The organism is Streptomyces sp. WM6372 (genome assembly GCF_001279655.1).
Taxonomy (GTDB): Bacteria; Actinomycetota; Actinomycetes; order Streptomycetales; family Streptomycetaceae; genus Streptomyces.
Genome location: NZ_LGDB01000191.1, coordinates 1 through 57,671, shown reverse-complemented (window position 1 = coordinate 57,671; position 57,671 = coordinate 1). Strand labels below are relative to the sequence as shown.

General features: G+C 71.0%; 42 protein-coding genes (1 of these 42 running past the window's edge). 26 read left to right on the top strand and 16 right to left on the bottom strand.

All coding sequences use genetic code 11. The features are described from left to right. From ADK52_RS44555 to ADK52_RS21195, 6 genes are all read left to right on the top strand, one after another. Nucleotides 1-477: the 3' portion of an NAD(P)/FAD-dependent oxidoreductase gene (locus tag ADK52_RS44555; RefSeq protein WP_053691414.1), read on the top strand. The gene continues 927 nt to the left of window position 1, outside the view; the window shows 477 of its 1,404 coding nt (coding positions 928-1,404); its start codon lies off the left edge, out of view; the stop codon is at nt 475-477. A gap of 75 nt (nt 478-552) precedes the next feature. Further along, complete coding sequence (locus ADK52_RS21215; protein WP_053691413.1) at nt 553-1,485, top strand: dihydrodipicolinate synthase family protein; 933 nt, start codon at nt 553-555, stop codon at nt 1,483-1,485. Between the two features lie 29 nt (nt 1,486-1,514). Beyond that, entirely contained in the window at nt 1,515-2,519 is a 1,005-nt protein-coding gene (locus ADK52_RS21210) for a proline racemase family protein (protein ID WP_053691412.1), read from the top strand. Further along, nucleotides 2,516-3,550, top strand: coding sequence for a proline racemase family protein (locus ADK52_RS21205; protein WP_053691411.1), 1,035 nt, complete (start codon nt 2,516-2,518; stop codon nt 3,548-3,550). The genes ADK52_RS21210 and ADK52_RS21205 overlap by 4 nt, the downstream gene beginning before the upstream one ends. Then, nucleotides 3,547-4,494: an ornithine cyclodeaminase family protein gene (locus ADK52_RS21200; protein ID WP_234344115.1), complete on the top strand. Its 948-nt coding sequence runs from the start codon at nt 3,547-3,549 to the stop codon at nt 4,492-4,494. Before ADK52_RS21205 ends, ADK52_RS21200 begins: the two co-directional genes overlap by 4 nt. A 71-nt stretch (nt 4,495-4,565) precedes the next feature. Continuing rightward, nucleotides 4,566-5,276 carry a GntR family transcriptional regulator gene (locus ADK52_RS21195; RefSeq protein WP_053691410.1) on the top strand — a complete coding sequence of 237 codons (711 nt, stop codon included), beginning with the start codon at nt 4,566-4,568 and terminating at the stop codon, nt 5,274-5,276. A gap of 87 nt (nt 5,277-5,363) precedes the next feature. On the opposite strand, the gene ADK52_RS21190 is transcribed toward ADK52_RS21195, so the two are convergent. Further along, nucleotides 5,364-6,311, bottom strand: a complete 948-nt coding sequence (locus ADK52_RS21190; protein WP_053691409.1) for an SMP-30/gluconolactonase/LRE family protein — start codon at nt 6,309-6,311, stop codon at nt 5,364-5,366. A gap of 157 nt (nt 6,312-6,468) precedes the next feature. Here ADK52_RS21190 and ADK52_RS21185 point away from each other — a divergent pair, with 157 nt between their 5' ends. The 7 genes from ADK52_RS21185 to ADK52_RS21155 all read left to right on the top strand — a co-directional run bounded on the left by ADK52_RS21185 (nt 6,469) and on the right by ADK52_RS21155 (nt 13,984). Continuing rightward, nucleotides 6,469-7,128 carry an HAD family hydrolase gene (locus ADK52_RS21185; protein ID WP_053691408.1) on the top strand — a complete coding sequence of 220 codons (660 nt, stop codon included), beginning with the start codon at nt 6,469-6,471 and terminating at the stop codon, nt 7,126-7,128. 137 nt (nt 7,129-7,265) lie between these two features. Further along, the gene (locus ADK52_RS21180; protein WP_053691407.1) at nt 7,266-9,008 is read left to right on the top strand and encodes an ABC transporter substrate-binding protein; all 1,743 of its coding nucleotides are present in this window, start codon (nt 7,266-7,268) and stop codon (nt 9,006-9,008) included. A 22-nt stretch (nt 9,009-9,030) separates the two neighbouring features. Beyond that, entirely contained in the window at nt 9,031-9,984 is a 954-nt protein-coding gene (locus tag ADK52_RS21175) for an ABC transporter permease (protein ID WP_053691406.1), read from the top strand. Further along, entirely contained in the window at nt 9,981-10,967 is a 987-nt protein-coding gene (locus ADK52_RS21170; RefSeq protein WP_053691405.1) for an ABC transporter permease, read from the top strand. The genes ADK52_RS21175 and ADK52_RS21170 overlap by 4 nt, the downstream gene beginning before the upstream one ends. Continuing rightward, complete coding sequence (locus ADK52_RS21165) at nt 10,967-12,142, top strand: ABC transporter ATP-binding protein (RefSeq protein ID WP_078988500.1); 1,176 nt, start codon at nt 10,967-10,969, stop codon at nt 12,140-12,142. The genes ADK52_RS21170 and ADK52_RS21165 overlap by 1 nt, the downstream gene beginning before the upstream one ends. Before the next feature lie 98 nt (nt 12,143-12,240). Beyond that, nucleotides 12,241-13,176, top strand: a complete 936-nt coding sequence (locus ADK52_RS21160; protein ID WP_234344120.1) for an ABC transporter ATP-binding protein — start codon at nt 12,241-12,243, stop codon at nt 13,174-13,176. 148 nt (nt 13,177-13,324) lie between these two features. Then, on the top strand, nt 13,325-13,984 hold the full coding sequence (locus ADK52_RS21155; RefSeq protein WP_053691403.1) for an HAD family hydrolase: 660 nt from the start codon (nt 13,325-13,327) through the stop codon (nt 13,982-13,984). Here the strand turns inward: ADK52_RS21155 and ADK52_RS21150 are convergent. Then, nucleotides 13,981-16,050 (bottom strand): S9 family peptidase, encoded by a 2,070-nt coding sequence (locus ADK52_RS21150; protein ID WP_053691402.1) that lies wholly within the window; start codon nt 16,048-16,050, stop codon nt 13,981-13,983. The genes ADK52_RS21155 and ADK52_RS21150 overlap by 4 nt on opposite strands. 98 nt (nt 16,051-16,148) lie before the next feature. On the opposite strand from ADK52_RS21150, the gene ADK52_RS21145 reads away from it, so the two are divergent. After that, nucleotides 16,149-17,696, top strand: coding sequence for an MFS transporter (locus ADK52_RS21145; protein ID WP_053691401.1), 1,548 nt, complete (start codon nt 16,149-16,151; stop codon nt 17,694-17,696). A gap of 12 nt (nt 17,697-17,708) precedes the next feature. On the opposite strand, the gene ADK52_RS21140 is transcribed toward ADK52_RS21145, so the two are convergent. From ADK52_RS21140 to ADK52_RS21130, 3 genes are all read right to left on the bottom strand, one after another. After that, nucleotides 17,709-19,097 carry a cytochrome P450 gene (locus ADK52_RS21140; protein WP_053691400.1) on the bottom strand — a complete coding sequence of 463 codons (1,389 nt, stop codon included), beginning with the start codon at nt 19,095-19,097 and terminating at the stop codon, nt 17,709-17,711. Nucleotides 19,098-19,408: 311 nt separating this feature from the next. After that, complete coding sequence (locus ADK52_RS21135; RefSeq protein ID WP_030863101.1) at nt 19,409-20,938, bottom strand: helix-turn-helix domain-containing protein; 1,530 nt, start codon at nt 20,936-20,938, stop codon at nt 19,409-19,411. A 128-nt stretch (nt 20,939-21,066) separates the two neighbouring features. Continuing rightward, nucleotides 21,067-23,001: an amidohydrolase gene (locus tag ADK52_RS21130; protein ID WP_199828529.1), complete on the bottom strand. Its 1,935-nt coding sequence runs from the start codon at nt 22,999-23,001 to the stop codon at nt 21,067-21,069. Nucleotides 23,002-23,105: 104 nt separating this feature from the next. On the opposite strand from ADK52_RS21130, the gene ADK52_RS21125 reads away from it, so the two are divergent. The 5 genes from ADK52_RS21125 (at nt 23,106) to ADK52_RS21105 (ending at nt 30,692) form a co-directional block, all read left to right on the top strand. Further along, nucleotides 23,106-24,134, top strand: a complete 1,029-nt coding sequence (locus ADK52_RS21125) for a LacI family DNA-binding transcriptional regulator (RefSeq protein WP_053691399.1) — start codon at nt 23,106-23,108, stop codon at nt 24,132-24,134. 184 nt (nt 24,135-24,318) lie between these two features. After that, on the top strand, nt 24,319-27,048 hold the full coding sequence (gene acnA / locus ADK52_RS21120; protein ID WP_053691398.1) for an aconitate hydratase AcnA: 2,730 nt from the start codon (nt 24,319-24,321) through the stop codon (nt 27,046-27,048). A gap of 303 nt (nt 27,049-27,351) precedes the next feature. Further along, complete coding sequence (ngcE, locus tag ADK52_RS21115; protein WP_053691397.1) at nt 27,352-28,776, top strand: N-acetylglucosamine/diacetylchitobiose ABC transporter substrate-binding protein; 1,425 nt, start codon at nt 27,352-27,354, stop codon at nt 28,774-28,776. A 22-nt stretch (nt 28,777-28,798) separates the two neighbouring features. Then, nucleotides 28,799-29,743 carry a carbohydrate ABC transporter permease gene (locus ADK52_RS21110; protein ID WP_030154508.1) on the top strand — a complete coding sequence of 315 codons (945 nt, stop codon included), beginning with the start codon at nt 28,799-28,801 and terminating at the stop codon, nt 29,741-29,743. A gap of 13 nt (nt 29,744-29,756) precedes the next feature. Continuing rightward, complete coding sequence (locus ADK52_RS21105; protein WP_053691396.1) at nt 29,757-30,692, top strand: carbohydrate ABC transporter permease; 936 nt, start codon at nt 29,757-29,759, stop codon at nt 30,690-30,692. Here the strand turns inward: ADK52_RS21105 and ADK52_RS21100 are convergent. Both ADK52_RS21100 and mgtA read right to left on the bottom strand, forming a co-directional pair. Further along, nucleotides 30,685-31,419, bottom strand: a complete 735-nt coding sequence (locus ADK52_RS21100; protein ID WP_053691395.1) for an MgtC/SapB family protein — start codon at nt 31,417-31,419, stop codon at nt 30,685-30,687. The genes ADK52_RS21105 and ADK52_RS21100 overlap by 8 nt on opposite strands. A 37-nt stretch (nt 31,420-31,456) precedes the next feature. Further along, nucleotides 31,457-34,201, bottom strand: a complete 2,745-nt coding sequence (mgtA, locus tag ADK52_RS21095; RefSeq protein WP_107090133.1) for a magnesium-translocating P-type ATPase — start codon at nt 34,199-34,201, stop codon at nt 31,457-31,459. Nucleotides 34,202-34,815: 614 nt separating this feature from the next. On the opposite strand from mgtA, the gene ADK52_RS21090 reads away from it, so the two are divergent. The 6 genes from ADK52_RS21090 (at nt 34,816) to ADK52_RS21065 (ending at nt 43,316) form a co-directional block, all read left to right on the top strand. Then, nucleotides 34,816-36,018, top strand: coding sequence for an ROK family transcriptional regulator (locus tag ADK52_RS21090; protein ID WP_030154513.1), 1,203 nt, complete (start codon nt 34,816-34,818; stop codon nt 36,016-36,018). 117 nt (nt 36,019-36,135) lie between these two features. Continuing rightward, nucleotides 36,136-37,251, top strand: coding sequence for a substrate-binding domain-containing protein (locus ADK52_RS21085; protein ID WP_053691394.1), 1,116 nt, complete (start codon nt 36,136-36,138; stop codon nt 37,249-37,251). Nucleotides 37,252-37,480: 229 nt separating this feature from the next. After that, nucleotides 37,481-38,269 (top strand): ATP-binding cassette domain-containing protein, encoded by a 789-nt coding sequence (locus ADK52_RS21080; RefSeq protein WP_053691510.1) that lies wholly within the window; start codon nt 37,481-37,483, stop codon nt 38,267-38,269. 29 nt (nt 38,270-38,298) lie between these two features. Continuing rightward, complete coding sequence (locus ADK52_RS21075) at nt 38,299-39,558, top strand: sugar ABC transporter permease (RefSeq protein WP_053691509.1); 1,260 nt, start codon at nt 38,299-38,301, stop codon at nt 39,556-39,558. A 241-nt stretch (nt 39,559-39,799) separates the two neighbouring features. Next, complete coding sequence (gene dxs / locus ADK52_RS21070) at nt 39,800-41,716, top strand: 1-deoxy-D-xylulose-5-phosphate synthase (protein WP_107090132.1); 1,917 nt, start codon at nt 39,800-39,802, stop codon at nt 41,714-41,716. 103 nt (nt 41,717-41,819) lie between these two features. Next, complete coding sequence (locus ADK52_RS21065; protein ID WP_053691393.1) at nt 41,820-43,316, top strand: amino acid permease; 1,497 nt, start codon at nt 41,820-41,822, stop codon at nt 43,314-43,316. Nucleotides 43,317-43,439: 123 nt separating this feature from the next. Here the strand turns inward: ADK52_RS21065 and ADK52_RS21060 are convergent, their stop codons facing one another. Continuing rightward, nucleotides 43,440-44,504, bottom strand: coding sequence for an LCP family protein (locus tag ADK52_RS21060; protein WP_053691392.1), 1,065 nt, complete (start codon nt 44,502-44,504; stop codon nt 43,440-43,442). 293 nt (nt 44,505-44,797) lie between these two features. Here ADK52_RS21060 and ADK52_RS21055 point away from each other — a divergent pair, with 293 nt between their 5' ends. Further along, nucleotides 44,798-45,775 carry a hypothetical protein gene (locus tag ADK52_RS21055; RefSeq protein ID WP_053691391.1) on the top strand — a complete coding sequence of 326 codons (978 nt, stop codon included), beginning with the start codon at nt 44,798-44,800 and terminating at the stop codon, nt 45,773-45,775. A 134-nt stretch (nt 45,776-45,909) separates the two neighbouring features. Here the strand turns inward: ADK52_RS21055 and ADK52_RS21050 are convergent, their stop codons facing one another. From ADK52_RS21050 to ADK52_RS21015, 8 genes are all read right to left on the bottom strand, one after another. Continuing rightward, on the bottom strand, nt 45,910-47,505 hold the full coding sequence (locus ADK52_RS21050; RefSeq protein WP_053691390.1) for a glycosyltransferase family 2 protein: 1,596 nt from the start codon (nt 47,503-47,505) through the stop codon (nt 45,910-45,912). Between the two features lie 16 nt (nt 47,506-47,521). Beyond that, nucleotides 47,522-48,322 (bottom strand): Ig-like domain-containing protein, encoded by an 801-nt coding sequence (locus ADK52_RS21045; protein ID WP_053691389.1) that lies wholly within the window; start codon nt 48,320-48,322, stop codon nt 47,522-47,524. Further along, complete coding sequence (locus tag ADK52_RS21040; protein WP_053691388.1) at nt 48,319-49,092, bottom strand: rhamnogalacturonan acetylesterase; 774 nt, start codon at nt 49,090-49,092, stop codon at nt 48,319-48,321. Before ADK52_RS21040 ends, ADK52_RS21045 begins: the two co-directional genes overlap by 4 nt. Nucleotides 49,093-49,145: 53 nt before the next feature. Continuing rightward, a complete protein-coding gene (locus ADK52_RS21035) occupies nt 49,146-50,651 on the bottom strand; it encodes a bifunctional cytidylyltransferase/SDR family oxidoreductase (RefSeq protein WP_053691387.1) in 1,506 nt (501 codons plus the stop codon). 97 nt (nt 50,652-50,748) lie between these two features. Continuing rightward, the gene (locus ADK52_RS21030; RefSeq protein ID WP_053691386.1) at nt 50,749-52,743 is read right to left on the bottom strand and encodes a hypothetical protein; all 1,995 of its coding nucleotides are present in this window, start codon (nt 52,741-52,743) and stop codon (nt 50,749-50,751) included. 109 nt (nt 52,744-52,852) lie between these two features. Next, complete coding sequence (locus ADK52_RS21025) at nt 52,853-53,908, bottom strand: hypothetical protein (RefSeq protein WP_053691385.1); 1,056 nt, start codon at nt 53,906-53,908, stop codon at nt 52,853-52,855. Nucleotides 53,909-54,031: 123 nt separating this feature from the next. Then, nucleotides 54,032-56,161, bottom strand: a complete 2,130-nt coding sequence (locus ADK52_RS21020; protein WP_053691384.1) for a 3-hydroxyacyl-CoA dehydrogenase NAD-binding domain-containing protein — start codon at nt 56,159-56,161, stop codon at nt 54,032-54,034. After that, nucleotides 56,158-57,384 (bottom strand): thiolase family protein, encoded by a 1,227-nt coding sequence (locus ADK52_RS21015; RefSeq protein WP_030154540.1) that lies wholly within the window; start codon nt 57,382-57,384, stop codon nt 56,158-56,160. The genes ADK52_RS21020 and ADK52_RS21015 overlap by 4 nt, the downstream gene beginning before the upstream one ends. Between the last annotated feature and the right edge of the window lie 287 nt (nt 57,385-57,671).

Below are 57,671 nucleotides of genomic sequence, written 5' to 3'. Positions count from 1 at the left end.
GACGCCGAGCAGCGGACCTCGGTCCCCGGGATCTGGTCCGCGGGCGAGACCGGCGGCATCGGCGGCGCCCAACTAGCCCTCCTCGAAGGGGAGATCGCAGCCCACGCGATCGCCGGCCGGCCCGCGTCCGTCGCCCTCGCCCGCCGCCGCGCCCGCCTGCGCGTCTTCGCCGGGGCCATGGGCGCCGCCCACCGCCCCGGCGACGGCTGGACCGGCTGGCTCCGCGACGACACCGACGTGTGCCGCTGCGAGGAGGTTCCGGCCGGCCGGATCCGCGAGGCCGTCGCCGACCTCGGCGCGCGGGACGCCCGTACGGTCAAACTCCTCACCCGCGCCGGAATGGGCTGGTGCCAGGGCCGCATGTGCGGACCGGCCGTCGCCGCCCTCGCCGGCGGCGGGCCCGCGCCCGACCGGCGGCCCCTGTCCTGCCCGGTCCCGCTGCGCCACCTCGCTGAACTGCCCCCGGCGGACGGCTGATCGGGCGGCCCGGACCCTTGTGGCCGCCTCACACCCACTAGTAAAATGTCACACACCACTCTAGGGAGCTCTCTCATGACCGACGCGCACACCCCCGCGCCCACCACCGGTACGGACACCCGCACCCGCCCCTGGCACGGCATCATGGTCGCCACCGCGCTGCCGCTGCGCGAGGACCTCACCGTCGACCACGACGCCTACGCCGAGCACGTCGCCTGGCTCATCGCCAACGGCTGCGACGGCGTGGTCCCCAACGGCTCCCTCGGGGAGTACCAGACCCTGACCGACGAGGAGCGGGCACGCGTGGTCCGCACCGCCGTCGAGGCGGCCGGCGACGGCGCCCGCGTCATGCCCGGCGTCGCCGCCTACGGCAGCGCCGAGGCCCGCCGCTGGGCCGACCAGGCCGCCGAGGCCGGGGCCGGCTCCGTACTCCTGCTGCCCCCCAACGCCTTCCGGGCCGACGAGCCGACCGTGCGCGCCCACTACGCCGACGTCGCGCGCGCCGGGCTGCCCGTCGTCGCGTACAACAACCCCATCGACACCAAGGTGGACCTGACTCCCGGTCTGCTCGCCCGCCTGCACGGCGACGGCAGCATCGTCGCCGTCAAGGAGTTCAGCGGGGACGTCCGCCGGGCGTACGAGATCGCCGAACTCGCCCCGGGCCTCGACCTGCTCATCGGCGCCGACGACGTCCTCCTCGAACTCGCCCTCGCCGGCGCGGTCGGCTGGATCGCCGGCTACCCCAACGCCCTGCCGCGCTCCTGCGCCGAGCTCTACCGGGCCGCCGTCGCCGGGGACCTCGCCACCGCGCTGCCGCTGTACAAGTCCCTGCACTCGCTGCTGCGCTGGGACTCCAAGACCGAGTTCGTCCAGGCCATCAAGCTCTCCATGGACCTCGCGGGACGCCCCGGCGGCGCCACCCGCCCGCCCCGCTTCCCGCTCACCGGGGAGACCGAGGCGGCCGTCCGCGCCGCCACCGAGAAGGCCCTCGCCGAGGGCCACAACTAGTCCCCCGCGGGGACGGGAAGGGGACTGGAATGCGTACGCGCCACATCTACCACGCGGTGGACTCGCACACGGAGGGCATGCCGACCCGGGTGATCACCGGGGGCGTCGGGGTGATCCCCGGCGCCACCATGGCCGAGAAGCGGCTCCACTTCATCGAGCACCTGGACCACGTCCGGACCCTGCTCATGTACGAGCCGCGCGGGCACTCCGCGATGAGCGGCGCCATCCTGCAACCCCCCACCCGCCCCGACGCCGACTTCGGCGTGCTGTACATCGAGGTGTCGGGCCTGCTCCCCATGTGCGGGCACGGGACCATCGGGGTCGCGACCGTCCTGGTCGAGACGGGCATGGTGGAGGTCGTCGAGCCGGTCACCACCGTGCGGCTCGACACCCCGGCCGGGCTGGTGAGCGTGGACGTCCGCGTCGAGGACGGGGCGGCGACCGCCGTCACCCTCACCAACGTCCCCTCCTTCTGCGTCGGGCTCGACCTCAAGGCCGAGGTCCCCGGCTTCGGTACGGTCACCTACGACCTCGCCTACGGCGGGAACTTCTACGCCTTCGTCGAACTCGACGCCCTGGGCCTGCCCTTCGACCGGGAGCGGGGGGACGACCTGCTCGCCGCCGGACTCGCCGTCATGGACGCGATCAATGCCTCCGCCGACCGGCCCGTCCACCCCGAGAACCCCACCATCACCGGGGTCAAGCACGTCTACCTCGCCGCCCCCGGCTCCGACGCCCACCGCTCCCGGCACGCCATGGCCATCCACCCGGGCTGGTTCGACCGCTCGCCCTGCGGTACGGGGACCAGCGCGCGCATGGCCCAGCTGCACGCCCGGAGCCTCCTCGGGCTCGGCGCGGACTTCGTCAACGAGTCCTTCATCGGGACGGAGTTCACCGGCCGGCTGGTCGGCGAGACCACGGTCGGCGGGTTCCCGGCCGTCGTCCCCACCGTCACCGGGCGGGCCTGGATCACCGGCACCGCCCAGTACTTCCTCGACCCGTCCGACCCCTTCCCCGCGGGGTTCCTGCTGTGACCGCCGTACGCACCGTGGACTACCACACCGCCGGGGAGCCGTTCCGGATCGTCGACACCGCCGCGGCCGGCCTGCCGCCCGTTCCCGGGGACACCGTCGCCGAGCGCTGCGCCACCGCCATCGGCCCCGGGGGCTCCGGGACGGCTCCGCGCCGCAGCCCCCTGGACGACGTACGGCGGCTCCTCGTGCAGGAGCCGCGCGGGCACGCCGGGATGTACGGCGGGTTCGTCGTGCCACCGGACGACGACGGGGCCCACTTCGGCGTGCTGTTCTGGCACAAGGACGGCTACTCCACCGCCTGCGGCCACGGCACGATGGCCCTCGGCGTCTGGGCCGTGGACACCGGCCGGGCCGCCGCGCCGGACGACGGGGACGCGCAGGTACGGATCGACGTGCCGTCGGGGCGGGTCACCGCGACCGTGCACCGCGCCGGCGGCCGGACCACCGGGGTCACCTTCCGCAACGTCCCGGCCCGGGTCGGCGCCCGCAAGGTGCCGGTGGCGACCACCCTGGGCCTGGCGGAGGTGGACATCGCGCACGCCGGAGCCTGCTACGCGTCCGTCGCCGCCCGGGACCTCGGCCTGGAGGTCACCCGGGCCGCACTGCCCGAACTCGTCCGCGCCGGGCAGGAGATCAGGGCCGCACTGGCCTCCCACCCCGGGACCTGGCACCCCGACGGCCCGCTGCTCTCCGGGGTCTACGGGGTGATCCTCCACGAGGAGCTGCCCGGCACCCCCTTCGGGCCGCACCAGCGCAACGTCACCGTGTTCGCCGACGGGCAGATCGACCGCTCGCCCTGCGGCTCGGGCACCTCGGCGCGGCTGGCGCTGCTCGCGGAGGACGGCCGGATCGGGCCGGGCGAGGACCTGCTCCACGAGTCGGTGACGGGCACGGTGTTCACGGGCCGGGTGGTGCCGGTGGGATCCCGCGACGGCCTGGTCACGGAGGTCACCGGGACGGCGTACCGTACCGGCGAGCACGCCTTCGTCCGCGATCCGCAGGACGCCCTCGGCGCCGGATTCCTGCTGTGATCCCGCAGTTCGACGCCGCGGAGACGGCCGCGCTGCTCACCCCGGCCGCGGCCGCCGACGCGCTGGCCGACGTACTGCGGTCCGGGCTGGACCCGGAGTCCTGCCCGCAGCGCTCGGCGCTGCCCGTGCCGGGCGGCGGCGAACTGCTGCTGATGCCGGCCGCGGCGGGGGCGTACGCCGGGGTGAAGATCGCCGGTGTGGCACCCGGCAATCCGGCCGTCGGGCTCCCTCGCATCACCGGCTCGTACCTGCTCCTGGACGGCCCGACGCTGCGCCCGCTGGCCCTGTTCGACGGCGCCGCGCTGACGGCCCTGCGCACCCCGGCGGTCTCGGCGCTCGCCCTGCGGTACCTGGCGCCGGCCGGGCGGGCCCTGCGGCTGGTGCTCTTCGGCGCCGGCCCGCAGGCGTACGGGCACCTCGAAGCGGTGCGGGGCGTACGGGAGGTGGCGCAGGCGGTGGTCGTGGGCCGTGACCCCGGGGCCGCGGAGCGGCTGGCGGCGCACGCCCGCGCCCTGGGGGTGCCGGCCCGTACGGGCACCCCGTCGGACGTGGCCGACGCGGACCTGGTGCTCTGCTGCACCACGGCCCGCGAACCCCTCTTCGACGGGCGGCTGGTGGCCCCGGGGGCGACGGTCGTGGCGGTCGGCTCGCACGAGCCGGACGCCCGGGAAACCGACACCGCGCTGGTGCGGCGGGCCGCGGTGTACGTGGAGTCACGGGCGGCGGCCCTGCGGGAGGCGGGTGACCTGCTGGTGCCGGAGGCGGAGGGAGCGATCGGGCCCGGTCATATCAACGGCACCCTGGCCGACCTGGTGGCGGGCCGGATGCCGGCGGCCGGAGAGCCGGGTTGTCCACAGCTCTTCAAGAGCGTCGGCATGGCCTGGGAGGATCTCGCTGTGGCGGTGGCGATGCATCGCGCCGCGGGAGCCACCACCGCTGGGTGAGCAAGCGCAACGTGACATTGTACGCTGTTCCCCTCCACTCGGTGGTGCGAAGGGTTTCGGAGGAATGGCACATGGGTGACCTGAAGCAGCACAGCCTCATCAAGGCCCAGGAACGGCTCCGCGACCAAGTCGGCCACGCCCTCCGAGCAGCCCTGATAGCGGGTGAACTGCGCCCCGGCAGCGTCTACTCGGCGCCCGGCCTGGCCGCCGAACTCGGGGTCTCCGCCACGCCGGTCCGCGAGGCGATGCTCGACCTGGCCCGCGAGGGCCTGGTGGAACCCGTCCGGAACAAGGGCTTCCGGATCACCGAGGTCAGCGAGCGCGACCTGGACCAGTACACCGAGCTGCGCACGATGATCGAGGTGCCGACCATCGGCCGGATCACGAAGATCGCCACGGCGGAGCAACTGGAGGCACTGCGCCCCATCGCCGAGGAGATCGTCACCAGCGCCCGCGAGCACAACCTCATCGGCTACCTGGAGGCGGACCGCCGCTTCCACCTCTCGCTGCTGGCCCTCGCCGGCAACGACCGGCTGGTCGAAACGGTGGGCGACCTGCGCAAGCGCTCCCGGCTGTACGGGCTGACCGGCCTGGACGAGGCCGGGAAGCTGGTCTCCTCCGCCGAGGAGCACATCGAGCTGCTGGACCTGATGATCGCCGGCGACGCGGAGGCGGCGGAAGCCTGCATGGTCCGCCACCTCGGCCACGTCCGCTCCCTCTGGGCCCAGGGCCGCGACGAACCGGTGGGCCGCACCCCGGGAGGCCTCGGCTCGGGCCTGTAGGACGGACCCGGGGGGCCAGGGGACTGGCGGACCGGGGGCCGGGGACCGTCGAGTCCGCCCGGCCCGGCGGGGCGGGGCGGGCCGCCCTCAGCCGTCGAGCCAGCGCCGGCGGCCCGGTCCCGTCGGGTGGGTGCCCGTCACGCCCATGACCACCGAGTAGAGGCTGGTCTCGGCGGTGATGAAGAGCCGGTTGCGCTTGACGCCGCCGAAGGAGATGTTGGCGACCGCCTCCGGGACGTTGAGCCGCCCGATCAGGGTGCCGTCGGGGTCGTAGCAGTGCACCCCGTCGTCCATCGCGGCGGCCCAGAGCCGGCCGCCGTCGTCGAAGCGGAGGTTGTCGAAGCGGGCCTTCCCGGGGGCCGCTTCGGCGAAGGCCCTCCCCTCGGACAGCGTGCCGTCCTCGCGCACGTCGAGGACGCGGATGAGGCCCGCCCGGGTGTCGGAGACGAACAGCTGCCGCTCGTCGTTCGAGAAGACCAGCCCGTTCGGCGCGCCGAAGCCGTCGGCGACCAGCCGCACTTCGCCGGTGGCCGGGTCGATGCGGTAGACGTTGTTGGAGCCGATCTCGCTCTGCGCGCGGTGGCCCTCGTAGTCGCTGGTGATGCCGAAGTCCGGGTCGGAGAACCAGATCGAACCGTCGGACTTCACCGCAGCGTCGTTGGGGCTGTTCAGGCGCTTGCCCCGCCACCGGTCCGCCAGCACGGTGACGGTGCCGTCGTGTTCGGTGCGCGTCACGCGCCGATTGCCCTGCTCGCAGGTGACCAGCCTGCCCTGACGGTCGAGGGTGTTGCCGTTGGTGTGTCCGGCGGAGCGGCGGAAGACTCCCACGGCTCCCGTCTCCTCGTCCCAGCGCAGCATCCGGTCGTTGGGGATGTCGCTCCAGATCACCTGCCGCCAGGCGGGCAGGTAGATCGGCCCCTCGGCCCAGCGGCAGCCGGTGTACAGGACCTCCAGCGCGTCGTCACCGTTCATGCACCGGCCGGTCCGGAACCGGTCGTCGAGCATCTCGTACAGCCCGGGGCGCTCGCTGGTCATGGGACTTCCCTTCCTCGCAGATGTCCGTCAACCGAATGAAATCCGGCTCGGATTGAAGATTGCAGGATGAGATGTGGTCAGAACAAGAGTGTCCCGAACGGAGAGTTGTGGATCACATCGGCGGGTCGCCTCGGCCCCGGCCGCCTACCCTGTGGGAATGATCAAGCCGATAGAGCTCGTGATCTTCGACTGCGACGGTGTCCTGGTCGACAGCGAGCGCCTCGCCGTCCGCCTCCAGGTCGAGCTCGGGGCGGAGTTGGGCTGGCCGCTCACCGCGGACGAGGTGGTCGAGCGCTTCGTCGGGCGTTCCAGGGAGTCGATCGTCGGGCAGATCGCGGAGCGGCTCGGCGCGCAGGCCGCCGGCCTCTGGTGGAAGCTGCTCCTCCAGCGGCACCGCGATGCGGTGGACCTCGCCCTGGATCCGGTGGACGGGCTGCCCGAGGCGCTCGAAGGGCTCGCCGCCCTCGGCCTGGCGACCTGTGTCGCCTCCAGCGGCTCGCACGAGAAGATGCGGCACACGCTCGGACGCACCGGGCTCTACGGCCGGTTCGAGGGCCGCATCCACAGCGCGAGCGAGGTCTCCCGGGGCAAGCCCGCCCCGGACCTCTTCCTCCACGCCGCCCGGCGGATGGGGGTCGACCCGGCGGCGTGCGCGGTGGTCGAGGACAGTGCGCCCGGCGTCCGGGCGGCCAGGGCGGCGGGGATGCGCGCCTTCGGCTACTCCGGCGGCCCCACGCCCGCCGAGCGGCTCGAAGGCCCCGGCACGATCGTCTTCGACGACATGCGGGGCCTGCCGGAGCTGCTCGCCGCGCCCTGATCCTCCCGCAACACCGCTCCGGGGGACGGGATTTGGGCACGGCTGGATAACGGCGGCGCCAACCCCTTGTCAGTACAATTTCACATTACTATGTTACCGGTCACATCATAGAGCGCGGCCCTTCACTGGAGTGACCCATGACCAAGCGCACCCAACTCGCCCTCGCCACCGCCCTCGTGGCGGCACTCGCACTCGGTGCCTCGGGCTGCTCCGACCCCAAGAAGGGCTCTGCCGGCGCCGGAGCGGGCAACCCCGCCGCCGCCAACGACGGCAAGATCCTCGGCGGGAGCCCGGTCAAGGGCGGGACCCTGACCGTCCTGTCCAACCAGGACTTCGCCCACCTCGACCCCGCCCGCAACTGGGTCATGCCGGCCATGGACTTCGGCACCCGCCTCCTCTACCGCACGCTCGTCACCTTCAAGGCCGAGCCCGGCAAGGCCGGCAGCGAGCTCGTCCCCGACCTCGCCACCGACCTCGGCACCCCCTCCAACGGCGGCAAGACCTGGACCTTCACCCTCAAGGAGGGCGTGAAGTACGAGGACGGCTCGCCCATCAAGGCGCAGGACGTCAAGTACAACGTCGAGCGCTCCTTCGCCCCCGACCTCACCGGCGGCCCCGACTACGCCGCCCAGTACCTGGCCGGCGGCGAGGGCTACAAGGGACCGCTCCAGGGGCAGCACCTCGACTCCGTCAAGACCCCCGACGACCGCACCATCGTCTTCGAACTCAAGCGCCCGGTCGCCGAGTTCTCCGCCACCGCCACCCTCCCCACCTTCGCCCCGGTCCCGCAGTCCCAGGAGAAGGGCACCCAGTACGACGCCCGCCCGTTCTCCTCCGGCCCGTACAAGATCGAGTCGTACGACCGCGACAAGAAGCTCGTCCTCGTCCGCAACGAGCACTGGGACCCGAAGACCGACACCGTCAGAAAGGCCTACCCCGACAAGTTCGTCGTGGTCATGGGCCTCAAGGGCGGCCAGATCGACGACCGGATCATCGCTGGCGAGGGCGCCGACGCCTCCGCCGTCCAGTACATGGACATGCGCCCCGAGAGCGCCCCCAAGGTGCTGCCGAAGCCGGAGGTCAAGGCACGCCTGCTCGCCGAGTCCCAGGGCTGTACCGAGATGCTCTACATGAACAACTCCCGGGCGCCCTTCAACGATCCCAAGGTCCGCGAGGCCATGCAGTACGCCGTCGACAAGGAAGCGGTGATCACCGCGGGCGGCGGCCCGGCCCTCAACGAGGTCGCCACCGCCTACCTGCCCCCGGCGCTCTCCGGCGGCAAGCAGGCCGACACCCTGAAGATCGCCCCGTCGGGGGACCCGGCCAAGGCCAAGGAACTCCTCAAGGCCGCGGGCAAGGAGTCCCTGAAGGTCTCCCTCGCCGTCTCCACCGGCGACAAGGGCAAGGCGGAGGCCATCCAGCAGGGCCTGTCCCGCGTGGGCATCGAGGTCGTCATCGACACCGTCGACCCCGGCGCGTACTACGACGTCATCGGCGACCTCTCCACCACGCCCGACATGACCCTCGCCGGCTGGTGCCCCGACTACCCCTCCGGCTCCACCTGGATCCCCTTCGTCTTCGACGGACGCACCATCAAGGACAAGGGCAACCAGGGCAACTACAGCCAGTTCCGCGACGAGGCCACCATGAAGCGGATCGACGAGATCAACGCCATGGCCGACGCGAAGCAGGCCAACCAGGCCTGGATCGACCTGGACGCGGAGCTCATGAAGAAGTCCCCGTCCGTCCCGCTGCTGCTGGAGCGCAAGCCGCTGCTCGTCGGCCCCAACATCGCGGGCGCCTACGGCCACCCCGTGTGGACCGGCACCGTCGACTACGGGACCGTCGGCCTCAAGGACCCCTCGAAGAGCCAGGGCTGAGGGATACGGAGCCCCCGACACCATGACCACCACCGTCCCCGGCGCCGCCGAGGCCGGGCCCGCGGCGGCAGCGGCCACCGGAAGCAGCCCCTGGCAGCTCGCCCGGCGCGAGCTCCGCCGCCGCCCCGCCGTCCGCGTCAGCCTCTGCGTCGTCCTCCTCTTCGTCCTGATGGCCGCCACCGCGCCCTGGCTGGGCGCGCTCGGCGGCTGGTCCCCCGAGGAGTTCGACAAGGCCGCCATCGACCCCTACCTCGGCGGCCAGCCCCTCGGCTCCCTCGGCGGGATCAGTCCCGAGCACTGGCTCGGCGTCGAACCCGTCACCGGCCGCGACCTGTTCGCCCGCGTCGTCCACGGCGCCCAGGTCTCCCTCCTCATCGCCTTCGCCGCCACCGCCATCGTCGTCGTCGCGGGCACCGCCGCCGGGATCGCCGCCGGCTACTTCGGCGGCCGCACCGACACGGTCCTGTCCCGCCTGATGGACCTGACCATGTCCTTCCCCTCCCTCATCTTCATGATCGCGATGCTGTCGGTGGCCAAGGACGTCAACCGGATCGTGCTCATGACCGCCGTCATCGGCGTCTTCGGCTGGCCCGGCGTCGCCCGCGTCGTCCGCGGCCAGACCCTCTCCCTCAAACACCGCGAGTACGTGGACGCCGCCCGCGTCGGCGGCGCCGGCTCCTGGCGGATCCTGACCCGCGACATCCTCCCGGGAGTCTCCGGCCCGGTCATCGCCTACACCACCCTGCTCATCCCCGGCATGATCAGCACCGAGGCCGCGCTCAGCTACCTCGGCGTGGGCGTCCGCCCGCCGACCCCGTCCTGGGGCCAGATGATCGCCGAGTCCGTCGCCTTCTACGAGACCGACCCCATGTACTTCGTCATCCCGAGCACCTTCCTCTTCCTCGCGGTACTCGCCTTCACCCTGCTCGGCGACGCCCTGCGCGACATCCTCGACCCGAGGGGCGGCCGCACGTGATCCTCTACCTCGCGCGCCGGCTGCTCGCCCTCGCGGGCGTCCTGCTCGCCATCGCCGCCGTGACCTTCCTCATCTTCTACGTCCTGCCCTCCGACCCGGCCGCGGCCGCCTGCGGCAAGACCTGCAGCGCCGAACGGCTGGCCGACGTACGGGCGTACCTCGGCCTGGACCAGCCGGTGTGGCGGCAGTTCGCGGACTTCCTCACCGGCATCTTCACCGGCCGCACCCTCGGCACCGGCCAGTACGCCGTCCAGTGCGACTTCCCGTGCCTGGGCTACTCCTACGAGAACTCCCTGCCCGTGTGGGACCTGCTGATGGACCGCCTCCCGGTCTCCGCCTCCCTCGCCGTCGGCGCCGCCGCGCTGTGGCTGGTGCTCGGCCTCGGCGCCGGGGTGACCGCCGCCCTGCGCAAGGACACCGCCACCGACAAGGCCCTGATGGTCGGCGCCGTCGCCGCCGCCTCGCTGCCCGTCTACTTCACCTCCGTGATGCTCATCTACGGGGTCATCCGGGTCGCCGGGCTCCTGCCCTACCCCACCTACCAGGCCTTCACCGACAATCCGCTCGCCTGGGCGGCCAACCTGCTGCTGCCGTGGACCGCGCTCGCCCTGCTGTACGCGGCCATGTACGCCCGCCAGAGCCGCGGCTCGATGATCGAGGCGATGGCCGAGCCGTACATCCGTACCGCCCGCGCCAAGGGCATGCCCGAGCGCACGGTCGTCGTCAAGCACGGCCTGCGCTCCGGGATGACCCCGATCCTCACCATCTTCGGCATGGACCTCGGCGGGCTGCTCGCCGGCGCCGTCATCACCGAGTCCATCTTCGGACTCCCGGGCATCGGGAGGCTGTTCTACGGGGCACTGGTCAGCTCGGACCAGCCGGTGGTCCTCGGGGTCACGCTGCTCGCCGCCTTCTTCATCGTCGTCGCCAACCTCGTCGTCGACCTCCTGTACGCCGTCATCGACCCGAGGGTGAGGTACTGATGGCCGTTCCCCCCGAGGCCCGGCTCCCCGGCGCCCCGCTCCCCGGCGCCCCGCGCGCCGAGGCCCCGCTCCTCGCCGTACGCGACCTGCACGTCACCTTCGCCACCCCGCGCGGCACCGTACGGGCCGTCGACTCGCTCGGCTTCACCGTCGAGGCCGGGCGGACCCTCGGCATCGTCGGCGAATCCGGATCCGGCAAGTCCGTCACCTCGCTCGCCGTCATGGGCCTGCACCGGGGCGCCGAGGTCGGCGGCTCCATCGCCCTCGCCGGGCAGGAGCTCACCGGGATGTCCGAGAAGGCGCTGTCCCGGCTGCGCGGCCGGAAGATGGCCATGATCTTCCAGGACCCGCTGTCGAGCCTGCACCCCTACTACACGGTCGGCGAGCAGATCGCCGAGCACTTCCGCGTGCACTTCAAGGCCGGCCGGGCCGCCGCCCGCAAGCGGGCCGTCGACATGCTCGGCGAGGTCGGCATCCCGGAACCGGCCCGCAGGGCCGGGGAGTACCCGCACCAGTTCTCCGGCGGCATGCGCCAGCGCGCGATGATCGCCATGGCCCTGGCCTGCGAACCCGATCTGCTGATCGCCGACGAGCCCACCACGGCCCTCGACGTGACCGTGCAGGCGCAGATCCTGGAACTCATCGCCCGGCTCCAGCAGGAGCGCGGCCTCGGCGTCGTGATGATCACCCACGACCTGGGGGTCGTCGCCCGCGTCGCCCACGAGGTACTGGTCATGTACGGCGGCCGGGCCGCCGAACAGGCCGGGGTCGACGAGCTGTTCGCCGACCCGGCGCACCCCTACACCCGGGGCCTGCTCGACTCGCTGCCCCGCCTGGACGACGCCGACGACGATCCGCTGCGGGCGATCCCCGGCTCCCCGCCCTCCCTGCTCACGCCCGCCCCGGGGTGCGCGTTCGCCCCGCGCTGCGGTCTCGCCGCCGCGGCCACGCCGGAGCAGCGCGGCCGCTGCGACGGCGAGCGCCCCGAGCTGTTGCCCCAGGGCGCGGGCCCGCGCACCGCCGCCTGTCATTTCGCGGGGGCCGGCGCCCCGGTGTCCCCGGCGTCCGGCGCGGTGGCCGCCGCCGGGCCCGCCGCGTCCGCCGGGCCCGCCGGGCCCGTCGCGTCCGCCGACTCCGTACCGACCCCGACGCGTGCTCCGGAGGCGACCCGATGACCGTAGAGGCCCGTCCCCCGGACACCACCGCACGCGCGGAGGGGGCCGGGAAGGAGCCGGCCCCGCCCGGGCCGCTGCTCTCCGTACGCGACCTGACCATGGCCTTCCCCGGTAGACGCACCGCGTCCGGGCGCCGGGGGGCGCCCGTGCGCGCCGTCGACGGGGTCTCCTTCGACCTCGCGGCGGGCGAAACCCTCGGCCTGGTCGGGGAGTCGGGCTGCGGGAAGTCCACCACCGGCCGGATGCTCGTCCGGCTGCTGGAACCCACCTCCGGCAGCATCACGTTCGACGGACAGGACATCACGAGGCTCTCGCAGCGCGGCCTGCGCCCGCACCGGCGCCACCTCCAGATGGTCTTCCAGGACCCGCACTCCTCCCTCAACCCCCGCCAGACGGTGGCCCGGATCATCTCCGACCCGCTGCTCGTGCAGGGCTGGTCGGCCTCCGACGCGCGCCGCCGGGCGGCCGAGCTGATGGACCTGGTCGGGCTGATCCCGGAACACATCGACCGCTACCCGCACGAGTTCTCCGGCGGCCAGGCCCAGCGCATCGGGATCGCCCGCTCCCTGGCCACCAGCCCCCGGCTGATCGTCGCCGACGAGCCGGTCTCCGCCCTCGACGTCTCCGTCCAGGCGCAGATCGTCAACCTGATGGAACGGCTGCGCCGCGAACTGGGCCTGGCGTACGTGTTCATCGCGCACGACCTGTCCGTGGTGAAACGGGTCAGCGACCGGGTCGCCGTCATGTACCTCGGCCGGATCGTCGAGATCGGCGAGAAGCGCGCCCTGTACGAGAACCCTCAGCACCCGTACACCCGGGCGCTGCTCTCCGCCGTACCGCTGCCGGACCCGGCGGCCGAGCGGCGGCGCGAGCGGATCGTGCTGCTCGGCGACCCGCCGAGCCCGGCCGCCCCGCCCCCGGGCTGCACGTTCCACCCGCGCTGTCCGAAGGCGCAGGAGGTCTGCCGCACGGACCGCCCGCTGCTGCGGATCGCCGCCTCCCGCGAGGTGGCCTGCCACTTCCCCGGTGACTGACGGGGATCCAGGGGAAGAAGAAGGAGGGCCCCGGCGCCGACACGATCGGCTCCGGGGCCCTCCGCTGTTCCGGATGCCCGGGGGGCAGGGGGCGTCCGGGGGTGCCCCCGCGGCGGACCGCCCGACGGGCCGATGGCATGATCACGGCGTGACCAGCGAAATCACCCGGCCGGGCCCCGCGAAGTTCGTCCTCTTCGACGTCGACGGCACGTTGATCGACGCGGCGGCCAACCAGCGCCGGGTCTGGGCGACCTGGGCGGCACGGTACGGACTGGACCCCGACGCGGTCCACCGCGTGGCGCTGCGGACCCGTCCCATGGAGACCTTCGCCGAAGTGGCGCCCGGACACGACCCGCGGGCCTGCCTCGCCGCGCTGCACGAACTGGAGGACGAAGACGTCCGCTCCGGTGCCTACGCCGCCTTCCCCGGTGCGCCGGAGCTGCTGTCCGGCCTGCCCGCGGGAGGCTGGGCGCTGGTGACCTCGAACTACGAGCACCGGGTGCGCGGGCGGTTCGCGCGGACCGGACTGCCGGTACCGGGCGTACTCGTCGACGCCGCCGCCGTCCCCGAGGGCAAGCCGTCGCCGGTCCCCTACCTGCTGGCCGCGGAGCGCCTCGGTGCCGGGCCGCAGGACTGCCTGGTCATCGAGGACGCGCCGGCAGGCGTCGAGTCCGGGCTGCGGGCCGGCATGACGGTGTGGGGGGTCAACACCCCGACCCCGGTGGACGGGGTGCACCGCCACTTCGCGAGCCTGCACGAGGCGGCGCCCGCGATCCTCGCCTTCGCGACCGGGCTCTCTGCCGGTTAGGCCAGTTCGCGGCGGAAGAACTCCAGCTCCAGCGCCGCGATCTTCTCCCGGGTCCCGTTCGGGGTCATGTGCGTGACCCCGGGGAGGGCCAGGAGCTGGTGGGGGCGGCCCGCGTCCGTCAGCGCCTGCGAGAGGCGCAGGGTGTGCGAGGGGTGGACGTTGTCGTCGGCCAGGCCCGTGATCAGCAGGAGCGGCCGGGACAGGCCCGGGGCGTCGGGGATCAGGGAGTCCCGCTCGTAGACGTCCGGGTGGTCCTGGGGGAGGCCCAGGTACCGCTCGGTGTACGCCGTGTCGTAGTGGCGGAAGTCCGTCGGCGCGGCCCCGGCGGCCGCCGCGTGGAAGACGTCCGGGCGGCGCAGCACCGCCATCGCGGAGAGGTAGCCGCCGTACGACCAGCCGCGCACCCCGACCCGGCCGAGGTCCAGGTCGCCGTGGCGGGCGGCGAGCGCGTGCAGGGCCGCGACCTGGTCGTCCAGGGTGACTTCGGAGAACCCGCGGTACACGGCGTGGGTGAAGTCGGGCGAGACGTACGAGGTCCCGCGGTTGTCGACGGTCACCACCGCGAAGCCCCGGTCGGCCCACCACTGGCGCTGCTGCCAGCGGCGCGGCTCGGCGCAGACGTCCTGGTAGCCGGGGCCGCCGTAGCTGTCCATCAGCACGGGCAGCCGCCGGCCGGGGACATGGCCGCGGGGGAGCACGAGCGCGGTGGGGATGCCGTGCTCGGTGACCCGCTCCAGCACCGGGACCACCCGGTACGGCAGCGGCGCGGACAGGTCGCCGGGTACGAACTCGCGCCCGTCGGGGGTGCGTACGATGCGCCGGATCCCGTCGGCGTCGGCGCTGGTCAGCAGCAGCGTCCCGGCCGAGGCGCGGACGGAGTGCACGCCGGGTCCGTCGGCGAGCGGGGTCAGGTTCCCCGTCGCGGGGTCGAGGAGCAGCACCTGCTGCTCGGCGGGGTCGCGCAGCCCGGCCTCGATCAGCAGCCGGTCCTGGTGGACCCCGGCCACCCCGCGGACCTGGATCCCGTTCCCGGTCAGCGGTTCCCCGTCGAGGGCGAGGCCGCGGGCGGCGCCGCCCGGAGTGTCGGCGGCGGTGAGCATCCGCCCGTCGGCGAGCCGGGCCGGGGTGCCGGGCAGCGGGTCGACCCAGTGCGGGTGCACGGTACGTGACAGCTCCCGGGTACGGCCGGTGGCCGGGTCGGCGGTGAGCAGCAGCACGTTCTGCTGGAGCCGGTCCTGGACGGTCAGCAGGATCTCCGTCTCCGACTCCCAGTCGGCGTCGGAGACGTACGGGTACGCGGCCGCGTCCCAGTCGAGCCGGACCCGGGCGCCGTCCGGGCGGAGCACCCACAGCTGGACCTCGGCGTTGGGGCCGCCCGCCTCGGGGTACGCGAAGTCCTCGGCCGGGAGCTCGGGACGCGCGGGGTCGGCGAAGTGGCGCCGCTGGAGGCCGGATTCGTCCACGCGGGCGGCCAGCAGGGTCTGCCCGTCGGGGGACCACCAATGGCCCCGGTCCCGGTCCAGCTCCTCGGCGGCGGCGAACTCCGCGAGGCCCCAGCGGGCTCCGTCGTCCGGGCTGATCCGGCCGCCGGGGGAGGTGTGCAGGGCGTCGCCGGTGACGTAAGCGGTGCGGGAGCCGTCGGTGTTGGGGCGGGGATCGAGGGCGGGCCCGGCGGCCGGGATCTCCTCGGCCGGCTTGGCGGTCCCCTCGCCGGACCTCTCGTAACCCACCTGGTACAGCCGCCCGTGCAGTGGGAACACCGCGCTGCGGCCGTCGCCGGAGAGCGCGTACGAGCCGATTCCGGCGGCCACGAGCCGGGTCCGCTCCCGCAGCCGGCGCTCGGCGGCCGGCAGGGCGCCCGGCTCGGGGGACAGTTCGCGCGGGTCGGCGAGCCGGGTCTCGGCGCCGGTGGCGGTGTCCAGGACCCAGAGGCTGTCGAAGGCGTCGGTGGGGCCGGTGGAGCGGAGGAACCAGAGCAGCCGGCCGTCGTCCCCGAAGGAGAACGCGCGCGGGGCGCCGTAGGTGAAGCGGCCGGTGCTCGCGGAGAGCCTGAGGAAGTCATCCATGATCCGCAGTGTGTCATGTGAAATGGCACACTGTACATGTCATGCAGCCTAGCCCATTCGAGTGGTGTACCCCCCGCTCCAGGTTTAGCGTCGAAAAGGTGGATGGGAACGCAACGCCGATCAGCAACGGGACCGACGGCAAGGTCCGAGGAAGCGGCAACGGGCTCGCGCTGTTCGTCATCGCGTCCTGCCAGCTCATGGTCGTTCTCGACATCACCATCGTGAACATCGCGCTCCCGCACATCCAGACGGCCCTCGGCTTCTCCACCGAGAGCCTGTCCTGGGTCGTCAACGCCTATACCCTCACCTTCGGCGGACTGCTCCTGCTCGGCGGACGCACCGGCGACATCCTCGGCCGCAAGCGCGTGTTCATCTCCGGCGTGCTGCTCTTCGGCCTGGCCTCGATGCTGGGCGGACTCGCGCAGAACGAGGGCCAGCTGATGGGCGCCCGGGCCCTCCAGGGCGTCGGCGCCGCCATCGCCTCCCCGACCGCGCTGGCGCTGATCTCCACCACCTTCCGCGAAGGCCCGGCCCGCAACCGGGCGTTCGGCGTGTTCGCCGCGGTCTCGGCGGGCGGCGGCGCGATCGGACTGCTGGCCGGCGGCATCCTCGTCGAATGGCTCAGCTGGCGCTGGGTGCTCTTCGTCAACGTCCCCATCGCCTTGGCCATCGCCTTCATGGCCAGGCGGGTCATCCGCGAATCCGAACGCCACCCCGGACACTTCGACCTCGCCGGCGCACTGCTGTCCACCCTGGGCATGGTCTCGCTCGTCTACGGCTTCATCCGCGCCGCCGAGGAGGGCTGGACCGACCCGATCACCCTCGGTTCCTTTGGGGCGGCCGTGGTCCTGCTCCTGCTGTTCTTCCTCAACGAGCGGCGTTCGCCACAGCCGATCACGCCGCTGCACATGTTCGCCGACCGCAACCGGGCCGGCTCCTACGGGATCATGCTCTTCCTCGCCTGCGCCATGTTCGGCATGTTCTTCTTCCTGACCCTGTTCGTGCAGAACGTGCTGGGGTTCAGCCCGCTGGAGGCGGGCCTCGCCTTCCTGCCGGTGAGCGCCGTCATCGCCGTCGGCGCGGGGATCACCTCCCAGCTGCTGCCGAAGTTCGGGCCGAAACCCTTCATGGTGACGGGCGCGCTGTGCTCGGCGGCCGGCCTGGCCTGGCTGACGCAGACCGACATCCACTCCACGTACCTCGGCAGCATCCTGGGCCCGATGCTCGTGTTCAGCCTCGGCATGGGCATGCAGTTCGTCTCGCTGACCCTGATGGCCCTGTCCAACGTCGCCGACCGGGAGTCGGGCGCGGCCTCCGGCCTGCTCAACACGACGCAGCAGGTGGGCGGATCGCTCGGCCTGTCCATCCTGGTCACCGTCTTCGGCACGGCCAGCCGCAACGAGGCGCACGACCAGGTCCCGGCCTTCCTGAGCCAGGCCGATCCGGCCCAGAAGGCCATGTTCCTGCGGACCGGCCGGCTGCCGGACCCGTGGGGCGACCAGGTGCTCACCTCCGGCGTGAGCGCCGCGTTCATCGTCGCGGCCTGCTTCGCCCTCATCGCGGCGGTCATCGCGCTGTTCGCGATCCAGGTCCGCCCCTCGGACCTGGAACGCCTCAAGGGCAACCACACACCGGCCGCCGTCTAGCGGGTCACCGGGTCACCGGGTCGCGTGCCGGATGCGGCAGCGGATCGGGCCGTCCGCCCGCAGGGTGATTCCGGCGCTGACCGGTATCTCGGTGTCCACGGCCTCGAACGAGCAGGTCCGCAGGATCATCGCCAGCGCGATCACCGACTCCAGCATCGAGAAGTGCTGCCCGATGCAGGCGCGCGGGCCGCCGCCGAACGGGAACCAGGCGTAGCGGGGGCGGCCGGCCTCCGCCTCCGGGGTGAAGCGGTCCGGGTCGAAGCGGTCCGGATCCGGCCAGTAGCGGGGGTGGCGGTGCGTCACCCACGGCGCCAGGATCACGTCCGAGCCCGCCGGGATGGTCCGGCCCCCCACCTCGGTGGCCGCGACCGAGCCGCGGCCGATCACCGGGGCCGCCGGGTAGAGCCGCATCGCCTCCTTGAGGACCTGCGTGAGGTACGGGAGCCGGTCCAGGTCGGCGGCCTCCGGCGGACGGTCGCCCAGGACGCGGGAGATCTCCTCGCGGGCCCGCGCCTGCTGCTCGGGGTGGCGGGCCAGCAGGTGCAGGGAGAAGGCGAGCGAGGTGGCGGTCGTCTCGTGCCCGGCGAGCAGGAAGATCAGTACCTGGTCGCGCAGTTCGGCGGCGTCGAACTCACCGTCGTCCGTGCTCGTGGCGGCGGCGAGCAGGCTCAGCAGGTCCTCGCCCCCGGCCGCGGTCCCGCTGCGCCGCTCGGCGATGATCCTGTCGCAGACCGCGTACAGCTCGTCCATCGCGGCGGCGGCCCGCTTGTTGCCCGGAGTGGGCCAGCTGCGCGGGATGTTGGCGGGGGAGTAGCCGCGGCGCAGCACGTACTCCGTGATGACCGGAAAACACCGGTCGACGACGTCGACCGTGGCCTCCACGTCGGTACCGAACAGGATGCGGGCGACCGCGCGCAGGGCGAGCCGCATCATCTCCTCGCCGACGTCGATCACGGAGCCCGGAGCCAGCTCCCAGCCCTCGACGACGGCCCGGGTCTCGGCGGCGACGGCGCCGGCGTAGCCGTCCACCCGGCGCTTGGTGAACAGCGGCTGGACCAGCCGCCGCTGGCGCATGTAGTCCTCGTCCTGGCTGGTCAGCAGACCGTTCCCGAAGGAGTCCCGGAGCTCCTGGTAGAAGGCGTTGTCCTTGCGGAAGTTGGCCGACTCCGCGGCCAGGACCTGCTGCGCGCCCTCCGCGGAGAAGACGCAGTAGAGCTCGGCGCGCAGCCCGGGCGGCCCGGCGGTTATCCGTACGACGTCGCCGTGCCGCTGCTGGGCGCGCAGGTAGGTCCCGAGCGAGTCCGATCTCAGGTCGAAGAGGGAACCGAGCAGCGGGACCCCCGCGAGCGCGGGAACCTCCGTACCACCGGTTCCGCCGTCCGTCCGTGTTTCCACTGCCATGGCCGCCCCCTCGACACCGTACCGACGGCCCCGATTCTGCACGTCCGGCGGCTGCGACGCCGTGGACGCCGGCGCCGACCGGCGCGATCCAGCCGCCCGGCAGGCGTCCGCGTGCGACCGGCTGCTCGTCGCAGGCGATGCCGTCCTCGTCCCGGTCGAGGGCCTCGCGGTACCCGGCCGAACTTCTTCCCGGCCGGCGAGGCCATCGCGGGCGTACGGGGCGAGGGCGACGGCGAGGTCGACGCGCCGGAGCCCCGCCGTTCCCCCGAGCGGGGCAACGGCGGGGCTCCGGGGCACGAGCCGGGCGCGGACTAGATGTCCCTGAAGATCTCGATCTGGGCACCCACCGAGTTGAGGCGTTCCGCGAGTTCTTCGTAACCGCGGTTGATGACGTAGACGTTGCGCAGGACCGAGGTGCCTTCCGCCGCCATCATCGCCAGCAGGACGACCACCGCCGGGCGGAGGGCCGGCGGGCACATCATCTCCGCCGCGCGCCAGCGCGTCGGGCCCTCGACCAGGACGCGGTGGGGGTCCAGGAGCTGGAGGCGGCCGCCGAGGCGGTTGAGGTCCGTCAGGTAGATGGCCCGGTTGTCGTACACCCAGTCGTGGATCAGCGTCTGGCCCTGGGCCGAGGCCGCGATGGCCGCGAAGAACGGGACGTTGTCGATGTTCAGCCCGGGGAACGGCATCGGGTGGATCTTGTCGATCGGGGCTTCGAGCTTCGAGGGGCGGACCGTCAGGTCGACCAGGCGGGTACGGCCGTTGTCCGCCGTGTACTCCGCCGAGCGGTCGTGGTCGAGGCCCATCTCCTCCAGCACCGCGAGCTCGATCTCCATGAACTCGATCGGGACCCGGCGGATCGTCAGCTCCGACTCCGTGACCACCGCGGCGGCGACCAGGCTCATCGCCTCGACCGGGTCCTCGGAGGGGGAGTAGTCCACGTCCACGTCGATGTTCGGGACGCCGTGGACGGTCAGCGTCGTCGTGCCGATGCCGTCCACCCGTACGCCGAGCGCCTCCAGGAAGAAGCACAGGTCCTGGACCATATAGTTGGAGGAGGCGTTGCGGATGACGGTGGCGCCGTCGTGCCGGGCGGCGGCCAGCAGCGCGTTCTCGGTGACCGTGTCCCCGCGCTCGGTCAGCACGATCGGGCGGCCGGGGGAGACCCCCGCCTCGACCTTCGCGTGGTAGATGCCCTCGGTCGCCGTGATGTCCAGGCCGAAGCGGCGCAGCGCGATCATGTGCGGCTCGATGGTGCGGGTACCGAGGTCGCAGCCGCCGGCGTACGGCAGGCGGAACTGGTCCATCCGGTGCAGCAGCGGACCCAGGAACATGATGATGCTCCGGGTCCGCCGGGCCGCGTCCGCGTCCATGGCGTCCATGTCGAGGCGGGCCGGCGGGACGATCTCCAGGTCCACGCCCTCGTTGATCCAGCGGGTGCGGACGCCGATGGAGTTCAGGACTTCGAGGAGCCGGTAGACCTCCTCGATGCGGGCGACCCGGCGCAGCACCGTACGGCCCTTGTTGAGCAGCGAGGCGCACAGCAGTGCCACGCAGGCGTTCTTGCTCGTCTTGACGTCGATGGCGCCGGACAGCCGGCGGCCGCCGACGACCCGCAGGTGCATCGGGCCGGCGTAGCCCAGAGAGACGATCTCGCTGTCGAGAGCTTCACCGATTCGGGCGATCATCTCAAGGCTGATGTTCTGGTTGCCGCGCTCGATCCGGTTCACGGCGCTCTGGCTGGTGCCGAGTGCGTCCGCGAGTTGACTCTGCGTCCAGCCCCGGTGCTGCCGGGCGTCACGGATGAGCTTGCCGATGCGTACGAGGTAGTCGTCTGCCATGGGTGCACCGTATCTCAGATATGAGATGTCGCCTGCGTCGGGTGTGGCAGACGGGTGTTACCGACCGTCAGGTCCACCCGTCTCCCAACACATCACTCCTATTACGGACATCCAGCTCATTGTGCCGGTTAGTGGCCGCACGCGTGGTGGCGGCCGCCGTGCACCGCCGCGTACGCCGCCGGGCGCGGTCCGGACCCCGCGCGGGCCGCCCGGGCCGCCGCGGCGCGGCCCGCCGCCGACCCGGCGTCGTGCACCACCCGGCCGCCGACCAGGGTCATCCGTACGCCGGTTCCGCTGATGTCGGCCACCGGACAGCGGGTCACATCCCGGTCCAGCAGCACCAGGTCCGCCGCCTTGCCCGGCTCCACCGTCCCCGTCAGCCCCTCCTGCCGCAGCTGCCACGCCGTCCCGGCCGTGTGCATCCGCAGCACCGAGTTCCGGCTCAGTCCCTCCAGCTCCCGGTACAGCTCGCCCGTCCCGTACGCGCCCTGCCGGTCGATCGCGGTCCGCAGCTGGTTCCACACCTGGAGCGCGTCGACCGGCCAGTCCGAGCCACCCGTCAGCCGGGCCCCCGCCCGCTCCAGGCTGCGCGCCGGGTACATCCACCGGTGGCGCTCCGGGCCGATGTACGGGAGCAGCGCGTCCATCGTCCAGGTGTCCTGCGCCGCCCACTGGAGCTGCATGCACGCCGCGACGCCCAGCTGCGCGAACCGCCGCAGGTCCGCCGGGTCCACGATCTGCAGGTGGGCGATCGCGTTGCGCGCGTCCCGCTGCCCGGTCACCCGGTGGGCGTACGCGTACCCGTCCAAAGCGGTCCGTACCGCCCGGTCCCCGAGCCCGTGGGCGTGCAACTGCCAGCCGGCCTTGTTGAACGCCGCCGTCAGCCGGCCGTAGTCGGCCGCCGAGGTGTAGAGCTCGCCCCGGTTCGCCGTCGGCTTCCCGTTCCCGTCCAGGTACGGCTCCAGCAGCGCGGCCGTCTGCGCCGGGTACTCGATGACCCCGTCCAGGAACACCTTGACCATCCCGAACCGCAGGCCCCGCACCCCCTCGAACTCCTTGCGCAACCCGCGCGCGTACGCCAGTGCGGCCGCCGGGTCCTTGGTCTGGCCGGCGTCGAGCCGGATCGCCGGCACGATCCGCTGCGGCAGCTTCCCCGCCGCCGCCAGGGCCTGGTAGAGCTCCAGCTCGTGCCGCCCGACGAGGGCGTCCATCATCGTGGTGACCCCGGACGCCGCCGCCAGCTCCAGCACCTTCGCGCAGGCCGCGACCAGTTCGGCCCGGGAGGGCTCCGGAATGTGCCGCTTCACCAGGTCCTGCGCGTCGTCCTTCAGGACACCCGTCGGCTGCCCGTCCGGACCCTTCACGATCCGGCCGCCGACCGGGTCCGGGGTGGCCGCGGTGATCCCGGCGATGTCCAGGGCCCGCCGGTTGACCCAGAGGTTGTGCCCGTCGCCGCCGACCAGCGCGACCGGTCTGCGGGTCGCCAGCGCGTCCAGCATCGAGTGGTGCGGCACGCTCCCGGTCGGCAGCAGCCCGACCGGGTTCCAGTCCTCCACCACCAGCCAGCGGTCCGGCTCCGCGTCCGCGCCCCCGGTGTCGGCGAGGAAGCCTGCCAGCAGCTCCCGCAGCTCGGGCAGCGTGGTCTCCGCCCCCTCCAGCGAGGGCCGCAGGGACCGGTCGCCGGCGCCCAGCGGGTGCAGGTGGCCGTCGTGGATGCCGCTCATCACGGTGTTCCCGCGCGCGTCGACGACCTCGGTGTCCCGCCCGACGTGCCGGCGCACCGCCGAACCGCTCCCGGTGGCCAGGATCTTCCCGTCCCGGCCGACCGCGACCGCCTCGACCGGCGCCCCGCCGCCCGTGGTCCCGGTGAACACCCGGGCGTTGTGGATCACCAGGGCGGCCGAGCCGCGCCCGCCGGAGGCGGTGGCGGTGGCGGTGGCGGAGGCGGTGGCGGTGGCCGCGGCCGCCGGCCCCGCGCCCAGCAGACCGGCCGCACCCGCCGCCCCGACGGCCCCGAGGAGGCCCCGCCGGGACAGGGGGGAAGAGAAGGAAGCAGAGGTCATGGCCACTCCAAACGTCGGTGTGGCCAGGACACTGTTTGATTAACCCCTTAACCAGAACCCGCCGCGGCCGACGAAATCCGCACCGCCGTCCGTACGATGACCCCGTGCCCGGCCCCGGACCGACCATCGCCGACATCGCGCGCGCCGCGGAGGTCTCCACCGCGACCGTCTCCCACGCGCTGGGCGGCACCGGCCGCGTCGGCGAGTCCACCCGCCGCCGGGTCCGCGAGGTGGCGGCCGCCCTCGGCTACAGCGCCCGCCGCGGCCCCCGCACCCGTACGCTCGGCCTCGCCGTCACCACGTACGCGGGCTCGGCCTGGAACTACGTCGAGATCGCCTACTTCTCCCGGCTGCTGACCGCCGCCACCGCGGCCGCCCACGCCCGCGGCTACGCCCTCACCCTGCTGCCCGCCGACCGCGGCGCCGAGCCGCTGTGGCACGACCTCGCCGTCGACGGGATGCTGCTCCTCGACAGCCCGGCCGGCGATCCGGTGCTCCGCGCCCTGCGGGCCCGCGGCCTGCCGGTGGTCTTCGACGGCCGGCCCCCGGAGCCGCGGCCCGAGGACGTGTGGGTGGACAACGACCACGAGGTCGCCACCCGCGAGGTCCTCGACCACCTCGCGGCCGCCGGGGCCACGCGGATCGCGCTGCACTCGGCGTACGGCCGCGAGTACTACACGGAAGCCGTCACCTCGGCCTACACCCGCTGGTGCGCCGAGCGCGGGGCGGAGCCGCTGGTGGTCCCCTTCGACCCCGAGGACACCCCGGGCCACGCCTTCGACCCCGTGTTCGCCGGGCCCGGCCGCCCCCGCCCCGACGCCGTGTACTGCGTGTACGACCCCGGCGGCCGCCAGGTGCTGGCCGCCGCCGCCCGGCACGGGCTGCGGATACCGCACGAGCTGCTGCTCGTCTGCGCGAGCGAGGACCCCTCGTACGCGGCGGGCGACCCTCCGGTGAGCACCGTGACCCTGCGCCCGGAGGTGATCGGGGAGAGCGCCGTCGCCGCGCTGGTCGCGCTGCTCGAATCCCCGCACGGAGCGGAGCCCGGCCAGCTGACCGTCCCGGCCGCGCTGACCGTACGCACGTCCTCGCGCACGCCTCCGCGCTCGGCCGCGGGCACGCCGCCGCTGTGATCTGGCCCATGCCGTGCATGACCAGGGCGCGGCAATGCACTAGAGTTATCTCGACATCGAGATATCTGCCGAAGGCGTACCGCAGCCGCCCCTGCTGGTAAGGCTCACCTAACTTAGCCTTACCTTAGCGGATTGGCCACAGGGCGTGGCGGCAGGATTGCGGTAATACGCGCGAATTTCATGCATGAAGGAGACTGTCGTGTCGGCGAACAGCTTCGACGCCCGCAGCACGCTGCAGGTGGGCGACGAGTCGTACGAGATCTTCCGGCTGGACAAGGTTGAGGGCGCTGCCCGCCTTCCCTACAGCCTGAAGGTGCTGCTGGAGAACCTGCTCCGCACCGAGGACGGCGCGAACATCACCGCCGACCACATCCGGTCGCTCGGGAACTGGGACTCGCAGGCCCAGCCCAGCGAGGAGATCCAGTTCACGCCGGCCCGCGTGATCATGCAGGACTTCACCGGCGTCCCCTGCGTCGTGGACCTCGCCACCATGCGCGAGGCCGTGAAGGCCCTCGGCGGCGACCCGGCGAAGATCAACCCGCTCTCGCCCGCCGAGATGGTCATCGACCACTCGGTCATCGCCGACAAGTTCGGCACGAAGGACGCCTTCGCGCAGAACGTCGAGCTGGAGTACGGCCGCAACAAGGAGCGCTACCAGTTCCTGCGCTGGGGCCAGACCGCCTTCGACGACTTCAAGGTCGTCCCCCCGGGCACCGGCATCGTCCACCAGGTCAACATCGAGCACCTGGCCCGCACCGTCATGGTCCGGGGTGGCCAGGCGTACCCCGACACCCTCGTCGGCACCGACTCGCACACCACCATGGTCAACGGCCTGGGCGTGCTGGGCTGGGGCGTCGGCGGCATCGAGGCCGAGGCCGCGATGCTCGGCCAGCCGGTCTCCATGCTGATCCCGCGCGTCGTGGGCTTCAAGCTGACCGGCGAGCTGCCGACCGGCACCACCGCCACCGACCTGGTGCTGACGATCACCGAGATGCTGCGCAAGCACGGCGTCGTCGGCAAGTTCGTCGAGTTCTACGGTGAGGGCGTCGCCGCCACCTCGCTCGCGAACCGCGCCACCATCGGCAACATGTCGCCGGAGTTCGGCTCCACCGCCGCGATCTTCCCGATCGACGACGAGACGCTGAAGTACCTGCGCCTGACGGGCCGCGACGCCCAGCAGGTCGCCCTGGTCGAGGCGTACGCCAAGGAGCAGGGCCTGTGGCTGGACCCGGCCGCCGAGCCGGACTTCTCCGAGAAGCTGGAGCTCGACCTCTCCACGGTCGTCCCCTCCATCGCCGGTCCGAAGCGCCCGCAGGACCGCATCATCCTGGCGAACGCCTCCCAGCAGTTCGCCCTGGACGTGCGCAACTACGTCGAGGACGACGACGAGGCGGGCAAGGAGTCCTTCCCGGCCTCCGACGCCCCGGCCGCCGCCAACGGCGTGCCGACCCGCCCGACCCAGGTCACCCTGGCCGACGGCACCTCCTTCGAGATCGACCACGGCGCCGTCACCGTCGCCGCGATCACCTCCTGCACCAACACCTCGAACCCCTACGTCATGGTCGCCGCGGCGCTCGTGGCCAAGAAGGCGGTCGAGAAGGGCCTGTCCCGCAAGCCGTGGGTCAAGACCACCCTGGCCCCGGGCTCGAAGGTCGTCACCGACTACTTCGACAAGGCCGGCCTGACCCCGTACCTGGACAAGATGGGCTTCAACCTCGTCGGGTACGGCTGCACCACCTGCATCGGCAACTCCGGTCCGCTGGACGAGGAGATCTCGAAGGCGATCAACGAGCACGACCTCGCGGTCACCTCGGTGCTCTCCGGCAACCGCAACTTCGAGGGCCGGATCAACCCCGACGTCAAGATGAACTACCTGGCCTCCCCGCCGCTGGTCGTCGCGTACGCCATCGCGGGCTCCATGAAGGTGGACATCACCAAGGACGCCATCGGCACCGACACCGAGGGCAAGCCGGTCTTCCTCCAGGACATCTGGCCGTCCGAGGCCGAGGTCAACGACGTCGTGGCGAACGCCATCGGCGAGGACATGTTCAGCAAGTCCTACCAGGACGTCTTCGCGGGCGACGCCCAGTGGCAGGCGCTGTCGATCCCGACCGGCAACACCTTCGAGTGGGACCCGCAGTCCACCTACGTCCGCAAGCCCCCTTACTTCGAGGGCATGACGATGGAGACCACCCCGGTCTCCGACATCGCCGGCGCGCGCGTGCTGGCGAAGCTGGGCGACTCGGTCACCACCGACCACATCTCCCCGGCCGGTGCGATCAAGGCCGACACCCCGGCCGGCAAGTACCTCACCGAGCACGGCGTCGAGCGCCGCGACTTCAACTCGTACGGTTCCCGCCGCGGCAACCACGAGGTCATGATCCGCGGTACCTTCGCCAACATCCGCCTGCGCAACCAGATCGCGCCGGGCACCGAGGGCGGCTTCACCCGCGACTTCACGGTCGAGGGCGCGCCGGTCTCCTTCATCTACGACGCCTCCCAGAACTACCAGGCCGCCGGCATCCCGCTGGTCATCCTGGCGGGCAAGGAGTACGGCTCGGGCTCGTCCCGCGACTGGGCCGCCAAGGGCACCGCGCTGCTCGGCGTCAAGGCCGTCATCGCCGAGTCCTACGAGCGCATCCACCGCTCGAACCTGATCGGCATGGGCGTGCTCCCGCTCCAGTTCCCGGAGGGCGCCTCGGCGGCCTCGCTGGGCCTCACCGGCGAGGAGACCTTCTCCTTCACCGGTGTGGAGGAGCTGAACAACGGCACCACCCCGCGCACCGTCAAGGTCACCACCGACACCGGTGTGGAGTTCGACGCGGTCGTCCGCATCGACACCCCCGGTGAGGCGGACTACTACCGCAACGGCGGCATCATGCAGTACGTGCTCCGCAACCTCATCCGAGGCTGAGCTCCGTAGCGGCACCAAAGGGCCGTATCCCCGTCAAGGGGGTACGGCCCTTCCGCTTTTTCCGGCCCGGTCCAGGTTTCGGGGAGGTCTCAACTCGGAAAAGCTGACGGACAACCGTGTGCATGATCTTGCTCACATGAACGGAAGTGGACTATACCTGTGCCTCGTCCGGATCATCGCGTTACGAGCGGCACCGGACCGGGGGGTGGCGGGAGCTGCGGTGACGTCCGTATGTGCGGTGACCACGGGCATTCGCCGAGTCTCGGCCTCCTTCACACTTCTGACGAAGGCGAGGACATGAGCATGGGATCCACTGGTGAGGGCATCGGCCGCCGTGACCTGATCAAGCGCTCCGCGGCACTGGGACTGATCTCGGTGCCCACGATGAGCTTCCTGTCCGCCTGCGCCTCCGGCGGCGAGGACACCACGAAGGGGCCGGACAAGGGCGCGGTGACCAAGGAGAACCCGTTCGGCGTCGCCAAGGGCGGCAAGCTCGACGTCGTCGTCTTCAAGGGAGGGTTCGGCGACGACTACGCGAAGGCCTGGGAAGCCGCCTTCGACAAGAAGTGGGGCACCACCAGCTCCCACCTGGGCACCCAGGAGATCGCCGCCAAGCTCCAGCCCCGCTTCAACGGGGGCAACCCGCCGGACGTCATCGACGACTCGGGCGCCCAGCAGATCAAGGTCGACGTCCTCGCCAAGGGCGGCCAGCTCGCCGAGCTCACCCCGGTGCTCGACGCGCCCTCGCTCGACGACCCGGCCAAGAAGGTCCGGGACATGCTCATCCCCGGCACCGTCGAACAGGGCACCCAGGGCGGAAAGTTCGTCGCCCTCTACTACGTCTACACCGTGTTCGGCTTCTGGTACTCGGGCAAGCTCTTCAAGGAGAAGGGCTGGGCCGAGCCGAAGACCTGGGACGAGTTCCTGGACATCTGCACCAAGGCCAAGGCCGCCGGCATCGGCGGACTCGCCCACCAGGGCAAGTTCCCGTACTACATCAACGTCGTCATCATGGACCTGATCGCCAAGAAGGGCGGTCTGGAGGCCATGAAGGCGATCGACAACCTGGAGCCGAACGCCTTCGAGGGCAACCCCGCCGCCCTCGCCGCCGTCGAGGCGGTCTACGAGGTCGTCGAGAAGGACCTGCTGATGGCCGGCACCAACGGCCTCACCCACACGGAGTCCCAGACCGCGTGGAACCAGTACAAGGCGGCCTTCATCCCCTCCGGCTCCTGGCTGGAGAACGAGCAGCTCAAGCAGACCCCGGACGACTTCGACATGAAGTTCCTGCCGGTGCCGACGCTCGCCGACAGCAAACTGCCCTTCGAGGCCATCCGGGCCGGCGCCGGCGAGCCCTTCATCGTCCCGGAGAAGGCCGCCAACAAGGCCGGCGGCCTGGAGTTCCTCCGCTCGATGCTGTCGCGCGAATGGTCGACCCTCTTCGCCCAGCAGGCCAACTCCCTCACCGTGGTCAAGGACGGCGTCGACCCGAACGTCAAGCTGCGCCCGGGCACGGCGTCGGCGGTCGCGGCCGTCAAGACGGCCGGGACGAACACCTTCAACTACCTGTACCCCGACTGGTACAGCGAGATGGACACCGAGATCCAGAACGCGTCCAATGAGCTGATGGCCAAGCGGATCCAGCCAAAGGAATGGATCAAGCGGGCCCAGGCTGCGGTAGACAAGGCTGCCAAGGACCCGAACGCCAAGAACAACCACCGCAGCTGACATCGTCCAAGGGGCGGACACCATGAGCCAAGTAGCCCAGGGCAAGGGAAGGATCGGCTTCATCGCCGGCTTCCTCATCCTGCCGCTCGCGCTGTACCTGACTTTCGTCATCTGGCCGTACATTCAGACGTTCGGCTACTCCTTCACCAACTGGTCCGGACAGTCGCCCACGTTCGACTTCGTCGGCCTGGACAACTACTCCGCGCTGATGAAGGACGAGGTCTTCCGCGGAGCCCTGTGGCACAACCTGCTGCTCCTGGTGTTCGTCCCGACCATCACCATCCTGCTGGCCCTCTTCTTCGCCTTCATGGTGAACGCGGGAGGGCGCAGCGGGGCGGGCGGGGTGCGGGGCGTCCGCGGCTCCTCCGTCTACAAGATCGTCTACTTCTTCCCGCAGGTCCTGTCGCTGGCCATCCTCGCCGTGCTGTTCGGCGCGGTGTACCGCAGCGACGAGGGCGGGCTGCTCAACGGGTTCCTCACCAAGCTGGGCCTGGTGGACCCGGCCCACCCCGTCGAATGGCTCAACCAGCCGAACCTCGTGCTGTGGTGCCTGCTCCTGGTGGTGGTCTGGCACGGAGTCGGCTTCTACCTGGTCCTCTTCTCGGCCGCCATGCAGTCCGTGCCCAAGGACATCTACGAGGCCGCGCTGCTCGACGGCGCCGGGCGCGCCCAGACCTTCCTCAAGGTCACGCTGCCCCTGCTGTGGGACTCCGTACAGACCTCCGCGGTCTACCTGGGCATCGCCGCCATGGACATGTTCGTGCTGGTGTCGACCATGACCTCCGGCCAGTTCGGCGGCGGGCCCGACCACCACAGCGAGGTCATGGCCACCGTGCTGATGCGCAACTTCCTGTACTTCGGCAAGAGCGGCTACGCCTGCGCCATGGGCGTGGTCATGCTCGTCCTGACCATGATCCTCTCCGTCGTCACGCTGCGCGCCACCCGCCGCGAGCGCATCGAGTTCTGAGAGGAGATCCCCGATGACTGCAGAGTCCACAGTGGTCAAGGCGCCGGGCGAGGCCTCGGCCGAGCGGTCCGGCGGCAGCGGCCGCTCCAAGGAGGGCGCGAAGAGCGGCTCCGACGGCATGGTGCTGAACGTCTTCTCCCACGGCTTCCTCGCCGTCTGGGCGATACTGATCGTCCTGCCCCTGATCTGGCTGGCGCTCGGCTCCTTCAAGACCGACTCCCAGATCGGCGGCTCGGCCCTCAGCTGGCCCTCCAACTGGCACTTCGACGCCTTCTCCCGGGCCTGGGACAAGGGCATCGGCGACTACTTCGCCCACACGCTGATCGTGATGGTGTTCTCGGTCCCGCTGACCATGCTGCTCGGCTCGATGGCGGCGTACGTACTGGCCCGCTACCCCTTCCCCGGGAACCGGCTCTTCTACTACTTCTTCGTCAGCGGGGCCATGTTCCCCGTCTTCCTGGCGCTCGTCCCGCTGTTCTTCATGGTCAAGCGCCTGGACATGCTCAACACGTACCAGGGTCTGATCCTGGTCTACGTGGCCTACTCGATGCCGTTCACCGTCTTCTTCATGCACTCCTTCTTCCGCACGCTGCCGACGGCCGTGCACGAGGCGGCGGTGATCGACGGGGCCTCCGACACCCGGATCTTCTTCCAGGTGATGCTGCCGATGGCCAAGCCCGGCCTGATCAGCGTCGGGATATTCAATGTCCTGGGCCAGTGGAACCAGTACATCCTGCCCTCCGTGCTGATGCAGCCGCAGACCGGATCGGACCCCGAGCGCTACATGCTCACCCAGGGCCTGATCCAGCTGCAGTACCAGATGGGGTACGAGACGGACCTGCCGGTGCTGTTCGCCGGCGTGACCATCGCGATGATCCCGATGCTGGTGGTCTACCTGTCCTTCCAGCGGCAGATCCAGGCCGGCCTGACCTCGGCCACCCTCAAGTAGCGGAGGCCGACGGGTCGGGCACGACCGACCAGCTGACCGCCGAGACGGACGGGTCGAGCGAGAGGTTGCTCACCGCTTCCTCCAGCATCCGGCCCCCCGCCGCCCCCTCGGCGGTCAGCAGCGCCGACACCGTCACCAGGCCGGCCTTCGGGCCGTCCTGGCTGCGGATCGAGCGCAGCGTGTAGCCGGGCCGGCCGAGCGCGTCGACCAGCCGGTGGCGGATGTGGGCCTCCTCCGCCTCCAGGCACACGGCCTCGAAGTGGAAGTCGGTGGCCACCTCCGCCCCGCCGCGCGGCTCGCGGTCCAGGCGCCGGCCCAGCGGGCGCAGCAGGAGGTTGGCCCCCACCACGCCCGCCGTGCCGAAGGCCGCCAGGAGGAACATCCCGGTGCCGGCCAGGCAGCCCACGGCCGCCGAACACCACAGGGTGGCGGCCGTGTTCAGGCCCCGTACGCTCAGCCCGTCGCGCATGATCACGCCGGCGCCGAGGAAGCCGATGCCCGAGACGATCTGGGCGGCGACCCGGGAGCCGTCGTACTGGACCTCCGAGACGGCGCCGATGAACCCGTACTGCGAGAGCAGCACGAACAGCGCCGCCCCGCCCGCCACCAGGGCGTTCGTCCGCAGCCCGGCCATCCGGGCGCGCCACTGCCGCTCCAGGCCGATCGCCGCTCCGAAACCGAGCGCGGCGGCCAGGTGCCCGGCCATCTCCCATTCGTTGAGCAGCATCGGCTCCTCCCCTCCTCTTCGGGTCTTCCGACGGGCCTTACAGCCAGGTGCCGAACCTGCGGATGTACAGGGTCTTCAGGAGCTGCGTGAGCATGCAGTACGCCAGCAGCACGCCGATCAGCCACGGGAAGTAGCTCGCCGGCAGGGCCACGAAGCCCAGCGAGGCGGCCAGCGGCGAGAAGGGCAGGTACAGCCCGGTCAGCACCGCGAGGACGGTCATCACCATCACCGGCCAGGAGGCGCGGGACTGGATGAAGGGGATCTTCCGGGTACGGATCATGTGGACGATCAGGGTCTGCGAGAGCAGGCCCTCGATGAACCAGCCGGACTGGAACAGCGCCTGGTGCGCCTCGCTGTCGGCACCGAACACGTTCCACATGATCACGAACATCGCGATGTCGAAGATCGAGCTGATCGGGCCGATGCAGACCATGAACCGGCCGATGCCCTTGGCGTCCCAGTTGCGGGGCTTACGCAGGTACTCCTCGTCCATCCGGTCCCACGGCGTCGCCAGCTGCGCGATGTCGTAGACCAGGTTCTGCACCAGCAGCATGATCGCGAGCATCGGCTGGAACGGGATGAACGCGCTCGCCACCAGGACCGAGAAGACGTTGCCGAAGTTCGACGACGCGGTCATCTTGATGTACTTGATCGTGTTGCCGAACGTGGTGCGGCCCTGGATCACGCCCTGCTCCAGGACGGTCAGGTCCTTCTCCAGCAGGATGATGTCCGCCGACTCCTTGGCGATGTCGACCGCGGTGTCGACGGAGATGCCGACATCGGCGTCGCGCAGCGCGGCGGCGTCGTTGATGCCGTCCCCGAGGAAGCCGACGGTGTGCCCGTCGGCCTGGAGGGCCCGTACGATCCTGGCCTTCTGGACCGGGTTGACCTTGGCGAAGACCGTCGTACGGGCGGCCAGCGCGCGCAGCGCCGTGTCGTCGAGGGCGTCGGTCTCGGTGCCGAGCACCACGCGCCCGACGTCGAGGCCGACGTCCGCGCAGACCCGGGCGGCCACGAGGTCGTTGTCGCCGGTGACCACCTTGACCGCGACGCCCTTGTCGGCCAGGGCCTGGAGGGCCCGGGCGGCGTCGGCCTTCGGCGGGTCGAGGAAGGCGAGGAAGCCGACCAGGGTCAGCTGCTCCTCGTCCGCGACGGAGTAGGTCTCGCGCGGGGTGTCCATGGTGCGGGTGGCGACGGCGAGGACGCGCAGGCCCTGGCGGTTGTTGTCCTCGGCGATGCGGGTGACGTGGCTGCGCAGCCGCCCGGTGAGTTCGACCCTCTCGCCGCGGTCCCGCATGTGGGTGCACAGGTCCAGGACCTCCTCCACCGCACCCTTGGTGATCATGACGTGCTCGGGGCGGCCGAGCTCGCCGACGATGCTGTTGCGGTCCAGGACCACGGACATCCGGCGGCGGGCGAAGTCGAAGGGGATCTCGTCGACCATCGAGAACCGTGCGTCGACGACAACCTCCTCGGCCTCGTCCACGCGGTTGATGACGGCCTGGTCCATCAGGTTCTTCAGGCCGGTCTGGAAGTGGGAGTTGAGGTACCCGTACTCCAGGACCTCGTCGTCCTCGTTGCCGTGCACGTCCAGGTAGCGGTCCAGGACGATCCGGTCCTCGGTGAGGGTGCCGGTCTTGTCCGTGCAGAGCACGTCCATGGCGCCCAGGTTCTGGATCGCGTTGAGCCGCTTGACGACGACCTTGCGCTGGGACATGGCGACCGCGCCGCGCGCCAGGTTGGCGGAGACGACCATCGGCAGCATCTCGGGGGTCAGGCCGACGGCGACGGCGATGCCGAAGAGGAAGGCCTCGTCCCAGTCGCCCTTGGTGAGGCCGTTGATCGCGAACACGACCGGGACCATGACCAGCATGAAGCGGATCAGCAGGAAGCTGACCTTGCGCACGCCGTTGTCGAAGTTGGTCTGCGGCCGCTCGCCGACCAGCGAGCCGGCCATCGAGCCGAAGTAGGTGTCGGCGCCGGTGGCGACGACCACGCCGGTGGCGGTGCCGGAGGTGACCGAAGTCCCCATCAGGCAGAGGTTGTCGGCCTCGACCGGGTCGGTGCTCTCGCCCCCTCGCTCCGCTGGGGGGACCCCCAGGCCGAGGTCCTCGGACCGAGTGTCGGCCTTGGCGACCGGCAGGGACTCGCCGGACAGCGCGGCCTGGCTGACCATCAGGTCCTTGGAGGTGATGAGCCGCAGGTCGGCCGGGATCAGGTCGCCGGCGGCCAGCTTCACCACGTCGCCCGGGACCACCCGGTCCATGGGCACCTCGAAGGTGGTGGGCGCCGAACCGCTGCCGGCCCGGCGCTGCACCGCGCAGGTGGTGGTGACGAGCTTCTTCAGCGCCTCGGCGGCCCGGCCGGAGCGGAACTCCTGCCAGAAGCGCAGCAGTCCGCTGATCCCCACCATCACGGAGAGGATGACGACGCCCGGATCGGACGGGTCCTGCCACCACATGACGGCGGCGAGGAAGACGAGGACGGCGATGAAGGGGTTCCGGAACGCCTTCGCCAGCTGCACCCACCAGAGCGGGGCGCGCTCGTGGGCGACGGTGTTGGCGCCGTGCCGCTCCAGGCGCAGGGCCGCCTCGGCGTGCGTGAGGCCGCTGCGGGTGGCGCTGAGCTCCTGGAGGACCGAGGCGCCCGGGCGTGCGCTGAACCCGGCGAGCCGCTCGCCGGCGAGCCGGGTGCGGCTCTCCAGCTCGGCGGCCTTGCGCTCGCGGCGGCCCTTGCCCGGCGGTGCGAGCTTGGTAGGGGTACGAGGGGTGAGCATGGTCATGACGAATACCTCCCTCCACCGCGTCCGGGCAGCGCGAAGCCGCACGGTCACGTGGAGTGGTCATGGGTCGGCGCGCGGAGGCGCGAAACGCCGCCGGGCACGCCGAGGGGCATGGATGACGCACGCCCGGCGGACGTGCCGGGGCATGCGGAAGGAAGGGGAGGGGGAGAAAGAAGGAAGGAATGCAGAACCGCACAGGGCAGCGGCGGCGGTGTGTGTGCCGCAGCCGCACCGCGGTGTACCGCGGCCGTGCGCACTCAGGGAAAGATCAGCCGATCAGGTCAGCCGGCGAGAGCGCTGCAAAGACTTCGATCGGGACTCATCCCGAACACCTCCTTGCGTAGCGCCGTCATTGCGGGGCACCCGATCCGGCCCGAAAGCCGCAGAGAACCGGTTGCCTCAGCGACCGTAACACGATCCAGAGGGATGTCTTTCATACTTATGACCGGTAGTGGCCGATTCGTTCTGTGTCAGCCTCTTGACGTCTGGAGGGCCAAAGGCTCGACTTAAGGTTCACAAGTTGGAGAGACGCCGGGGTCTCGGAGCACCAAGCCGCGACCGCCGGCTCGGGGGGCGACGGTCGGCCGTCGCTAATGGGCAGGAGTGGATGAGTCGTGCAGACTCCCGGATCGCAGTCTTCACTGCACCGCGCGAATCTCGAACGGGTCGTGCGGGCGGTGCGGCTCGCGGGTTCGCTGACCCAGGCGGAGATCGCCCGGTCCACCGGACTGTCGGCGGCCACGGTCTCCAACATCGTCCGCGAGCTCAAGGACGGTGGGACCGTCGAGGTCACGGACACCTCGGCGGGCGGCCGGCGGGCGCGCAGCGTCTCGCTCAGCGGTGACGCCGGCATCGTGATCGGCGTGGACTTCGGCCACACCCACCTGCGGGTGGCCGTCGGCAACCTCGCCCACCAGGTCCTGGCCGAGGAGTCCGCCCCGCTGGACGTGGACGCGTCCTGGGCGGACGGCTTCGACCGGGCGGAAGCCCTGGTCGGAGAGCTGATCGCGGGCATCGGAGTGGGCCTGGAGAAGGTCATCGGCGTCGGGCTCGGCGTCCCGGGCCCCATCGACGTGGAATCCGGGACCCTGGGCTCCACCGCGATCCTGCCGGGCTGGGCCGGGATCAACCCGCGCCAGGAGCTCTCGCAGCGCCTCGGCGTGCCCGTGTACGTGGACAACGATGCCAACCTCGGAGCACTCGGGGAGCTGGTGTGGGGGAGCGGCCGGGGGGTCAAGGACCTCGCGTACATCAAGGTCGCGAGCGGTGTCGGCGCCGGCCTCGTGATCAACGGCCAGATCTACCGGGGGCCCGGCGGCACCGCCGGCGAGATCGGGCACATCACCCTGGACGAGTCCGGCCCGGTCTGCCGCTGCGGCAACCGCGGCTGCCTGGAGACCTTCGCGGCGGCCCGGTACGTGCTGCCGCTGCTGCAGAGCACGCACGGGCCCGAGCTCACCATGGAGCGGGTGGTCGAACTGGCCCGGGAGGGCGATCCGGGCTGCCGCCGGGTGATCGCCGACGTGGGCCGCCATGTGGGTAGTGGTGTCGCGAACCTGTGCAACGTCCTCAATCCGAGCCGCGTGGTGCTCGGCGGTTCGCTGGCGGAGGCCGGTGAACTGATCCTGGCCCCCATACGTGAGTCCGTGGGGAGGTACGCGATCCCCAGTGCCGCACGTCAACTCTCGGTGCTCACCGGGTCGTTGGGCGGCCGGGCCGAAGTGCTGGGCGCACTGGCCCTGGTGCTGAGCGAGATGGGCGATTCGACCCTTCTGGCCGGTTCGCCGACCCTCAAGCTCTTGCCTTCAGTTAGATAACGGATGGCACCGTTGTCATCTCGTTAAGGATTCACTCCTTGACGGCAAACTGCGGCCGAGGTTGACTCACGTCCACCTCGGCCGCAATGTTGCGGCCTCGTCAGGGAGGTTCAGGAAATGAACACGCGTATGCGCAGAGCCGCCGTTGCCGTAGCCGCCACCGCCATGGCCGCTTCCCTTGCCGCCTGTGGCAGCGCCAAGGAGGCCGGCGAGAAGCCGAAGGAGTCCGGCTCCGCCGCCGCGGGTGGCGCGATCAAGATCGGTCTGCTCCTGCCGGAGAACCAGACCGCGCGTTACGAGAAGTTCGACAAGCCGCTCTTCGAGAAGAAGGTCGCCGAACTCACCGGCGGCAAGGCCGAGGTGGTCTACGCCAACGCCAAGCAGGACGCGACCACGCAGAACTCCCAGGTCGACACGATGATCACCAACAAGGTGAACGTCCTGGTCGTCGACGCGGTGGACTCCAAGGCCATCGCCGGCTCGGTCAAGAAGGCCAAGGAGGCGGGCATCCCCGTCGTGGCCTACGACCGCCTCGCCGAGGGTCCGATCGACGCGTACACCTCCTTCGACAACGAAGAGGTCGGCAAGGTCCAGGGCAAGGCCCTGCTGGAGGCCCTGGGCGACAAGGCCGGCTCCGGCCAGATCGTCATGATGAACGGTTCGGTCACCGACCCGAACGCCGCCCTCTTCAAGAAGGGCGCGCACTCCGTCCTCGACGGCAAGGTGACCGTCGGCAAGGAGTACGACACCAAGGAGTGGAAGCCGGAGAACGCCAACACCAACATGGCGGGTGCGATCTCCGCGATCGGCAAGGACAAGATCGTCGGCGTCTACTCCGCCAATGACGGCATGGCCGGCGGCATCATCACCGCCCTCAAGGCCGCCGGCATGGACCCGCTGCCGCCGGTCACCGGCCAGGACGCGGAACTCGCCGGTGTGCAGCGGATCGTCGCGGGCGAGCAGTTCATGAGCGTCTACAAGCCGTACGCCCCCGAGGCCGAGGCCGCCGCGAAGATGGCCGTCGCGCTCGCCAAGGGCGAGAAGCTGGACGGTGCCACCACCTCCAAGGTCGACAGCCCCACCACCAAGGGCGTCCCCTCGGTCCTGGTCCCCGTCGTCTCGCTGACCAAGAACAACATCAAGGACACTGTCATCAAGGACGGCGTCTACACGGCCGACGAGATCTGCACCGACAAGTACGCGGCCGCCTGCGCCACCCTCGGCCTGAAGTAGGCCCTCCGGGCCTCACCCAGGTCCTCCGGGCCTGGACCCAGGCCCCGTCGTCCCGCCGACCGGAGGCCCGCCCCCGCGGCCTTCGGTCCACCGGGACCCCCGCGCCTGCCCGGCGCCCCGCCCCCTCCTTCCCCGCCACCCGCGGGGCGCCGGGCAGAAACGATTCCCCCACCCCACCCCGCTCCTGCACTTATTGCACGACATCCCCGCCGGTCAGGCGGCGAAGGAGATGGTTCATGTGTCCGCTGCGCCCGTGCTGGCGTTGCGAGGGGTCTCGAAGCGATTCGGTGCCGTCCAGGCGCTCACCGATGTAGAGCTCGAGATCCATTCCGGCGAGGTGGTCGCCCTGGTCGGCGACAACGGCGCCGGCAAGTCCACGCTCGTCAAGACGATCGCCGGCGTCCACCCCATCGATGACGGAGTCATCGAGTGGGAAGGCAAGCCGGTCTCGATCAGCAAGCCCCACGACGCCCAGAACCTGGGCATCGCGACGGTCTACCAGGACCTCGCACTGTGCGACAACATCGATGTCGTCGGCAACCTCTTCCTGGGCCGCGAGCTCAAGCGCCGCGGTGTCCTGGACGAGGTGGAGATGGAGCGCCGCGCACGCGAGCTCCTGACCACCCTGTCCATCCGGATCCCCAGTGTCCGCATCCCCATCGCCTCGCTCTCCGGCGGCCAGCGCCAGACCGTGGCGATCGCCCGTTCGATGCTCGGCGAGCCCAAGCTCGTCATCCTCGACGAGCCCACGGCGGCCCTCGGCGTCGAGCAGACCGCACAGGTCCTCGACCTGGTGGAGCGGCTGCGCGAGCGCGGCCACGCCGTCATCCTCATCAGCCACAACATGGCCGATGTGAAGGCCGTCGCCGACAAGGTGGCGGTTCTGCGGCTGGGCCGCAACAACGGCGTCTTCAACGTCAAGGACACGTCGCAGGAAGAGATCATCTCCGCCATCACGGGTGCCACGGACAACGCCGTGACCCGCCGCGCGGCCCGTACCGGGGAGGCTCAGAAGTGAGCACCGAACACCACACCTCGGCGGAAGAGGTGGCCCAGCTGGCCAACCCCGCCGCCCCGGCGGACTCCATTCCCGCGGTGGACCCGCGCCTGCTCGTGCGCGAGCAGGGCCTGTCCGGCTACCTGAGCGAGTTCGGCCGCAAGATGAAGGCCGGAGACCTGGGCTCCGTCCCGGTCGTCATCGGCCTGGTCATCATCTGGGCCATCTTCCAGGGACTGAACTCGAACTTCCTGTCCCCGGAGAACCTCACCAACATCGCGATCACGATGGTCGCCACCGGCATGATGGCCGTGGGCATCATCTTCGTGCTCCTGCTCGGCGAGATCGACCTTTCGGTCGGCTCCGTCAGCGGTGTCTCGGGTGCGATCTTCGCCGTCCTGGCGGTGACCCACGGGGTCAACCAGTGGGTGGCGATCCTGGCCGCGGTCGCCGGCGGCGCCCTGATCGGCGCAATCCACGGCTTCTTCTTCGCCAGGATCGGCGCCCCGGCCTTCGCGGTCACCCTGTCGGGCCTGCTCTTCTGGTCCGGCGCCATGCTGCAGATCCTCGGCAGCAACGGCACGATCAACATCGACCCCGACGGTCCGGTGGGCCAGCTCACCACGTACTTCTTCACGGACGTGGCGGCCGGCTACGGCCTCGCCGCGGTCGCGGTGATCGGGTACTTCCTGGCCAGCTTCTTCGACAACCGCCGCCGCGAGGCAGCGGGGGTCCCGTCCCGCCCGATGAGCGAGATCGCGCTGCGCACGGGCCTGCTGGCCCTGTTCACCTTCGGTCCCGCCGCGGTGTTCAACCAGTACAAGGGCCTCCCGCTCGCGGTGGTGCTCTTCGTGCTGGTGCTGGTCGGCACGGACTTCCTCCTGCGCCGTACCTCGTTCGGCCGCAACGTCTTCGCGCTCGGCGGCAGCGTCGAGGCCTCCCGGCGCGCGGGCATCAACGTCGCCGGGATCCGCATCGCGGTCTTCGCCATCGCGGGCACCTTCGCCGCCATCGGCGGGCTCTTCTGGGCCTCCAAGATCGCGGCGGCCAACCAGAGCGCCGGCGCCGGCGACCTGCTGATGAACGTGATCGCGGCGGCCGTGATCGGCGGCACCAGCCTCTTCGGCGGCCGGGGCCGCACCTGGAACGCCCTCCTCGGTGTCATGGTCATCACCTCGATCCAGTACGGTCTGGCTCTCCAGGGCATCGCCACCCCGATCCAGTACATGATCACCGGTGCGGTGCTGCTGGCCACCGTGGTGATCGACTCGGTCACCCGCAAGACGCAGAAGACGGCCGGACGCGCCTGACACCGCGCCCGGTGCGGTAAGAACGATCACAGTGCCCGGTGCCACTTCGTGTGGCGCCGGGCATCCGTGCGTACATATGTGCGTACGGCTGTGCGGGTATACGCCCGTTTGGGATGTGTGACCTCGTGATGGTGTGTACATGTATGACAAAGGTGTGACCCACCAGGGACCGCCCGATGACCGCCGCCGCGAGCGGAACATTAGACTCGACAGACCAGCAAGCAACTGCAAGGAGGCACGGGTGCTGCTGACCCGCATCAAGGGACCGCGCGATCTGGACCGGCTCAGCCAGGAGGAGCTCGACCAGCTCGCCGCCGAGATCAGGTCCTTCCTCGTCGACGCCGTCTCCAAGACCGGCGGGCACCTCGGCCCCAACCTCGGGGTGGTCGAACTGACGATCGCCCTGCACCGGGTCTTCGACTCGCCCAAGGACAAGGTCCTCTTCGACACCGGCCACCAGGCCTACGTCCACAAGCTGCTCACGGGCCGCCAGGACTTCGGCGGTCTGCGCACCAAGGGCGGCCTGTCCGGCTACCCCTCGCGCGCCGAGTCCGACCACGACGTCATCGAGAACTCGCACGCCTCCACCGTGCTGGGCTGGGCCGACGGCCTGGCCAAGGCCAACGAGGTGCTCGGCCGCGAGGACCACCACGTCGCCGCCGTCATCGGCGACGGCGCGCTGACCGGAGGCATGGCCTGGGAGGCGCTGAACAACATCGCCGCCGCCAAGGACCGCCCGCTCGTCATCGTCGTCAACGACAACGAGCGCTCGTACGGCCCCACCATCGGCGGCCTCGCGAACCACCTGGCCACCCTGCGCACCACGGACGGCTACGAGCGCTTCCTGGCCCGCGGCAAGGAGCTCCTGGAGCGCACCCCGGTCGTCGGGAAGCCGCTCTTCGAGACCCTGCACGGCGCCAAGAAGGGCCTCAAGGACTTCATCGCCCCGCAGGGCATGTTCGAGGACCTGGGCCTGAAGTACATCGGCCCGATCGACGGCCACGACATCGAGGCCCTGGAGTCGGCCCTGCAGCGCGCCAAGCGCTTCAGCGGCCCGGTCATCGTGCACTGCCTCACGCAGAAGGGCCGCGGCTACACCCCGGCCCTGGAGCACGAGGCGGACCGCTTCCACGCGGTCGGCGTCATCCACCCGGACACCGGCCTGCCGGTCAAGACCGCCGCCGCCAGCTGGACCTCCGTCTTCGCCGACGAGATGGTCAAGCTGGGGCACGAGCGCCCGGACGTCGTCGGCATCACCGCCGCCATGCTCCACCCGGTCGGCCTCAACAAGTTCGCCGAGGCCTTCCCGGACCGGATCTACGACGTCGGCATCGCCGAGCAGCACGGTGCCACCTCGGCGGCGGGCCTGGCCACCGGCGGCGTCCACCCGGTCTTCGCGGTCTACGCGACCTTCCTCAACCGCGCCTTCGACCAGGTGCTGATGGACGTCGCCCTGCACAAGTGCGGGGTCACCTTCGTCCTGGACCGCGCCGGTGTCACCGGTGACGACGGCGCCTCCCACAACGGCATGTGGGACATGTCGATCCTCCAGGTCGTCCCCGGCCTGCGCCTCGCCGCCCCGCGCGACGCCGAACAGCTGCGCGCCCAGCTCCGCGAGGCCGTCGAGGTCAAGGACGCCCCGACCGTCGTGCGCTACTCCAAGGGCGTCGTCGGCCCGGCCGTCCCGGCCGTCGGCCGGATCGGCGGGATGGACGTACTGCGCACCCCGGCCCCCGAGGTCACCCGTCCGGACGTACTGCTCGTCTCGGTCGGCGCACTGGCCCCGATGTGCCTGGAAATCGCCGACCTGCTCGACAAGCAGGGCATCTCCACGACCGTCGTCGACCCCCGCTGGGTCAAGCCCGTGGACGAGGCCCTGGCCCCGCTCGCGGACCGGCACCGCGTGGTCGTCACCGTCGAGGACAACGGCCGCACCGGCGGTGTGGGCTCCGCCGTCGCGCAGGCGCTGCGCGACGCGGGCGTCGACGTACCGCTGCGCGACTTCGGCATCCCGCAGCGCTTCCTCGACCACGCCCTGCGCAAGGAGATCATGGCCGAGATCGGCCTGACCGCGCCGGACATCGCCCGGCAGGTCACCGGCCTGGTCGCCAAGCTGGACGGGCGCTACGACAGCGAGCCGGCGGCCACGGTCGACTAGTCGACCGGAACGCGCGGTTGCACGTCACGGGCCGGGAGATCACCCTTGAGGGGTGGGCCTCCCGGCCCGTTCGTGTGCGTCGTCACCTGTCGGAGGTGCGTCGGTGAGCAAGGACCTGAACAGCGTCTTCCGCACCAAGACGGTCGAGCAGTCCATCCGCGACACGGAGGAGCCGGAACACGCGCTCCGCAAGTCGCTCTCCGCCTGGGACCTGACGGTCTTCGGCGTGGGCGTCATCATCGGCACCGGCATCTTCGTCCTCACGGGCATCGCGGCCCGCAACAACGCCGGACCCGCCACCTCCCTGGCCTTCGTCGCGGCGGGCATCGTCTGCGCCCTCGCGGCGCTCTGCTACGCCGAATTCGCCTCCACCGTCCCGGTGGCCGGATCGGCGTACACCTTCTCGTACGCCTCGATCGGCGAGCTGCCCGCCTGGATCATCGGCTGGGACCTGGTGCTGGAGTTCGCACTCGGCACCGCCGTCGTGGCGGTCGGCTGGTCCGGGTACGTGCGCCACCTCATGCACACCAACCTCGGCTGGGACCTGCCCAAGACGCTGGCCGGGCCCGACGCGGGAGGAACCTTCGACCTGCTGGCCTTCCTGCTGATCCTGGTGCTGACCGCGATCCTGGTCGTCGGGACGAAGCTCTCGGCGCGGATCACCGCGATCGTGGTCGCCATCAAGGTCTTCGTGGTGCTGCTGGTCATCGTCGCGGGCCTGTTCTTCATCAAGGCCGACAACTACTCGCCGTTCATCCCCCCGGCCCAGCCGCAGGAGGCGGGCAACGGCCTGCACGCGCCACTGGTCCAGCTGATGTTCGGGTACGCGCCCACCAACTTCGGCGTCATGGGCATCTTCACCGCGGCCTCCCTCATCTTCTTCGCCTTCATCGGCTTCGACGTCGTGGCCACCGCGGCCGAAGAGACCAAGAACCCCCAGCGGGACATGCCGCGCGGCATCCTCGGCTCGCTGCTGATCTGCACCGTGCTCTACGTGGCCGTGACGCTGGTGGTCACCGGCATGCAGAAGTACTCGGAGATGTCACCGACGGCGCCGCTGGCCGAAGCCTTCAAGTCGGTGAACCAGCCCTTCTTCTCCGGTGCCATCAGTCTCGGGGCGGCGGTCGGCCTGATCACCGTGAGCATGATCCTGTTGCTGGGGCAGACCCGCGTGTTCTTCGCGATGAGCCGTGACGGACTGCTGCCGCGCGTCTTCTCCGTCACCCACCCCAAGTACCGCACCCCTTACCGGGCGACCCTCCTGCTCGGTGGGATCATCGCCATCGTCGCGGGCTTCACCAGCCTGGAGAAGCTCGCGGAGCTGGTGAACATCGGCACGCTGTTCGCGTTCGTGCTCGTCGCCCTCGGCGTGATCATCCTGCGCAAGACCCGCCCCGACCTGCACCGGGCGTTCCGCACCCCGTGGGTGCCGGTGATCCCGATCCTGTCGATCGCGGCCTCGCTCTGGCTGATGCTCAACCTGCCGGCCGAGACCTGGATCCGTTTCGGCGTCTGGATGCTGATCGGCATCGTCGTCTACTTCGCCTACGGACGCTCGCACAGCCGCCTCGGCAAGGTCGGCCCGGACGCGAAGTTCTAGCCGGGCGGACCGCACCCCGGTCGATGGGCTGACGCACGAAGAAGCGGGCCGTACGGGAGGTGTTCCCGTACGGCCCGCTTCTTCATACGGCCCGCTTCCACCGGACGTGGGGGGCGCGTGACGTCAGCCCTTGGCGGGGGAGTTCTTGGCCTCCGCCGGGATCTTCCGGTCGGCGCGCAGGGCCTCCCACAACAGGCCCGCCTGCGGTTCGGCGACGATCACGCGGTTCGGGTCCACCTTGTCGTAGGCGACCGGGAGCATGATCGTCTCCATGGTGTCCGGGTCCACGCCCTTCATGCTCTGGGCGAAGTCGGCCAGGGAGGTGAGGGAGGCCAGGTCGGAGTCGGTGGTCAGCGACTTCGTGCCGGCGTCGGCCAGCTTGTAGAGCCGGGCCGGGTTGCCGAGCGCGTCCTGCTTCTTGATCTCCGACAGCATCGCCATCATGAACTGCTGCTGGAGGCCTATGCGCCCGAGGTCGCTGCCGTCCCCGTAGCCGTAGCGGGTACGGACGAACTTGAGCGAGTCGGCGCCGTTCAGCCGGTGCGTGCCCGCGTCGAGCTTGAGCCCGCCCTTGGCCCCGCTCATCGGCTTGTCCAGGGTGACGGTGACCCCGCCGAGGGCGTCCACCAGCCCCTTGAACCCGGCGAAGTCGACCTCGACGAAGTGGTCCACGCGGATCCCGGACATCTGCTCCACGGTCTTGACCACGCAGGCCGGACCGGCCAGCGAGTAGACCGAGTTGAACATGACCCGGTTCGCCGCCTTGACGGTCTTGCCGTCGGCGTCCTTGCATTCGGGCCGGCTGATCAGGGTGTCGCGCGGGATGCTCACCGCGGTGGCCTTGGACCGGCCCTCGGGTATGTGCACCAGCATGGCGGTGTCCGAGCGGGCGCCGCTCACGTCGCCGTGGTCGAGGTCCGCGTTGGCCCCGGCGCGCGAGTCGGAGCCGAGTACGAGGACGTTCTGCGCGCCCGCGACGACCTTCTTCGGGCGGTTGTCACCGATGGCCTGGTCGAGGTCGACGCTGTCGATGTTGCCGTTGAGGTGGCTGTACGCCCACCAGCCCGTGCCACCGGCGGCGAGGATGAGCAGGGCCACCGTCAGCAACACGATCCGCAGGGCACGCTTGCCGCCGCGCCGCCGCCTGCGCCGGGAGGGAGGAGAGGTGGCAGAGGGCAGGTCGGTCATGGAGGCAGGGCCCTTCTATTATCGATGGGGTGCATCATAAGACACACTTTCGAGTGGCTGGTTCTTTCCGGTGAAGAGCCGGGCCGGTTGAGCAGGACATTCTCGGCAGAAGGGTGAAGAGCGGCGTGGTCCGAGGCAAAAGCGGAAGCCGGGGCGCCACTTCCGTCCGCACGGCGCAGGACGCACCCCGAGGCGGACCGGGTTCCCGCCGGTCCTCGCCACCGGCCGGAAACTGGCTGTTCCAAGGGGGCGACGGCCGTCTGACGGCCTACGCCTGCACCCCGCACGGCCTGGTGCGCTGGACCGAGGCCGCGGCGCCGCGCACCGGCTGGACCGGCCCGGACACGTTCGAGGTCGAGGGCTGGACGGGCACCGCCGCGATGGCGCGGAGCCGCGAGGGGTACGTGCACCTCGTCGCCCTGCGGGCCGCGCAGGACGGCTCGGGGCGGCCGGAAATCATCGTCTCCACCCAGTTCCAGCCGGGCCGCCCCATGACCGACTGGCACAGCCTCGGCACCCCCGGGCTGCGCGGCGGCCCCACCGACGACCGGCTCGCCGGCCCGCCGCGCATCGCCGTCAACCAGCGCTCCGGCTCCACGCACGTCCTCGTCTCGATGCGCCACGGCGGCGTCCTGCGCCGCAGCCGCAACGCCGAGGGCGCGTGGGGCGGTTGGAAGCAGGTGGCCCCGGAGCCGTACGGGGGCGACGTGGCCCCGCTCATGTCGTCGGGCGGCCCGCTCGAACTGCTCGCCCTCGGCCCGGCCGGAGCCGACCGCTGGGTGGGCGTGGGCCAGGGCCGCTTCCAGCTCGCCGACCGCATCCCCACGCCGGTCGTCCCCGGCACCCCGGTCCTGTGCGAGACGGGGCCGCGCAGGGTGACGTACTTCTGGCGCTACCCGGGCGACGGTTCGCTGGTCGCCTGGCGGCCCGGACAGCAGGGCGCGCCGGGCGGCCTGATGGGCCTCGGCGGCGCCGGCGGCAAGGGCGCGCCGGGCGTGGTCCGGTCCGTCATCGGCGGCTACGACTGCACGGTGCTCGCGCAGACCGGTGCCGAGGGCGACATCGAACTCACCGCCTACGTCACCGAGAACGAGGGCTACGGCACCTGGTGGGCCTCCCTCGGCGGCCACGGCGCGCACGCCCCCCAGGTGGCGGTGGACGCGGCGGGCCGCATCGTCGTGGCCGCCCTCGACGCGGACGGCGCACTGATCTGCACCCGCCAGGACACCACCCAGCAGGGGCTGGTGTTCGGGCCCTGGGAGGCCGCCTGAGGCCTGGCGCCCGGCGCCTCGGGCCTGGCGCCCGAGGCTCGGCGCCTGAGGTTCGGCGCCTGAGGTTCGGCGCCTGAGGTTCGGCGCCCGGACTCAGACCTCAGGACTCAGACCTCAGGCATCAGGCTTCGGCCTCACCGCGGCAGCGGGGTGCGCCGGGACACCTCGATGCTGAGACCGCCGGACTCCGTGTAGTACGGGGTGGCCGCCAGCTCCATGCCCTGCGCATCGGGCGCCGCCCCGATCCGCACCGGCATCCGGGCGGTCGTGTCCAGATCGGCGGAGCGCTTCGGCCCGAGCCGCACGTCCCGGGTCACGCCCTCGAAGCCGACCGCGAGGTGGAGGTCCCAGGTGCCCGGCGGGAGCGGCCAGCCGCTCGACGTCTGGCCCAGGTTGACCCGGCAGGAGAACCGGCCCATCGCCCGCGGCCTGCCCTTGGCGTTGGTCAGCGCGTCGTCCCTGCGAGCCGTGACGGAGTAGCTCTCCTGCGCGCCGCTCGTCCGCTCGCGCAGCACGACCCGGGTGGCGCGGTCCTTCGTCGACAGCTGCTCGAAGAAGGCGAAGCCCTCCAGCAGCAGCATCGGGCCGTCCCAGTGCGCCTTCTCCAACTGGTGGGTGACCGTCATGTCGCCGGTGATGTCGAACAGCTCGTCCGGCAGGGCCACCTGCGGGTCGCGGAAGAACGGCAGGGTCGTGAACACCCGCCCGTCCTCCACCGTCTTGCGGACCGCCGGCCGGTCCTTGTCCGCCTCGAACGCGGCCATCCGCTGCGCCTCGGCGAAGCGGCCCTGCGCCAGCAGGGCGAACCGTACGGCCACCATGCGCGGCAGCAGCGCCAGCGCGCCCGGGGCGGCCTGGGCGCGCAGCACCTCGGCCGCGGCCCACAGCGCCTGGTCCCGCTCCGCCGCGTCGGTGGCGGACAGCAGCGCGTCCGCGGTCGCCCTGCCGAGCTCCACCTCCAGATGGCGCGACTGGAGCCGGTCGCGGCGCGGCCCCTCGGGCAGCTGCGAGGCGACCAGCCCCAGCATCCGGGAGGCCAGGGCGACCCGGTCCGGCAGCGTCACCCGCGCCGCCGGCGAGGGGCCCTTGACCACGCAGGGCGCGTCGCCGACGACCGAGACGTTGTCCGCCCCGATGAGGGCGCGGGCCGTGAACGCCTGGTCGTCGCCGATCAGCATGTCGGTGGGGAAGGCCAGCCCGCGGCGCTGCAGCAGGCTGGTGCGGAACAGCTTGTCCGGTGTCAGCGACCAGTACACGCGCGTGGTGTACAGATCGGTGTAGGCCTGGCTCTTGCGGAACATCGAGGTCTCGACCGTGTGCCGGCCGGAGCTCTCCGGCTTGCCCAGTACGACGTCGGCCTCGTACGCGTCGGCCGCCGCGACCATCCGCTCCAGCGCGTCGGGCGCCAGCCGGTCGGCGGCGTCCAGGAAGATGACGTACCGTCCGCGCACCTGGCTCAGCGCCCAGTTGCGGGCCCCGGCCGCGCTCAGCCCCGGCGAGACCTGCCCCGCGCGCACGAAGGAGGGGTACTGGTGGGCCGCCCGCGCCAGCACGGACCCGCTCTCGTCCGTCGACCCGTCGTCGACGCCGATGACCTCCAGCCGGTCCGTGCCGATGGACTGCACGAGGACGGAGGCCAGGCAGGCGTCGAGCGCGGCGGCCTGGTTGCGGACCCGGACGGCGACCGTCACGTCCTTGACGTCGGTGGCCCCGACGACGGCGGTGTTCATGATGGGGGGATCCTCGTCAGTTCTGCGGGGCGGCGGGACGGGGCCAGGGCATCTCCCCGGTGAGTTCGGGCCATTGCCAAGGACGCGGGGTGCTGTCCGCCGGATGGAGCGGGAAGGCGCCCGGAATGTGCTCCAAGGAGCCCACGAAGACGTTCACGTGCGAGGTCAGCTGCCCGGCCGCGGCGGTGCCCACCGTGTACTCGAACCGGTCGTAGCCGGTGAAACCGGGGGCGGGCGCGTACGTGACCCAGCCGTCCGGCGAGAGCTGCGCCCTGCCTCCCCGCGGCTGCGTCACGGAGACCGCGGTGCTGCCCGCCGGGGCCGCCGAGAGCACGTTGACCGTGCCCGGCGCTCCCGGTCCGGTCACGAGCCGCAGCCCGCGCGCGGTGGCCGCCCGCAGCGGCAGCGGCTCGGCGGCGAGCTTTCCCGTACGCACGAGCTTGCGGCCCGAGGCGTCCGGGATGCCCACGACCATCCGCGGCCGGATGCTGCGCGCCGTGACCGGGTCGCCGACGCGCAGGTGCAGCACCCCCGTCGTCTGCTCCCCGACGTCCGCGCGGGCCCGGAACCAGCGCTGGCGGGGGAAGTACTCCAGCCCCTGCACGCCGACGATCTCGCCGACGGCGGTCAGCGGTTCCTCCGGCAGGTACGCGCAGCCGCGCGAGGCGCCCTGATCGGGTGCCACGGACAGGCCGAACTGGACGCTCTCGCCCGGGGACACGCCCCGTCGCGGGTCGGCCGAGGTGTACAGGGCCGCGTACACGGTGCCCAGGGACGGGGTGTCGCCGACGGCCTGTCCGCGGAGGAGGAGGTTCACGCGCTGGACTCCTTGCGTGGCGCGGGCTCGGACACCCGGGACTTCGTACGGTGCGCGAACGTCTCCTCGTCCAGCCAGCCCATCTCCTCGTACGAGAACCGGCGGCGGTCGAGGTCGCGGACCCACGGGTGGGGGACGACGCCCTGCTCGGCGAGGCTGCGCGCGACGAACCGGGCGCACTCGATCGCGCCCTCCGCGCGCAGGTGCACGTTGTCCGCGTCCTGGACCTTCTCCAGCAGCGGCTCACCGGGCCGGAGATGGGTGAAGACGAGCTTGGACGACTCCGGTCCGAGCTCCTCCCACCACTGCAGGCTCTGGCCGTACAGGTCGACGACGGGCACGTGCTCGTCCTCGGCCAGCTGCCGGGCCGCGAGCGGGTAGTCGCCCAGGAAGCGGGCGACGTTGCCGTGCGCGTCCACGCGGCGACGCTCGTACGGCAGCACGATCACCGGGTGGGCCCGGCGCTCGCGCGCGCCGTGGACGTACGCGGCCATGTGCTCCTGGAACGTGGAGAACGGCTTGGTGTGCAGGCCGGGGTCGGTCTTCCAGTCGATCTGGCCGAAGCCGAACAACAGGAGGTCGTCCGGCTCCAGGTGGTCGAGGATCCACTGGAGCCGCCCTCGCTCGCGGAAGCTCTTCGAGCTCGCGCGGGCGCGGGCACAGTTGACGACCTCGACCGCGTCGGTGAGGAAGAGGGGCAGGGCCTGGGCCCAGCCCGCCATCGGCAGAAAGCTGTACGGCCGGGTGACCGCCACGGAGTCGCCGGCCACGAAGATCCTTCGCGGCGCCGGCGACCGCTGCGGTCCGGGTGCGTACGTCACGCCTAGACCCCCTGGTCCTCCGTGGTCTGGATCAGCACGGACGCCAGCGCCGCCTCGAAGCCGGAGCGCTGCGCCGGAGTCGTGGTCGGGTCCTGCTTGCGTACGTCGATGACGTGGCCGGTCATTTCGGAGAGCAGTACGTCCAGCGAGGTCAGGGCGACCGACTCGGACGTGAGCAGTGACGCGGTGGGTTCCTGGCCGAACGCCTTGGTGCGCATCGGGGTGGCCGTGCGCTCCGGGTTCACGCAGTTGACGCGGATGCCGTCCTCGGCCCACTCGTCGGCCAGCGCCTGGGTCAGGTTGACCATGGCGGCCTTGGTCGAGGAGTACAGGCTGTACTCGGCGCGGCCGCGGGTGTAGCTGCTGGAGGTGAAGAGCAGCAGCTGGCCCTGGGTCTCGCTGAGGTACTTGTACGAGGTCCGGGCGATGTTGACGGGCGCGAGATAGTTGACGTCGAGCGCCTCGCGGATCGTGTCGTTGTCGGTCTCGTCGAGGCGGCCGACGCGCAGCACGCCCGCGGTGTTGACGACGTAGTCGATGCGGCCGGTCTCGGCGTAGGCGCCCGCCAGGGCCTCCTCGACGTGGTCGAGGTTCTCGACGTGCGTGCCGGTGGTGGAGCGGCCCAGGGCGAAGACGCGGGCGCCGAAGCCCTCGGCGATGCGGGAGATGTCGGCGCCGATGCCGTACGAGCCGCCGAAGACCACCATCGTCTTGCCGGCCAGCTGCTCGCGGTACGCGGCCTCGCCGGCCTGGGCGGGAGCGGCGTGGGAGGCGAGCTGGAACAGCTTGTCGGCGATGAAGACGTCGACGGGCTGGGTGACCTTCATGTTGTAGTCGTCGCCGGTGACGATGTGGACCGGGACGTGGGGCAGGTACTTGACGACGACGGAGCAGTCGTCGGTGGCCTGGAAGAAGGGGTCCGCGGCCGCCCGCTCGTACGCGGAGCGGATCGTGGAGAGCCGGAAGCCCTGCGGGGTCTGGCCGCGGCGCAGCCGGGAGCGGTCGGGGACCTCGGTGATGAACTCGCCGTCGTTGCCGTGGGTACGGGTCACGATGACGGTGTCGGAGGACGGGATGGCGACGTCGACGGCCTGGTAGCGCTCCAGGGACTCGACGCATTCGCGCACCACGCGCTGCGAGAGCAGCGGACGGACCGCGTCGTGGAACAGGAGGTTGCAGTCCTCGCCCTCGCCGAGCCCGGCGGCCGCGGCGTCGATGGCGATCCGGGTGGTCTCGCTGCGGGTCGAGCCGCCCGCGAGCACCTGGGTGACCTTGCCCAGCTTGGCCCGCTCCACGATGCGGCGGGCGTCCTCCACGTACGCGGGCGTCATGAGGAGGATCACCTCGTCGACGTCCGGCGCGTTCTCGAAGACGTGGAGCGTGTGCTCCAGGATCGGCTTTCCGGCGATCTTGAGCAGCTGCTTCGGTATCTCGAGTCCGATGCGCTGGCCGGTGCCACCCGCGAGAACGACGGCGACGGTGCGGTGGGGGACAGGTCTGGAGGACAAGGCTCCTTCTTCCTGAGTGAGGGGTGCGGCACGGCGGTGGTGCGGGGCGGCGGTCGGTGGACGGGCGGTGCGACGCGGATGCCCGGGGGAGGCCCTCCTACACGGGGTAGGGGACCTGCTCCGGGTATTCGATGGGGAAGTCGCGCAGCCCCCGCCGGTAGAGGTTGTTGGCGGCCGCGTTGAAGCGGACGATCGAGGGCGGGTACTCCTCGCCCAGGAGGTATTCCTTCAGCTGTTCGCGGTAGGGCGCCATGACGTCCTCGCGCGGGTTCAGCGTCGCCTCGATGGCCTCGGTCAGGCCGTTGCAGTCGCCGTCGAGCAGGTAGGAGGCGTACGCCGTCCGCTGCTCGTTGCGGAACTGGTCGTCGGGCAGGTCGTCGAGGTTGAAGATGGCGTACGGCTTCAGGGTCGCGACGAAGTCGGAGACGACGCTGGACATGTCCCCGATGAGCAGGTCGGACTGGTTGAAGCAGTCGTACAGGGCCGGGATGCGCTCGGTCACCACGTGGTGCGCGGCGTCGGGGACGGCGTTCCAGTACAGGGCGCCCGCCTGGTTGCGACTGCGCCGGATGCGCGCGGTCCGCTCCTCCTCGGTGAGGTCGGGGTACTTGGAGCGGACGCCGCGCTCGGAGAGGTCGGCGATGCGCTGGTCGATCCGGGCGAGTTTCTTGGCGGCGGCCTTGGAGTCGGTGAGGTTGCGGCCGAAGCGCCGGGCGTTGTCCTCTTCGAGGAGGGCGATGACGCGGCGGTGCGCGGCGGCGGCCTCGGCGGAGCGCGAACCGGTGAGCGGGTGCGGCTTGTAGATGATGCGGATGTCGCGCTCGTAGTCGAGCAGCGCCTTGATCAGCTTCTCGCCGGCCGGGATGACCGAGGTGTAGCAGGCGTCGTCGGTCCAGCCCTCCCAGGTGGGGGCGTAGATGACGGTGGGGACGGGGGCGGCGACCTTGCCGGTCCAGCGGTGCAGGGGCATCAGCTGGGGGCGTCCGACCTCGACGATCTGGTGGTGCGACACGGCGTGCTTGATGCGCTCGTAGCGGTCGCGGCCGGCCCGGCCGGCCACCCAGATCTCGTCGAAGACCTTGCTGACCCGGTTGCTGCTCGCGAGCTTGTCGCTGTCTCCGTGGCCGATGAAGACGTGCTTGACCTCGGCGCGCTGGAGCATGTGGACGTTCTTGCCCGCGTTGCCGGGGTAGAGGGCGACCCGGAGTTCGTTCATCTCGATACGGGCGAGATTGTCCGCTTTCGGGATGCAGATGACCGGGACCGAGGTGGCGTCCAGGTAGCGCAGGGTGGCCCGCTCGCGCAGCACGATGATGGGCCGCAGTTCCAGGGCCTCCAGCGACTCCAGCCACATGTTCACCTGGTACATGAAGTCTTTGGAGACGGCCGCGAAGGTGAAGTAGAGCGCTACCTGGGGTCGGTATTCGGCCAGCTGGTGGTTGAGCTCCTCGATGGCCTCGTCGGTGGTGGGGAGTTTGAGCGCGTTGCGCGCGTCGGGCACCAGCACCAGCAGCGAGAAGTAGGCGAGGAAGACGGTGGTGATCATGCCGTACGTGACGAAGCGCCAGTCGTCCGTGGCGATGGTGGCGAGGGCGCCGGCCACCAGCGGGATGTCCAGGTGCAGCGTCTTGCGGACGTGCTTGTTCATCAGGAACGGGTGCGGCATGCGGCGGATGCCGAGTGCCTCCAGGTCCAGTCCGCGCGTGGTGAACGGCAGCTCGTTGCGCATCTTGCGGACGTGCTTGAGGAGCGCGCCGTACGCGAGCTGCAGGATGAACAGCAGGAGCAGGCCGATGGTGGTCATCTGCGCCACGAACGACTCGATGTCGGCGATGGCCCCGCACAGGCCGAGCAGCAGGAACTGCCGGATGAGGAAGCGCATCGTGAGGCCGAAGCGCGAGTCGCGCAGCTTCTCCAGCGTCGGCGACTCGGTGTTGTGGAGCATCAGGTCGGCCACGTAGCTGAGTGCGGCGCAGCCGGCGAACAGGGGGAGGGAGACGAACGCGACGGCGACCAGCATCCCGACGAAGCTGAGGATGAGCCCAGAGGTGATCAGAACGCCGAGCACGGCGCGCAGCCGCTTGGAGCCCATGGTGCGGTTCCTCCCCCATGGAGGTATAAGGATCCTGTGAAGTGTCGGAGTAGTATAAGCAGCAATATGGATGGCCCTAGAACGCAGGGTTAACCGAAGGCCAATGCCATCAGGCCGTGAAGCGATACAACGCCAGCTCACGCCGGTCCTGCGTCTTCACGGAAAAGCCGATGCACAATGCCGGCCGTCCGCCGGCCATGGCGACCGCGATTCCCTCCGGCTCCCGGTACACCAGATCCGGTGCCACGGTCACGTGATGACGGCCTTGTGCCTTCCCCGTGCGTACGTCAATTGCGGAGACATAGGTATTTCCGCCGGACTTCCGCGGATTGTCCCCGTCCTTGCCGGTGTACGGGCCGCCGGTCAGCACGTAGACGTGGTCCCCGTACAGCGCGCAGCCCTGGAACCACTCCTCCTGCTTGACCTGCACCCCGGCCTTGAGCACCTGGGCGGCGTCGAAGCGCCCGGCCAGGAAATCCGCCATCCCGTACACCGAGAACCGGTGCACGCCCTCCTCCTCGTGGCTCACCAGCACCCGCTCGCCGGGCAGGTCGAGGGCGGGGGAGACGTCGGTGGATCCGGGAACCGGGTCGAAATGACGGACGGACCCGTCCGCACTGTCGAGGACCGAACCGTCCTTGAACGGGACCCGGACCACGGTGCGGCCGTAGCCGCTCCGGGTGTCCGCGCGGCCCTCCACCCATATGAACGTGCGCTGGCCGGTCGGCTCGACACCGCAGGAAATTCCGTGGCCGAAGCCGCGCAGATACATATGCCCGAGCGTTTTCCCCGAACTGCTCAGCCGGGTCAGACACATATCGCCGGAGGTCTTGCGATCACCCGAGTCGAGCGGCTCCTCCTCGCCGTCGAGCCGGATACCGTTCTCGACGGTCTGCAGTACGTAGACCTGCCCGTTCGTATCGTCGAACGCGAACGACTGCGGGCCGGTCGTATTGAACAGCGGAGTCGGAGCCAGCAGTTGCGCACCCGTCCGCATGTCGAACGAGCCGGCCGTCGGGTTCACCTCGACCGGGTCCGCGTCGTCCTGTTCGTCGGCCCCGGAGCGCAGCGCCCAGGACAGACCGCCCGCCGTGAGGCCGGCGGCCACCGCACCACCCGCGAACAGCAGGTTCCGGCGGCTGAAATGTGTCGTGTCATCCGCCATGGACCGCATTCTGCCAGCCCGGACGGGAGGGTTCCGCGCCGGGCCCCCGCCTCGTCCCGTGGAACGGCGGACGCCCGCCCCCGCGAGGGGGACGGGCGTCCGGGGCGTTCAGGAGCGACGGTCTCAGACCGGGACGCTCGCCAGGCCCGGGGCGAGGAACTTCTTGCCGTTCACGCGCTCCGAGACACCCTCGCGGTCCAGGTACGGCGTGACGCCGCCCAGGTGGAAGGGCCAGCCGGCGCCCGTGATGAGGCAGAGGTCGATGTCCTGGGCCTCGGCCACGACACCCTCCTCCAGCATCAGGCCGATCTCCTGCGCCACCGCGTTCAGGACGCGGTCGCGGACCTGCTCCTCGGTCAGGACGACATCGCCCTGGACCAGGAGCGCGGCGACCTCGGGGTCCAGCTCCGGCTTGCCGGAATCGTAGACGTAGAAGCCGCGCTTGCCGGCCTTGACGACCGCCGCGAGGTTCGGGGAGACGGTGAAGCGCTCCGGGAAGGCGCGGTTCAGGGTCTCGGAGACGTGCAGACCGATCGCCGGGCCCACGAGCTCCAGCAGCACCAGCGGGGACATCGGCAGGCCGAGCGGCTCGATGGCCTTCTCCGCCGTGACGACCGGGGTGCCCTCGTCGATGACGTTCTGGATCTCGCCCATGAAGCGGGTCAGGATGCGGTTCACGACGAACGCCGGGGCGTCCTTGGTGAGGACCGCGGTCTTCTTCAGCTTCTTGGCGACACCGAAGGCCGTGGCCAGCGAGGCGTCGTCGGTCTGCTCACCGCGGACGATCTCCAGCAGCGGGAGGATCGCGACCGGGTTGAAGAAGTGGAAGCCGACCACGCGCTCCGGGTGCTGGAGCTTCGAGGCCATCTCCGACACCGACAGCGAGGAGGTGTTGGTGGCGAGGATCGCGTGCGCCGGGGCGACCGCCTCGACCTCCGCGAACACCTTCTGCTTGACGGACATCTCCTCGAACACGGCCTCGATGATGAAGTCCGCGTCCGCGAAGCCCTCGGCCTTGTCCAGGACACCGCTCACCAGGGCGGTCAGGCGGTTGGCCTTGTCCTGGTTGATGCGGCCCTTGCCGAGCAGCTTCTGGATCTCGGCGTGGACGTAGCCCACGCCCTTGTCCACGCGCTCCTGGTCGATGTCGGTGAGGACCACCGGCACCTCCAGGCGGCGCAGGAAGAGCAGCGCCAGCTGCGAGGCCATCAGGCCCGCGCCGACGACGCCGACCTTGGTGACCGGACGGGCCAGCGACTTGTCCGGGGCACCGGCCGGGCGCTTGGCGCGCTTCTGGACCAGGTTGAAGGCGTAGATGCCCGAGCGCAGCTCGCCGCCCATGATGAGGTCGGCCAGGGCCGTGTCCTCGGCGTCGAAGCCGGCCTGGAGGTCCCCGTCCTTGGCCGCGGCGATGATGTCCAGCGCGCGGTAGGCGGCCGGAGCGGCGCCGTGCACCTTGGAGTCCGCGATGAAGCGGCCCTTGGCGACGGCCGCGTCCCAGGCCTCGCCGCGGTCGATCTCCGCGCGGACGACCTCGGTGGTGCCGTTCAGGACGTTCGCGGTCCACAGGAGCGACTGCTCCAGGAAGTCCGCGCCCTCGAACAGTGCGTCGGCGATGCCCAGGTCGAAGACCTGCTTGCCGCGCAGCTGCTTGTTCTGGTTGAGCGAGTTCTCGATGATCACCGAGACCGCGCGCTCCGCGCCGATCAGGTTCGGCAGCAGGGCGCAGCCGCCCCAGCCCGGAACCAGGCCGAGGAAGACCTCGGGGAGCGAGAAGGCCGGGATGGCCTTCGAGACGGTGCGGTAGGTGCAGTGCAGACCGACCTCGACACCGCCGCCCATCGCCGCGCCGTTGTAGTACGCGAAGGTGGGGACGCCCAGCGCCGACAGGCGCTTGAACACGTCGTGGCCGCCCTTGCCGATGGCGAGCGCCTCGTCGTGCTGCTTCAGCAGCTCGACACCCTTGAGGTCGGCGCCGACCGCGAAGATGAACGGCTTGCCGGTGATGCCCGCGCCGACGATGGAGCCTGCGAGGGCCTCCTGCTCGACCTGGTCGATCGCCGCGTTCAGGTTGGCGAGGGACTGCGGGCCGAAGGTGGTCGGCTTGGTGTGGTCGAACCCGTTGTCCAGCGTGACGAGCGCGAAGCGCCCGGCGCCGAACGGCAGGTCCAGGTGGCGGACGTGCGCGGACGTGACGACCTCGTCCGGGAACAGCTCGGCCGCGCCCTTCAGGAGCTCAGCGGTGGTGCTCACTTGGAGTCTCCCTCGGCGTTGAAGTTCGGGTTCTCCCAGATGACCGTGGCGCCCATGCCGAAGCCGACGCACATGGTGGTCAGGCCGTAGCGGACGTGCGGCTGCTCCTCGAACTGGCGGGCCAGCTGCGTCATCAGACGGACGCCGGAGGAGGCCAGCGGGTGGCCGAACGCGATCGCGCCGCCGTACTGGTTGACGCGGGCGTCGTCGTCGGCGATGCCGTAGTGCTCCAGGAACGCGAGGACCTGGACCGCGAACGCCTCGTTGATCTCGAACAGGCCTATGTCCTCGATGGACAGGCCGGCCTGCGCGAGGGCCTTCTCGGTGGCCGGGATCGGGCCGTAGCCCATGACCTCCGGCTCGACACCCGCGAAGGAGTACGAGACGAGGCGCATCTTGACCGGGAGGTTGTTCTCGCGGGCGAAGTCCTCGGACGCGATGATCGCGGCGGTGGCACCGTCGTTGAGACCGGCGGCGTTGCCCGCGGTGACCCGGCCGTGCGTACGGAACGGGGTCTTCAGGCCGGCCAGGTTCTCCAGCGTGGTGCCCGGGCGCATCGGCTCGTCGGTGGTGACCAGGCCCCAGCCGGTCTCGCCGGCGGCCTCGTTGGTGTTGCGCACCGAGATCGGGACCAGGTCCTGCTGGATCTTGCCGTCGGCGTACGCCTTGGCGGCCTTCTCCTGCGAGCGCACGGCGTACTCGTCGGCGCGGAGCTTGGTGATCGTCGGGTACCGGTCGTGCAGGTTCTCGGCGGTCATGCCCATGAAGAGGGCGGACTCGTCGACCAGCTTCTCGGAGACGAAGCGCGGGTTCGGGTCGACGCCCTCGCCCATGGGGTGGCGGCCCATGTGCTCGACACCGCCGGCGAGGGCGACGTCGTACGCACCGAAGGCCACGCCGCCCGCGACGGCGGTCACGGCGGTCAGCGCGCCGGCGCACATGCGGTCGATGGAGTAGCCCGGGACGGACTGCGGGAGGCCCGCGAGGATGCCGGCGGTACGGCCCAGCGTCAGGCCCTGGTCACCGATCTGCGTGGTCGCGGCGATGGCGACCTCGTCGATCTTCTTGGGGTCCAGGTCCGGGTTGCGGCGCAGCAGCTCCCGGATCGCCTTCACGACGAGGTCGTCGGCGCGGGTCCCGTTGTAGATGCCCTTCGGGCCCGCCTTGCCGAACGGGGTGCGGACGCCGTCGACGAAGACGACGTCCCTGACGGTACGAGGCACGTTGGCTCTCCTCCAGGTGCGGGTGTGCACTGCTGCGCGGGGGCGTTCGGCCATTGGCTGAGCGCCCGCTCACCCGGCCATGCTACTTGTCGGTAACCGACGTGCACACCCCCTCCGGGAGGAGCGGCGAACGTCACACTCCCGCCCCGGGGGCGCAGTCCTCGCCCGCCCCGCCCCGGACCCCGCACCTCACGCGCCGGCGGGGCTGGATTCGGCGGGGGCGGGGGAGGGGGCGGGGGCGGGAGCGGGAGCCTGGGCCGGGGCGGCGCGCATCGCCCCGGTCAGGG

Excerpts from the sequence above, each read along its gene's own strand:
- ADK52_RS21215 (WP_053691413.1), top strand. The coding sequence starts at position 553 with ATGACCGACGCGCACACCCCCGCGCCCACCACCGGTACGGACACCCGC.
- ADK52_RS21210 (WP_053691412.1), top strand. The coding sequence starts at position 1,515 with ATGCGTACGCGCCACATCTACCACGCGGTGGACTCGCACACGGAGGGC.
- ADK52_RS21195 (WP_053691410.1), top strand. The coding sequence starts at position 4,566 with ATGGGTGACCTGAAGCAGCACAGCCTCATCAAGGCCCAGGAACGGCTC.
- ADK52_RS21190 (WP_053691409.1), bottom strand. The coding sequence starts at position 6,311 with ATGACCAGCGAGCGCCCCGGGCTGTACGAGATGCTCGACGACCGGTTC.
- ADK52_RS21185 (WP_053691408.1), top strand. The coding sequence starts at position 6,469 with ATGATCAAGCCGATAGAGCTCGTGATCTTCGACTGCGACGGTGTCCTG.
- ADK52_RS21180 (WP_053691407.1), top strand. The coding sequence starts at position 7,266 with ATGACCAAGCGCACCCAACTCGCCCTCGCCACCGCCCTCGTGGCGGCA.
- ADK52_RS21175 (WP_053691406.1), top strand. The coding sequence starts at position 9,031 with ATGACCACCACCGTCCCCGGCGCCGCCGAGGCCGGGCCCGCGGCGGCA.
- ADK52_RS21165 (WP_078988500.1), top strand. The coding sequence starts at position 10,967 with ATGGCCGTTCCCCCCGAGGCCCGGCTCCCCGGCGCCCCGCTCCCCGGC.
- ADK52_RS21160 (WP_234344120.1), top strand. The coding sequence starts at position 12,241 with ATGGCCTTCCCCGGTAGACGCACCGCGTCCGGGCGCCGGGGGGCGCCC.
- ADK52_RS21150 (WP_053691402.1), bottom strand. The coding sequence starts at position 16,050 with ATGGATGACTTCCTCAGGCTCTCCGCGAGCACCGGCCGCTTCACCTAC.
- ADK52_RS21140 (WP_053691400.1), bottom strand. The coding sequence starts at position 19,097 with ATGGCAGTGGAAACACGGACGGACGGCGGAACCGGTGGTACGGAGGTT.
- ADK52_RS21135 (WP_030863101.1), bottom strand. The coding sequence starts at position 20,938 with ATGGCAGACGACTACCTCGTACGCATCGGCAAGCTCATCCGTGACGCC.
- ADK52_RS21130 (WP_199828529.1), bottom strand. The coding sequence starts at position 23,001 with ATGACCTCTGCTTCCTTCTCTTCCCCCCTGTCCCGGCGGGGCCTCCTC.
- acnA (WP_053691398.1), top strand. The coding sequence starts at position 24,319 with ATGAAGGAGACTGTCGTGTCGGCGAACAGCTTCGACGCCCGCAGCACG.
- ngcE (WP_053691397.1), top strand. The coding sequence starts at position 27,352 with ATGGGATCCACTGGTGAGGGCATCGGCCGCCGTGACCTGATCAAGCGC.
- ADK52_RS21110 (WP_030154508.1), top strand. The coding sequence starts at position 28,799 with ATGAGCCAAGTAGCCCAGGGCAAGGGAAGGATCGGCTTCATCGCCGGC.
- ADK52_RS21105 (WP_053691396.1), top strand. The coding sequence starts at position 29,757 with ATGACTGCAGAGTCCACAGTGGTCAAGGCGCCGGGCGAGGCCTCGGCC.
- ADK52_RS21100 (WP_053691395.1), bottom strand. The coding sequence starts at position 31,419 with ATGCTGCTCAACGAATGGGAGATGGCCGGGCACCTGGCCGCCGCGCTC.
- mgtA (WP_107090133.1), bottom strand. The coding sequence starts at position 34,201 with ATGACCATGCTCACCCCTCGTACCCCTACCAAGCTCGCACCGCCGGGC.
- ADK52_RS21085 (WP_053691394.1), top strand. The coding sequence starts at position 36,136 with ATGAACACGCGTATGCGCAGAGCCGCCGTTGCCGTAGCCGCCACCGCC.
- ADK52_RS21080 (WP_053691510.1), top strand. The coding sequence starts at position 37,481 with ATGGTTCATGTGTCCGCTGCGCCCGTGCTGGCGTTGCGAGGGGTCTCG.
- ADK52_RS21060 (WP_053691392.1), bottom strand. The coding sequence starts at position 44,504 with ATGACCGACCTGCCCTCTGCCACCTCTCCTCCCTCCCGGCGCAGGCGG.
- ADK52_RS21050 (WP_053691390.1), bottom strand. The coding sequence starts at position 47,505 with ATGAACACCGCCGTCGTCGGGGCCACCGACGTCAAGGACGTGACGGTC.
- ADK52_RS21030 (WP_053691386.1), bottom strand. The coding sequence starts at position 52,743 with ATGGGCTCCAAGCGGCTGCGCGCCGTGCTCGGCGTTCTGATCACCTCT.
- ADK52_RS21025 (WP_053691385.1), bottom strand. The coding sequence starts at position 53,908 with ATGGCGGATGACACGACACATTTCAGCCGCCGGAACCTGCTGTTCGCG.